The organism is Caulobacter segnis (genome assembly GCF_019931575.1).
In the GTDB taxonomy this organism is placed as follows: domain Bacteria; phylum Pseudomonadota; class Alphaproteobacteria; order Caulobacterales; family Caulobacteraceae; genus Caulobacter; species Caulobacter segnis_C.
The window spans coordinates 1,804,349-1,861,218 of sequence record NZ_CP082923.1; the positions used below are offsets into that span (position 1 = coordinate 1,804,349).

Below are 56,870 nucleotides of genomic sequence, written 5' to 3' on the forward strand. Positions count from 1 at the left end.
GCGCCGAATTTATGCTGCGACCTATGCCCGACGGCGACCGGCGACAACCGCCGGAAATCTGGGGGCGCTGTCAGTTGGCGTGGCGCCACATTCGGAAAGCTCAAGCCATACATGACCAAAAGTTCACTCGCGCGAGCCGCGAGTCTCTCGCATAACGGCGCTATCGGTTCCGTAAGGTGGGCAATGGGCTTCCTGACCGAAATGTTGGCTGTGGCGGTCGTCTGGCTGTCCTCGTTCGCGCTGTGCCAGTTCGGCGTGGTGGTCGAGAGCGCGTGCCCGCACGTCAAGGGCCAGCCGCACAAGACCGTCGCCCGCTCGCCGCGCGGCATGGCCGCTCGCCCGGCGCCGATCGCGGTCAACGTCCCCGCGACCGCCTCCCGCGAGGCCTGAACGCGCGCCTTGGCGTCGCAACCCCTGCCCACGCAAGCAAAGTCGCTTTTCGCCAAGGCTTTTCACCGTTAGGTTCATCTGACACGCGAAGGAGGGGTCCGGCGCGCGATGACTGTCTCCGCGTCCCCTCGCCATCGCTCCTCTATGCCCCGTCTTGGGACCCTGGCTGTGTATGAAGCCTAAGAAGCGCCAACCGCTCGATTTCTCCGCGACGCCGCCGGAGCCGCCTTCTCAGGAAACAAGGGCCGAAGAAGCCGCGCCCGAAGACACCCCGGTCGCGCCCGAGCTTCCCCCCGAATTTCCTGCGACGACGTCGTTTTCCGAGCCCGAGGCGGAGATCCCGACCGCCGAACCCTTGAGCCTGCGGGAAACCCTGGACGATGACCTGGCGGTGCCGCCGCCGACGGCCGTGCGGTCGCGTCGGCGCCGCGAGCAGGCGCCCGAGCCGGCGACCAGCTTCGCCGAACCCGAGCTGAAGCCGGCGACCTCGCTGGCCTTCGGCGCCCAGCCGCCCGCGCCGATCGTCGACACCGAGCGCGCCGCGCCGGCCAAGGCCGAGTCGCGCGAGCCGTCGCTGGACCTGCGCGGTCCCATCGCCGAAGCCCCTGTTCCCCTGACGGCCGAACCCGCGCCGCGCCGCATGTCCGGTGTCCTGTTCTGGACCATCGCCACCGCCGTCGCCGCCCTGTGGGCCCTGGCCCCGATCGCCTTCGCGCTGGGCTACGCGCGTGGCGTGCCGGCCTTCAAGGTCGAGGGCTTCGCCCTGATGGTGTTCGCGGGCCTGGCCCTGGGCCCGGCGCTGCTGACCCTGCTGGGCGCCTATCTGCTGCGTCAGGCGACGGGCGTCGCCGACGAGCTGCGCCGCACGCGCACCCTGACCGACCGGATCGTGACCCCGGCCGCCCTGGCCGCCGTGGGCGCGTCCAGCGCCGCCGACGCCATGCGCCAGGGCGTCGAGGACGCCGCCAACGCCGCCGAGCGGGCCCGCGAGCACATCATTTCGCTGCGTCAGGCCCTGGCGGAGGAAACCGCGCGCCTGGCCGAGGCCGCCGCCGAGTCGGCCAAGATGGCCAACCAGCTGGCCCAGGGCCTCTCTCACGAACGCACCGCGATGGAGACCCTGTCGCAGTCGCTGGACGCCCGCTCCACGGCGGTGGTCGACGCGATCGGCAGCCAAGCCCGCATGGTGGCCGAGGCTTCTGACTTGGCCGAGACCCAGCTGCGCGAGGCCGAGGCCGCCCTGGCCGCCCGCGCCGCCGACCTGGCTGCGGCCGCGGCCGAGGCGTCGGACGCCGCCCGCGTCGGGGCCGAGGACCTGTCGCGTCAGATCGCTCGCCTGGAGACCGCCGGAACCGGGGTCGGCGACCAGGTGTCGGCCGTCGAGAAGACCCTGGCCGCCCAGCGCGCCGCCCTCGTCGAGATCAGCCAGGCCCTGCGCTCGGAGCAAGAGGACTTCGCCGCCGAGGCCGAGACCCGCACCGCCCAGCTCACCGAGTTCGTCGCCTACACCCGCGTCGGCGCGACCGAGCTGTCGGACACCGCGTCCATGGGCGCGGAGATCCTGCGCGGCCTGATCAGCGCGGCCGCTGAACAGTTCCGCGAGATGGGCGACAGCGCCACGGCCCAGCGCGAAGCCTATGCCGAGAACGCCAAGAAGACTCTGGAGACCATCGGCGACGCCGCCGAACAGCAGCGGACCCTGCTGGAGGAAGAGCTGAAGGCCGCCATGGAGGCCATGGCCCAGGCGGCGCTGAAGGCCAGCCAGAGCGTCGAGGCCCGCGTCGAGGCCGCCCGCAGCCGCGTCGACCAGCTGAACGAGATCGCCTTCGCCGCCGGCCAGAAGGCCGACGCGGTCTTCGAATCCCGCATGGAAGAAGCGCGCGACATCATCGAGCACTCGGCCCAGATGGTCGAGCAGGCCGGCGCCCGCACCTCGCAGAAGTTGGCCGACTCGGTCCAGGCCGCGCGCGGCACGCTGGACGAGCTGGAAGGCATGCTGGCCGAGATCGGCAAGCGCACCGCCGAGCTGCCGTCTGAGGCCCTGCGGAAAGCCGCCGAGGTCCGGATTTCGATCGAACAGGGCGTCGAGCAGCTGATGAACGCCGTCCGGCGCACCGCCGAGGAGACGGCCGCGATCGACCAGGCCTTCCAGGAGCGCGTGCGCCGCAATTACGAGATGCTCAGCGAGGCGGCCGGCGCCGTCACCGCGTCCAGCGCCTCGACCGTGGCCGCCCGCGCCGCGTCGACGACCGCGCCGGCCCGGTCCCGCGCGGCCCCGCCGCCCGCCCAGTCTTCTCAAGGTCTGCCGACGATCGACTTCGATGACGAGGACGAACCGCCGACCGATCGCCGCCGTCTGCGCCTGACCCCGACAGCGACCGACGAGGAGTTTCGTTCGGTGTTCGAGCAGGCCTCGTCGCGCAAGCAGCCGTCGTCGCCGCCGCCGGAGCCGGACGGCGAGGGCGGCTGGAGCTGGCGCAACCTGCTGGCTGGCATCGAGAGCAGCACGCCAGGCGACGCCGCTCTGGGCGAGAAGCTGGCCGCCGAGATCACGGCCATGGGCATCGACCCGCACGCCCTGCTGCCGCGCGGCCGCGTGGACGAGATCGCCGCCGCCCTGCAGACCCGTGACGCCACCGGGGCGCGCGAGGTGGTCAAGCGCCTGGCGCCGGCCGCCATCCGTCGCCTGGTCCGCCGTCTGTTCTCGGACTCCACGTTGAGGGGCAACACCGAGCGCTTCCTGAAGCGCTATGCGGGCATGATCGAGGAGGCGGCGGGCCAGGACCGCGAGGGCTTCCTGCTGGCGGCCCTGCTGTCGTCGGACGCCGGCCGGGTCTACCTGCTGCTCGACGCGGCCAGCGGCGATCTCGGCTAGGCGTCTTCAGGTGAAGCGCGCCTTCGACGTCCTGGCGGCGGCGGTCGGGTTGATCGTGCTGGCCCTGCCGCTGGCGGGGCTGTGGCTGCTGGTGCGTCTGACCTCGCCGGGACCGGGGCTCTACTGGTCACAGCGGGTGGGGAAGAGTTCGACGCTCTTTCCGATGCCGAAGTTTCGCACCATGCGGATCGATACGCCCGAGGTCGCCACGCACCTTCTGGAAGATCCCGACCAATGGCTGACGCCGATCGGGCCGCTGATGCGCAAGCTCAGCCTCGATGAATTGCCGCAGCTGTGGAGCGTGCTGGTCGGCCACATGAGCCTGGTGGGACCGCGCCCGGCGCTGTTCAACCAGGACGACCTGGTCGCCGCGCGCCGGGCGGCCGGGGTCGACGTGCTGCGGCCGGGCGTCACCGGCTGGGCGCAGATCAACGGCCGTGACGAACTGGCCATCCCGGACAAGGTGGCGCTGGACGCCGAATACCTTCGCCGGCGCTCGTTCCTGTTCGATCTGCGGATCATGGTCAGCACCGTGGCTCCGGTGCTGACCGGCAAGGGCGTGACCCGCTAGCTAGGCGAGATCGGCATAGGCCTTCTCGACCGCGCTCACGAACGTCGGATTGCTCGTCAGCGCCGCCGGGAACACGCTGTCCAGGGCCAGGAAGGTGGGGACGTCGGTCTTGGCGTCGCCGGTCGCGGCTGCGCCAATCGCCGACAGCTTGTCGGCCAGCGGATCGGTGATCGCGTCGCCGGCCTTGGCGCGCAGGGCCACGAACCGCATCCAGGCCGCCAGCGGGATCGCCAGGCGTTCGATCGAGCGGCCGGCCTCCAGCGTCTCGGTCAGCGTGCCGAGGATGCGGAAGGGCAGCTTCTGGGTGCCGTCCCAGGCGATCTGCGACAGGTAGTGACGGATCTCGGGATTGCGGAAGCGGGCCAGAATGGCCTCGGCGTATTCGGCCAGGTCGAGACCCCGCGGCGCGGTCAGCGTCGGGATGATGTCCTTGGTCATCAGCTCGCGGGCCAGGGCCTCCAGGGCCGGGTCGCTGACGGCCTCGAACACCGTCTCGTGGCCGCGCAGGATGCCGGCGTAGGCGAGGGTGGAGTGCACGCCGTTCAGCAGGCGCAGCTTGGCGCGCTCGAAGCCGCGCACGTCATCGGTCAGGATGACGCCGACGCTGGCCAGGTCAGGTGCGTCGGCGGCAAGCACGTCTTCCACCACCCACTGGGTGAAGGCTTCGCGCTGGATCGGCCAGGCGTCCTCCAGGCCGGTGGCGGCCAGGACGCGGGCCCGCAGGGCGTCGTCTGTTGCCGGGGTGATGCTGTCGACCATGGTGCGCGGGAAGCTGCCCTCGCGGTCGATCCAGGCGGCCAGGTCGGCGTCGACCTTGGTCGCGAAGGCCACGACGGCCGCCTTCAGGCGCCAGCCGTTGTCGGCGAGGTTGTCGCAGGCCACGACGGCGTACGGCGACAGGCCCGCCGCGAACCGGCGGCGCAGGCCCTCGACGATGTAGCCGACGGCGCTCTTGGGCTCGCGCGGGTTGGCCAGGTCGTGGACGATGTCGGGGTGCTTCTCGTCGAGGCCGCCCTCGGCCGAGAGCGTGTAACCCTTCTCGGTGACGGTCAGGGTGACGATGCGGGTGGTCGGGGCGGCCAGGCGGGCGAAGACCGACGGCGGATCCTCCGGCGCGACCAGCACTTCGCGGATCGAGCCGATGACGCGGAAGGTGGTCTCGGCGTCCAACTGGGCCAGGGTGTAGAGGCCGTCCTGCGGCTCCAGGGCGTCGCGGACGCCCGGGCTCTTCAGCGAGACGGCGCAAATGCCCCAGCGCGGGTCGCTGGCCAGCAGTTGGTCGAAATAGAAGGCCTGGTGGGCGCGGTGGAAGGCGCCAGGACCGAAGTGGACGACGCCGACCTGGACCTTGTCGCGGTCGTAGGTGGGCAGGACGACGCCGGGGATCGCCCCGGGATAGCTGGTCGCGCTCAGACGCAGGGCGGGGGAGGTCGCGGAGGAAGCGGTCAAGGGAGCACGCCTGGGGTTTCGTAGCGGAAGGATCGGCCGCCTACATGCTGTAGTCCGACCTTGGTGGCAATTGGCTTGACCATTTTCCGGTCTAGAGCGTCACGCCCGATTTCCAGATGGCGATCTCGCGCTCGCCGTTCAGCTCGGCCTTGGTGGCCTTGCCCGAGGCGGTGTCGACCACGAGGTCCATCAGGCGGTCGGCGGCCTCGTCCATCGAGACGCCTTCCAGCACCTGGCCGGCGTCGAAGTCGATCCAGCCGGGCTTGCGCTGGGCCAAGCCCGAATTCGAGGCGATCTTCAGGGTCGGGGCGGGAAAGCCCAGCGGCGTGCCGCGACCGGTGGTGAACAGGATCACCGTGGCCCCGGCGGCGGTCAGGGCCGTCGACGACACCGCGTCGTTGCCGGGCGCCTCCAGCAGGGTCAGGCCGTGCGGGCCGACCTTCTCGCCGTAGCGCAGCACCTCGACCAGCTGGGCCCGGCCGCCCTTCTGCACCGCGCCCAGGGACTTCTCCTCCAGGGTGGTGATGCCGCCGGCGATGTTGCCGGGCGACGGGTTCTCATAGATCGGCTGGTTGTTGTCGATGAAGTAGCGCTTGAAGTCGTCGATCACCCCGACGGCCTCGTCGAAGATCGCGCGGCTGGCGGCGCGCTGCAGCAGCACGTTCTCGGCGCCGAAGACCTCGGGGATCTCGGTCAGGACCGGGGTGCCGCCGGCGTCGGCGACCTTGTCGGCGATGCGGCCGACCAGCGGATTGGCGGTGACGCCCGAGAAGCCGTCCGAACCGCCGCACTTCAGGCCCACGACCAGGTCCGACACCGGGATGGGCTCGCGGCGATCCCGCTCGGCGATCTCGACCAGGGCCTCGACGGCGGCCAGGCCGTCCTCGAGTTCGTCCTCGACCATCTGGGTGGTGAAGCTCTTCAGGCGATCGCGGTCGATCTCCGGCGCGCTGTCGAGCAGGGCCTTCAATTGGTTGTTCTCGCAGCCCAGGCCCAGCAGCAGCACGCCGCCGGCGTTGGGATGACTGGCCAGGGCGGCGATCAGCTTGCGGGTGTGGGAAAGGTCGTCGCCCAGCTGCGAGCAGCCGAACGGGTGGGGGAAGGCGAAGACGCCGTCGACACGACCGGCGAAGCGCTGGTTGGCCTTCTCGGCGATGCGGCGGGCGGTGTTGGCTACGCAGCCGACCGTGCACAGCACCCAGATCTCGTTGCGGGTGCCGGCCCGGCCGTTCTTGCGGCGATAGCCGTCGAAGGTGCGAGCCGGGGCTTCGGCGTGCGGCTCCGGCGCGGTCGGAGCGAAGCTGTAGCCCTCGACGCCCTCCAGGCGGGTGTGGACGTTGTGGACGTGGACATGGTCGCCGACCGCGATGTCGACGACCGCCCGGCCGATCGGCCAGCCGTACTTCAGGACGTCTTCGCCAGCGCTGGCAGAGCGAATAGCGATCTTGTGACCCTTGGGGATGTCGATGCGCACCGTGATCGGCTGGCCGTGCAGCTCCAGCGTCTCACCGGCGACGAGGTCGCGCAGGGCGGTCGCCACGTGGTCGCGAGGGTCCACCGGGTGGATCGATTCGCGTTTGGCCAGGGTGGTTTCAGTCATCTCGGATCGTCGTCGCTGGAAGGAGTGTCGTCAATTTAGACGTTCAGTGACATGGTAACCGGTGTCAGTCTGCTCGCAAGCAGACGTTTCGTCCTAGGTTGGCGACGCTTGCGCCGCTAGAGTATGACAAAAGAAAATGACTTAGGCTGCTGGAAACGCCGTGACCTCTTCGAAGACGCCTTCCTCGTCCCCGGAAGCCTCGAGTCCCGAGGGCAGTGAGAACGGCGTGGAGGGCGGTCGCCGCCGCGCCACGATCAACGACATCGCGCGTCTGGCGGGCGTGTCGAAGAAGACCGTCTCTCGGGTCATCAATCAGTCGCCGTTCGTCCGCGACGAAACCCGCGAGCGGATCGAGGCGGTGATCGCCGAGTGGGGCTACGCCCCCGACCCGCAGGCGCGGGGCCTGGCGTTCCGCCGCTCGTTCCTGATCGGCATGATCTACGACAACCCCAACCCGCAATATGTCGTGAACATGCAGCTGGGGCTGCTGGACGGCATGCGCGGCTCGGGCTTCGAGCTGGTTGTCCACCCCTGCAACCGCGCCAGCCCGACCTTCCTGCAGGACATCCGCGCCTTCGTGGAGCGTCAGAAGCTGTTTGGCGTGGTGCTGCCGCCGTCGGTGTCGGAGGACGACCGCGTCGCCAAGCTGCTGAACGAGATCGGCTGCTCGTACATCCGCATCGCCTCGGTCGAGCTGGACAAGCCCGAGCACATGATCGTCGGTCACGACCGCATGGGCGCGGGCCAGGCCGCGCGCCACATCATCGAGCTGGGTCACAAGCGCATCGCCTTCATCTCGGGTCCCGACACCTTCCGCTCTTCGCACGAGCGGCGAGGGGGCTTCGAGGACGGCCTGGCCGAGGCCGGGCTGAAGCTGGCCGAGAAGGACATCGTCCAGGGCGCCTACACCTTCGAGTCCGGCGTGGCCTGTGGCGACGTCCTGCTGGCGCGGACCCCGCGTCCGACGGCGATCTTCTGCGGCAACGACGAGATGGCCGCGGGCGTTCTGCAATCGGCGCGCAAGGCGGGCCTGTCGGTGCCGCAAGACCTGTCTGTCGTCGGCTTCGACGACTTCCAGATCGCTCAGGCCGTCTGGCCGCCGCTGACCACGGTCCACACCCCGACCCGCGAGATCGGCAAGATGGCCGCCGAGAAGCTGATCGGCGTCGAGCGGCGCGAGCCGCGCGACATGACCAAGACCGAGCCGAGCCTGGTGGTGCGCGAGTCCTCCGGGCCGGTTCCCGTCTAGAGCATTCGCGGCCCCTTCGGGTTGCATCGGATCATGACACCGGTTACCAAGCGGGCCGCAGCGGCCGCCGGTGAGATAGGGAGCAGACGCACAGCCATGCCCAGGCCTCTGAATTTCCATGAAGATCGGTTGTTCCCGGCGGACGCGACGACGCGGTCGTACGCGCGGGGGCTGTATGGGCTGGTCAAGGACCTGCCGATCATCAGCCCGCACGGCCACACCGACCCGGCCTGGTTCGCGACCAACGAACCGTTCCAGGACGCCACCGACCTGCTGCTGGCGCCCGACCACTATCTGTTTCGGATGCTCTACAGCCAGGGCGTCTCGCTGGACGCCCTGAAGGTGCGCTCCAAGGCCGGCGTTCCGGCCACCGATCCGCGCGCGGCCTGGAGGCTGCTGGCCCAGAACTTCCACCTCTTCCGCGGCACGCCCTCGTGGATCTGGCTGAACCACGTGTTCTCGAAGGTGTTCGGCTTCACGGAGGTTTTCGACGCGACGACCGCCGACGACTATTTCGACCGCATCAACGAGGCCCTGGCCACCGACGCCTATCGGCCCCGGGCCCTGTTCGACCGCTTCAACATCGAGACCCTGGCCACCACCGAGGGCCCGCACGAGGTCCTCAAGCACCACCAGGCCATTCGCGAGAGCGGCTGGGGCGGCCATGTGATCACCGCCTATCGCCCCGACGCGGTCATCGACTTCGAGGACGAGCGCGGTCCGCGCGCCTTCGAGCGCTTCGCCGAGGTCTCGGGCCAGGACGTCTACAGCTGGAAGAGCTACCTGGAGGCCCACCGCCTGCGCCGGCAGGCCTTCATCGAGGCCGGGGCGACGTCTTCGGATCACGGCCACCCGACGGCGGCCACCGCCGACCTGTCGGACGTCGAGGCCGAGGCCTTGTTCGCCGACCTGGTGAAGGGCGACGTCACGCCGCAGAAGGCCGAGCTGTTCCGGGCCCAGATGCTGACCGAGATGGCCAAGATGAGCCTGGACGACGGCCTGGTCATGCAGATCCACCCCGGCTCGCACCGCAACCACAATGTCGGCCTGCTGAACTCCCACGGCCGCGACAAGGGCGCCGACATCCCGATGCGCACCGAATATGTCGATGCGCTCAAACCCCTGCTGACCCGCCTGGGCAACGACCCGCGCCTGTCGGTGATCCTGTTCACCCTGGACGAGACCACCTACAGCCGCGAACTGGCCCCGCTGGCCGGTCACTATCCAGTGCTGAAGCTGGGTCCGTCCTGGTGGTTCCACGACAGCCCCGAAGGCATGATGCGCTTCCGCGAGCAGGTCACCGAGACCGCCGGCTTCTACAACACCGTCGGCTTCAACGACGACACCCGCGCCTTCCTCTCCATCCCCGCTCGACACGACGTCGCACGCCGCGTCGACAGCGCTTTCCTCGCCCGCATGGTCGCCGAACATCGTATGGACCTCGTCGAAGCCGAGGACCTCATCGTCGACCTGACGTACAACCTGCCTAAGAAGGCCTACAAGCTGGATCAGCGTCCCGATTGGGCTCGTCCCACCTCGGTGCTGCCCGCCGCCGCCGAATAAGAACACCCTTCCGGAGACTTCCCGATGTTCGCCAAGACCTACCACGCCACCCATCCGGACATGATGTTCGCGGTCAGCAACGACGACCTGCGCGACCGTTACCTGATGCAGGGCCTGTTCCAGGACGGCCAGATCGTCCTGACCTACAACCACGCCGAACGCTTCGTCGTCGGTGGCGTGGTGGCTACTTCGGCCGTCAAGCTGCCCGACCAGACCGAGCCCGCCTCGGCCGCCGGCCACCCGTTCCTGGAGCGCCGCGAGCTGGGCGTGATCAATGTCGGCGAAACCACCGGCAAGATCACCGTCGACGGCGTGGCCTACGAGATCGTTCCGCGTGACGGCCTGTACGTCACCATGGGCGCCAAGGACGTGACCTTCGAAGGCCTGAACGGTGAAGCCGCGCGCTTCTACCTGGTCAGCCTGCCGGCCCACGCTTCGTTTGAAACCAAGAAGCTGGCCTTCGCCGACGCCGTCGCCCTGGAGCGCGGCGCGCTGGAAACCAGCAACGAGCGCACGATCTACCAGTACATCGTCCCGACCACCTGCAAGTCGGCCCAGCTGCTGCTGGGCATGACCGTGCTGAAGCCGGGCAGCGTCTGGAACACCATGCCGCCGCACCTGCACGACCGCCGCTCGGAAGCCTATTTCTACTTCGGCCTGGGCGAGAACGACCGGGTCTTCCACTACATGGGCGAGCCGGACGAGATGCGTCACATCGTGATCGCCAACGAGGAAGCCGTGATGAGCCCGCCGTGGTCGATCCACATGGGCTCGGGCACCGCCAACTACACCTTCATCTGGGCGATGGGCGGCGAGAACCTCGACTACACCGACATGAACGTGCTGGATATCTGCCAGCTGAAGTAGGGCCGCGAGGCCACGCGCTCCCGTATCATCCCGGCCGGAGCGCAGCGTAGAGCCGGGACCGCCGCAAGCGAACGTGGCGGTCCCGGATCGACCTTTCAGGTCGTCCGGGATGACACCTATTTTGAACAGGAACTCGACATGGCCAATCCGTTCAGCCTCGAAGGCAAGGTCGCGCTCGTCACCGGCGCCAACACCGGGATCGGGCAGGGGATCGCCATCGCCCTGGCTGCCGCCGGCGCGGACATCGCCGCCGCGGGCCGCAGCGAGCCGACCGAGACCCAGAAGGCCATCGAGGCCCTGGGCCGCAAGTTTCTGTCGATCAAGGCCGACTTCGGCTCGGTCGAGCCCGTCCAGCGCGTGATCGACGAGACCGTCTCCGCGTTCGGCAAGGTCGACATCCTGGTCAACAACGCCGGCATCATCCGTCGCGCCGACTCGATCGAGTTCTCGGAAGCCGACTGGGACGCGGTGATGGACACCAACCTGAAGGTCGTCTTCTTCCTGACCCAGGCCTTCGCCAAGCAGGCCATCAAGCAGGAGACCGGCGGCAAGGTGATCAATATCGCCTCCTTGCTCTCGTTCCAGGGCGGCATCCGCGTGCCGTCGTACACGGCCGCCAAGTCGGGCCTGGCCGGCCTGACCAAGATCCTGGCCAACGAGTGGGCGACCAAGGGGATCAACGTCAACGCCATCGCGCCGGGCTATTTCGACACCAACAACACCGAGGCCCTGCGCGCCGATCAGGACCGCAACGCCGCCATTCTGGCCCGCATCCCGGCCGGCCGCTGGGGCCGTCCGGAGGACATCGGCGGCGCCGCCGTGTTCCTGGCCTCGTCGGCCGCGGACTACGTCCAGGGCATTACCTTGCCCGTCGACGGCGGCTGGCTGGCCCGCTAGCGAAACAAATCCGCGCAAATACACGATGGTAGCGCAACCATTGTGCCGGGTGGCTTTTCCCGCCCGGTGAAGCGCGGTAGAGGGCGCCGCGACGTCAGGGGAGGGGAGTCCTCTGACGCGCTCTCTTGATCCATTCCAGTACGGGGCGGCGGCCTTCGTCGCCCCTGGAGTCCGCGCATGCGCAACCCGGCCCTGTCGATCGACGCCGACCGCCCGACCAGCCGCCACGTCCGCCAGAACGCCAATCTGCTCAGCGATCTGCTGATCGAGGCGATCACCTATCTGGAGGGGGAGGAGGCCGCCGCCCTGGTGGCCAAGGCGCGGATGGCGGCGTCGCGCGAGGACGTGGCCAACGGCGACGCCCCGGTGCTGGACCACCTGTTCTCCAACCTCTCGACCGACCAGGCCGTGTTCCTGGCCCGCGCCTTCGCCAGCCATTCGCTGCTGGCCAATATCGGCGAGGACGTCGCCGGCCGCCGCCGCCACGCCGAGGTCGACGCCCAGCCGGGCGACGAGCGCCCCCGCACCCTGATCGACGCCGTCCGCATCCTGAAGGACCACGGCAAGACCGACGCGGAGCTGGCCAAGATCTTCGCGGCCATGAACGTCGTGCCGGTGCTGACCGCCCACCCCACCGAGGTGCGCCGCCGCAGCATGGTCGACCGCGAGACCGAGATCTCGCGCCTGATGGCCCTGCGCCGCCACCACCTGCCGCCGGACCTAGACGCCGAGATCCGCGAGGGGCTGTTCCGCGAGATCGCCCTGATGTGGCGGACCCGCCTGTACCGTCCCGAGCGGATCACCGTGAAGGACGAGATTCGCAACGCCCTGTCGATCGTTCGCACTTCGATCCTGCCGGCGATCATCGACCTGTATGGCGACTGGACGGCCAAGATCGGCTCGCACGGCCATCTCGCGCCGCTGTTGAAGATGGGCTCGTGGCTGGGCGGCGACCGCGACGGCCACCCCGGCGTCAACGGCGACACGCTGAAGCTGGCCTTCGCCAGCCAGTCCCGCGTGATCCTCGACTGGTACGCTGGCGAGGTGCGCAAGCTGTGGTCGAACCTGGCGGTCTCGACCGCCTACACCCCGGTCTCGGAGGAGCTGCTGGCCCTGGCCGCCCAGAGCAAGGATCCGTCCGTTCACCGGCTGGACGAGCCCTACCGCCTGGCGCTGGAGCTGATCTTCGATCGTCTCTCGGCGGTGTCGCAGAAGCTGACCAACCAATGGGTCGCCTTCGCCAATGGCCGGACGGATGTCGAACCCTACGGCCACCCGGACGCCTTTGTCGCCGACCTGTCGATCATTATCGACAGCCTGGAGCGCAACGGCGGCGAGCGTCTGGTCGGCTCGGCCTTGCGCACCCTGGTCGAGGTGGCCAAGGCCTGCGGCTTCCACCTGATGAGCCTGGACCTGCGCCAGAACGCCGACGTCCACGAGCGCACCCTGGACGAGCTGTTCCAGCGGGCCGGCACGGGCGTCGCCTACCTCAAGCTGGACGAGGCGGCCCGCTGCAAGGTCCTGATCGAGGAGCTGTCGCACCAGCGTCCCCTGGTCTCGCCGTTCACCGCCTACAGCGAGGAGACCAGCAAGGAGCTGGCCACCATGGAAGCCGCCGCCCAGGCGGTGCGCGACTACGGCCACGGCTGCATCGGGGCCTATATCATTTCGAAGTCGGCGACCCTGTCCGACATTCTCGAGCCGCTGGTGCTTCTCAAGCAGGTCGGCCTGGTCTGGGGCGGCGCCGCGCCGCGCGCCTCGGTCAAGGTCGCGCCGCTGTTCGAGACCATCGGCGACCTGGAGAACGGCCCGGCCGTGCTGCGCCAGTGGCTGGAGCTGCCGTTGTCGCGGACCATCCTGGGCGACCGGCCGGTGCAGGAAATCATGCTCGGCTACTCGGACTCGAACAAGGACGGCGGCTATGTCGCCTCCCGTCGGGGCGTGGCGAAGGGGGCCTCGGCCCTGGCCTTCGAGGCCGACCGCATGGGCGTGGGCCTGCAGCTGTTCCACGGCCGCGGCGGCAGCGTCGGGCGGGGCGGGGGGCCGGCCGCCGAGGCCGTGCTGGCCCAGCCCGCCGGCACCGTCCAGGGCCGCATCCGCATGACCGAGCAGGGCGAGATGATCGCCCGCCGCTTCGGCGACCAGCCCACCGCCCGCCGAAACCTCGACGGCCTGGCCGCCGCCGTGCTGATGTCCAGCGAGCGCCCGGTCCTCAAGCCCGACCCCAAGGTCGAGGCCGCCATGACCGCCCTGGCCGAGGCCTCGTTCCACGGCTTCCGGGCCCTGGTCTATGACGACCCGGCCTTCGAGGACTTCTTCTGGTCGGTCACGCCGATCAGCGAGATCGTCGGCCTCAACATCGGCAGCCGCCCGGCCAGCCGCACCGCCAGCCGCAAGATCGAGGACCTGCGGGCCATCCCGTGGGTGTTCAGCTGGTCGCAGGCTCGCTTCATGCTGCCGGGCTGGTACGGTTTCGCCTCGGGCGTCGAGCGGGCCGGCCTGTCGGTCGAGCAGCTGCGCGACCTGGCCGGCAACTTCGATTTCTTCGCCTCCCTCCTGTCCAACATGGAGCTGGCCCTGGCCCAGAGCCACATGGGCATCGCCAGCCGCTACGTCGATCTGTCTCCGGACAAGGCCGACGCCGCGCGGATCTTCGCGGCCATCCAGCGCGAGCACGAGGCCGCCTCGGGCCTGGCCCTGGCCATCCGGGGCGGTTCGGCCCTGCTGGACAACCAGCCTGACCTTGCCGAGTCGGTGGCCCTGGCTGGCCGTTCGGTCGACCCGCTGAACCACCTGCAACTGGAGCTGCTGTCGCGCCGCCGGGGCGGGGACCAGGACGAGGAACTGCGCCTGGCCATCCAGCTGACCGTGGCCGGCATCGCCGCCGGCCTGCGCAATACGGGCTGAGCCTTCTGTCCGACCGCCCTGGCGCGCGCCGGGGCGGCGGATATCCAAACCTGATGAATTTCAAAGTCTTGCTGGCCGCCAAAACCAGGCTTCGCGGCGCTTGCGCGAACCGGCGGTTTCTGATTATGTGCGCATGACACCGGTAGCGAAGTGGCTTGGCCACTTTCCTGGTCTTCGGTGACACCGGTGTCATAACGGTTCGGATTCAGCGTCGTGGTTGGTCCGTCTCGTTTGCGGCTCTTTGAGCTCGCTCCTGCGCAAACTTTTGGGGCGTCGGCGAAATCCGACGCCCTCAATTTTGCGCTCGGCGCGTGCGGGAAGCGCCGACGGAAAGAGGTTCGGGGAAGGAAGCGACGACCAGCGATTTCACGCGGACAGGCCGATGGTCCAGGACCAGCCTGTGAATTCCGCGCCGCGAGACCCTTAAGTTTGACGTTGCGGCAAGCCCGGTGTGGCGCTCGCGCCCAACGCGGTCTAAGGGAACGCCCTGAGCCACTACCGGCGAAATATTGCGCGCGCGGCGGCCCCAAAAGCCATCCGCGCAAGAACGATCCTTCGGGAAGGAGTTTGAGATGGTGAAAGACCGTATGGCGGTGCTGACCGCCCTGATGGACCAGGGCGTGATCCCGGTGTTCTACCACCCGGACGTCGAGGTCTGTAAGAACGTGATCCAGGCCTGCGCCGACGGCGGCGCGCCCTGCATCGAGTTCACCAACCGCGGCGACTTCGCCAGCCACGTCTTCTACGAAGTGACCCGCTACTTCGATAAGGCCGATCCGCGCGTGATCATGGGCGTGGGCTCGATCGTCGACGCCCCGACCGCCGGCATCTACATCGCCAACGGCGCCAAGTTCGTCGTCGGCCCGATCCTGAACGCCGACGTCGCCAAGGTCTGCAACCGTCGCAAGATCCCGTATTCGCCGGGCTGCGGTTCGGCCTCGGAAATCTCGTACGCCGAGGAACTGGGCTGCGAAATCGTCAAGGTGTTCCCGGGCTCGTCGGTCGGCGGCCCCGATTTCGTCAAGGCGGTGCTGGGCCCGATGCCCTGGACCCGCATCATGCCGACGGGCGGCGTCGATCCGGACGAGGCCTCGGTGAAGAAGTGGTTCGGCGCTGGCATCGTCGCCGCCGGCATGGGCTCCAAGCTGATCACGCAAGAGCTGCTGGACGCCAAGGACTACGCGGGCATCTCCAAGAAGGTCCGCGAGACGGTAGACCTGATCAAGAAGGTTCGTGGGAAGGCCTAAGACCAAATGACCGACAACATCCTCAACATCCGCCCGGCTTCGGAAACCAAGTGGGACTGCGCTTCCTTCGGTGAAGTGATGCTGCGTTTCGACCCGGGCTTCGGCCGGGTGCGCAACGCCCGTCAGTTCCAGGTCTGGGAAGGCGGCGGCGAATACAACGTCGCCCGCGCTTTCCGGAAGTGCTGGGGCAAGCGCTCGACCGCCGTCACCGCCCTGCCGGTGAACGACCTGGGCTGGCTGGTCGAGGATCTGATGATGCAGGGCGGTGTCGACACCTCCCACATCATCTGGCGCGACTTCGACGGCCTGGGCCGCAACACTCGCGTCGGCCTGAACTTCACGGAGAAGGGCTTCGGCGTTCGTCCGGCCCTGGGCTGCTCGGACCGTGGCCACTCGGCCGCCTCGCAGATCCGCCCCGGTGAAGTGAACTGGGAAAAGCTGTTCGGCGAGGAAGGCGTGCGCTGGTTCCACACCGGCGGCATCTTCGCGGCCCTGGCCAGCAACACGGCCGAAGCGGTGATCGAAGCCGTGGAAGTGGCCCGCAAGTACGGCACCGTCATCTCCTACGACCTGAACTACCGCGCCTCGCTGTGGAAGTCCCAGGGCGGCAAGGAAGGCGCCCAGAAGGTCAACCGTCACATCGCCCAGTACGTCGACGTGATGATCGGCAACGAAGAAGACTTCACCGCCTGCCTGGGCTTCGAAGTCGAAGGCCTGGACGAGCACATCAGCGCGATTGACCCGGCCAACTTCAAGAAGATGATCGAGACCGCTGTGAAGCAGTTCCCGAACTTCAAGGTCGCCGCCACCACCCTGCGCAACGCCAAGACCGCTTCGGTCAACGACTGGTCGGCGATCCTGTACGCCGGCGGCGAGTTCTACTCGTCGATGATGCGCGAGAACCTCGAGATCTACGACCGCGTCGGCGGCGGCGACGGCTTCGCTTCGGGCCTGGCGTTCGGCTTCATGGAAGGCAAGGGCCCCCAGGCCGCCGTCGAGTACGGCGCGGCTCACGGCGCCCTGGCCATGACCACCCCGGGCGACACCTCGATGGTGCGCCAGGCGGAAGTCGAGGCCGTGATGAAGGGCAAGGGCGCGCGGGTCATCCGCTAAACGCCTCTTTCTCTTTGAAGAGCGAGGAGAAGCCCTCGGCCGTAAGGCCGGGGGCTTTTTCTTTGACGTAGGGCGGCGTTTCGTTGCCGTCCTCGTCGCATTCGACCTTCTGGTAGCCCGGTGGAATGGGCTCTCCGGGCTTGAAGTAGCTGATCGCGCCATATGCGCCGCGATAGGTGTATTGCTTGCGTCGCTCGATCTGGTCGTGAAGCGCGATGAACCGGGCCATGATCATGACTTTCAGACGATCTTTGTCGCGGACGTAGCGCCGGCTGGCGCGGGTGCCGCTGGTGGAGCGCTTCAGCCGTGGCTTTCGAGGAAGGGGCATTTGGGGAGCTCCTGAAATCCTCCCCCGCTAGGGGGAGGATTGGGGCGCGTGGAAACCGCTCAGCGGTGCGACCGTGAGGTTAGGGGAGGGATGCGAGGCGCCGGACGTTCGTCCGGAGTGTGAGTAGTAATTACCGTTTTCGACGAAGCCCGACGCCTCGCGCGATCGTTTTCCATCAGCGTCCCGTCGGGTGGCCCTGTTCAGGCCTTACCGGGACCCAGGTCTCCCGTTTCCGAGAGCCCTAGCGGTAGGAGAGGACGGGCTTGCAGCCAGACGCGCCCTTTTGCCTCCAACCACGCCGACGGCGGGCGGGTCTGGCCAGCAACCAGATCCCCGGACCGTTCGAGTATCCCCCTCGAACCTGTCCCCGCTCGACCGCCCCCCAAAGCCGCGAAGGTCGCTGGCCGCGCGCCCTCCCCAGTGCTTCGAGGTGGAAGCAGGATAGGGCCGCTTTGGGAGGGGAGGATGAAAAGGCGGGAACGCTCGTCGAACGCCTCTGGAAACCCTCTCTCTTCGAGAGAGGGAGGGGCCCGCGCCGTTAGGCGTGGGAGGGCGAGAGGTTACGAGGACAACCTCGAAATCATCTTTTCTTCCAGTATCTTGCGGCCGCGCCCAATCCAGAATGGGTGAAACCTCTCACCCTCCCATGCTGCGCATGGGCCCCTCCCTCTCTCAAAGAGAGAGGGGTTCTACGCCCGTTCCTTGACGAGCGTTGGCGCGCTACTTCGCCGAGAACGACACCACCACCGGCGCCGCCGGGACGTCGGCCAGCGACTTGAAGAATCGATTGCTGGGGCTGTTGAAGCCAACCAGGTACGTCCTGCCGGCCTGCACCGTGCAGTTCAGGCTGTAGCTCTTGCCGTCCGGCGATTGGGTCGGTGGGGCAGGGCAGTTGGGGTAGCTCTCGCGATCGCGCATCACGAAGGCGAAGCTCTTTGGCTGCATCGGCCGGTCGAACGTCACCTTCAGCGTCAACGGGCCCGCCGGGACGACGTCGCCCGGCTTGGGATAGGTGGCGACCACGCGCGGCGGCGTGGCGGGGTCGGGGGCGGCTTGGCCGGAGACGGCCAGAGCGGTGAACGCGCCAACGACGGAAGCCAGGATGACCAAGGCGGAGACTCCCAGAAGCACGGGCCAGCGGGCCCGCAGGTTGAAGACACGCGCCTCGATTGCCGCACCGCCGCCGTGTCCGACCACCCCGATTTTCTCGTCACGACTTTCTTGGGCGACAAGGCGCGCCAGCTCTCGACTGCTGCCGACGCCGGTCTTGCGGCGCGCCTCGCGCAGTCGCTCGTTGACGGCGGCTTCGGACGCGCCAAGCAAGTCGGCGGCGCTCTTGGCGGTGTGGCCCTGGGCTAGCAGCAGCAAGGTCCGGCGCTCGGCGTCGGACAGGCGCGAAAGGTCAGACATGGAAGCCCCAGGACGAATGGGGGCAGGTCAGCACGCTTCGGTCGAGGCCCGCAACAGCGGCGCTAGACCTCGCCGCGCAGTTTCGCGTTCACCGCCAGGCTTTCTTCCATGCGGGCCAACTGCTCTGGCGTGGCGGGCTTCTGATGCTTGGTCTTCCACTCGGCGGCCGGCATGCCGTGGACGGCCGTGCGGGCGTCGTCCTTGCTGATCGCGCCTTCGGACGCTTCGCTGACCCAATCGCCCAGGCAGTTGCGGCAGAAGCCGGCCAGGCCCATCAGGTCGATGTTCTGGGCGTCGGCGCGCATCTGGAGATGCTCGACCAGGCGGCGGAAGGCGGCGGCGGCGTGGCGGTCTTCGATCTCGAGGGTCATGGTCTTCGATCCGGGTTCAGGCCGCATTTTGTCTAGAGACTAAGCCGAATGAGCGCGAGAGTGCGCGGCCTCTTTCGACAGGATTCGACCATGGACTTCTCGCGGCTTCGGACGACCAGCAAGGTCACGGACGAGTGGACCTATCCGCAGGGCGCGCCGCTGCGCACCGGATGGCTCCGCGTCGACACCGCGCCCGACCACGAGCTCTACTGGGAGGAATACGGCCGCGCCGACGGCGAGCCGGTGATGTTCCTGCACGGCGGGCCGGGCGGGGCCTGCGCGCCGGTGATGTCGCGGTTCTTCGATCCCGACCGCTATCGCGTGATCCTGTTCGACCAGCGCGGCTGCGGCAAGAGCCGGCCGACCGTGGCCGCCGACGGGCCGGAGAAGGCCCTGGCCCACAACACCACCGACCACCTGGTCGCCGACATCAACGCCCTGCGCGAGGCGCTGGGAATCACCGGCAAGATGCATGTCTTCGGCGGCAGCTGGGGCAGCACCCTGGCCCTGGTCTACGCCATCCGCAATCCGGACAAGGTCGCCTCGCTGATCCTGCGCGGCATCTTCCTCGGGTCCAAGGAGGACCTGCTCTACATGTACCAGGGCAATGCGGCGACGTTCGAGACGCAGCCGTACGCCCTGACCGAGCCTGGCGCCTACATCGCCTATCCCGACGAGTGGAAGGTCTTTGTCGAGGTCATTCCGGCCGACCGGCGGGGCGACATGATGGGCGCCTACAAGGCGATCTTCGACATGGTGCCGACGACGGACGCCGAGCGCCGGCGCCAGCTGGAGGCGGCCCTGGCGTGGTCGGTGTGGGAGGGGACGATCTCGAACATGATCCCGGCCGACGAGGACGCGGGCAAGTTCGGCGAGGCCGAGTTCGCCCTGTGCTTCGCCCAGATCGAGGCCCACTTCTTCGCCAACCACCTGTTCCTGAGGCCCGACGAGATCACCAGCGGCGTGGGCGCGCTGAAGGGTGTTCCGGTCCACATCGTCCACGGTCGCTTCGACCAGGTCTGCCCGCTGACCCAGGCCTCGCGGCTGGTCCAGGCCCTGGAGGCGGCGGGTCTGCCGCCGGCGACCTATGTCCGCACCGACGCGGGCCACAGCGCCATGGAGGCCCAGACGGTGCTGGCCCTGACGGCGATCATGGACGGTCTGCCCCGGATCTAGCGGGTCATCACGATCGCGCGCCTCGACGGAACGGCCCGGGCGAGTCCCGGGTTGTTCTGCCGTGGTTCAATCGTGCGAGGTCGCGAAGATGTCGTCGCCAGTTCAAAGGCTTTCCGTGGCCGTGCTGGCGCTGTGCGTGGGGATGGGGGCGGCCGACGCGGCGCTGGCGGGCAAGCAGGACAAGGCCAAGGTTCCCCAGACCTCGGCGGAGGCCAACACCGACAACCTGGGCTCGGCCGTGGTCGCGCCGCTGCGCGATATCAACGTCGTGCGTTCCCAGATCCCCGACCTGCTGAAGCAGGCCGTCGCCGACCCCTATGCGCCGCCCAAGACAGGGTGCGAGCCGCTGAAGGCCGAGATCGACACCCTCGACGCCGTGCTGGGCGACGACTACGACGACCCCAAGGACGACAACAAGGGCGAGGGGATGGGCAAGCCCGTCCTGGGCGTGGTGGCCAGCACCATCACTGACGTCATCCCGATGCGCGGCTGGGTCCGCCGCCTGACCGGGGCCGAGCGCCACGACCAGCAGGTGCGCGACGCCATCAAGGCCGGCTTCGTGCGGCGCGGCTACCTGAAGGGCCTCTACAACGCCGGCACCTGCAAGGGGAACCGCACCGTCTTCGTCGCCGCCAAGCCCGCGCCCAAGCCGGTGTTCGTGGCGGCCCAGCCCGCCGCGCCGCCCGCGCCTGTCCAGGTGGCGGCCGAGCCGGTCCCGATCCCCGTCAACGCCCCGCTGGCGCCGTTCACCACCCTGCGCGTGGCGGCTTCGGACGCGACCGGCGTGCCGTAGGTCCTAGCCCCGCACGAAGATGTTCCGCAGCCACTGCGAACCGGCCTTGGCGGCCTGGCCCCAGTCTTCTTCGTCGTCGAGCGCCTCGGGCTTGTAGCCGACCGGGTCGAACACCTTCAGACGCGGGACCTTGGCGAAGGCGGCGGGGGATCGGGTGGTCAGGGTCAGGCCATGCTCCAGCGCCGTGGCGGCCAGCAGGGCGTCGCGCGGGTCGGCCAGGGGCACGTGGGCCCGGCGGCGGACCACGGCGACGTCGATCGCCAGGATCCGGCCCTCGAAGGCGGGGACGACGCGGTTGTCCAGCCAGTCGCGCAGGGACGCGCCGCCATTCCGGTTCTTGAGGGTCTTGTCCTTGCGCTCAGCGCGGCTGGCGGCGCTCTCCAGCTCCAGCAGGGTCAGGGCCGAGACGAACAGGCTGGAGCGGGCGGCCTTGGCGGCCCAGGCGGTCAGGCCCGGATCCGCGCCGCCGGCCTTGGCGTCGCGCAGCTGGAAGACGATGTCGGTGTCGAGGAGGTGCATCAGGGCTCGCTCCGGCGGTCCCAGGTCTCGGGCTGGCGGGCCCCTTCCAGGTCGATGGGGGGCAGGTCGACGGCGGGCAGGCCAGGCATGGCCAGGAGGTCGACGATGGTCTCGGTCTGGCCGATCAGCCGGCGATAGGTCTCGACGCTCATCAGCACGTGGGTGGGGCGGCCGCGATCGGTGACGAACACCGGTTCGATTCGCGCCGCGCGCTTGGCCTGGCTGACGTCCTGATTGAACGCGCGACTGGTGATGATCTTCATGACGAGGCCGCGCCCCCGGTAGCGATGACAGGGCTGTCTTGTAGGTACGTTACTACATCGTGTCGTTACGGCAACAGATAATTGGCCAACGAAAACAATCGACTGACAAGGTTGTCAAAAACGCTTTCGACGCATTGCGCTCGCACCGTTTTCCTGCGCGGCATGGGGCCAAGGCGCAAAGCCAGACGACATTCATTAGGGGGCTAAGACGGTGTCAGACCTATTCGCGCAGACGTTCGCCACGGCGGCCGATGTGCTGAACGCGCACGGACCTGCGACCAAGGCGGCGGTGAAGAGCTTCTCGCCGACCGACTTCAGCGTTCACTTCTTCCTGCAACTGGCCGTGATCATCCTGACCTGCCGCGTCGTCGGCTGGCTGGGCCAGAAACTGCTGAAGCAGCCCCAGGTCGTGGGCGAGATGATCGCCGGCGTGGTGCTGGGTCCGTCGCTGCTGGGCCTGCTGTTCCCGCACTTCCAGCTGGCCCTGTTCCCCAAGGAGACCAAGAGCGTGCTGTATGTCGGCGCCCAGCTGGGCGTGGGCCTCTACATGTTCATGGTCGGCACCAGCTTTCAGGCCGGCCACTTCAAGGCCAAGGCCAAGAGCGCCATGAGCGTGTCGTTCGCCGGCATCGCCGCGCCGTTCGTCATCGCCGCGCTGATCACGCCGTTCCTGCTGAAGGTCCCGGGCCTGTTCGCCGCGGGCATCAGCCAGGCGAACGCCACCCTGTTCATGGGCGCCTGCATCGCCCTGACCGCCTTCCCGATGCTGGCCCGCATCATCAACGAGCGCGGCCTGGCCAAGACCTCGCTGGGTACGCTGTCCCTGACCGCCGGCGCCTTCGATGACGCCGTCTCGTGGTGCGTGCTGGCCCTGGTGCTGGCGACGTTCGGCGGCGGCCCCGGCGTGGCGGGCCTGGCCATCGGCGGCGGCCTGCTGTGGGTGCTGTTCGTCACCACGTTCGGTCCCAGGATCCTGGCCCCGCTGGGCCGCATGGTCGAGCGCGACGGCGAGATGAGCCCGACCGTGCTGGCGCTGGTCCTGCTGGCCTTCTGCACCTCGGCCTTCCTGATGGACGCGGTGGGCATCCACGCCATCTTCGGCGGCTTCATCCTCGGCGTGGTCATGCCGCGCGGCAAGCTGGTCGAGGAGCTGAAGCGCAAGGTCGAGCCCGTCGCGGTGGTCATGCTGCTGCCGATGTTCTTCACCTATTCCGGCCTCAACACCCGGATGGACATGGTCAACTCGCCCCAGCTGCTGCTGATCGCCCTGGGAATCCTGGCCTGCTCGATCCTGGCCAAGTGGGGCGCCTGCTACATCGCCGCCCGCGTCACCGGCGAGAACCATGCGACCGCCATGGGCATCGGCGCCCTGATGAACTCGCGCGGCCTGATGGAGCTGATCATCATCAACATCGGCCTGCAGAAGGGCATCATCGGCCCGACCCTGTTCTCGATGCTGGTGCTGATGGCGATCGTCACCACGGTCATGGCCAGCCCGCTGTTCGAGGTGGTCTACGGCAAGAAGGCCCGCGAGAGCGGCGAGCTGGGCGCGGTGCCCGACGCGGCGCGGGCCTGACGATCCTTCGAGAGGCATGATCCTGGGCCCGCTTCGGCGGGCCCTTTTTCTTTGGAAAAATAGTCACGGCGCGATGTCGGCTGGCGGCGAGCCGGTTCGTCCTTGTCCCGAGGCGTCCAGACGGGCGCGGCTCGAACAGGGAGACGGACAATGCGGGTCATGGTGTTCGCGAAGGCCAGTGGGGACAGCATCTCGGGTGCGGCCCCCACGCCGGAACAGCTGGAAGCGTTCGCGGCGATGGATCGGTTCACCGAGGAGCTGGTCGCGGCCGGCGTCTTCGTCGCCGCCGCCGGCCTCAAGAACGACGCCCAGGCCAAGCGCGTCGTCATCAATGGCGGTGAGCGCATGGTCCTCGACGGACCGTTCGCCGAAACCAAGGAGTTGATCGCCGGCTTCTCGATCTGGGAGGTCAAGGACATGGATGAGGCCGTGGCTTGGGCCCGGCGGGCGCCCGCCGTCACGGCCGGCCGAAGCGAGATGGAGTTGCGGCCGTTCTACGAGGTCGAGGACCTGGCCGAGTTCGTCACGCCCGAGGAGCTGGCGACGCCACGCGACGGGGATCGCGGACGGCTCGGCGTGGCGTGAGGGCGGGGGGGGCGGCTTCGGGGGGCGCCGCTCAGCTGGCCCACCCCGATTTCATGCTCCATCGCCGCTCAATCCCCGCGAAGGCGGGGATGAGCGGGCTTGAGATGCTCTAGGCTAGGTGTCGATCCAGCCCAGATCCTATCGTGAAGTCAGTGGTTTAGCTTCTGTCGGAGTCGCGTTTCCGACATAGGAACGCAATCCTGTCGAGCGCCGTTTGCCTCCTCGCCTCCGCCTTTTCGGCGTGGCCAATCATCAGGGACGCAGACGACCATGAACGAGACCCGCGACAACCAAGGCCTGCAGCAGCAACCGAACGACGCCCAGCGTCAGCAAGCCGGTCAGCAGAACCAGCAAGGCGAAACCCAGCCGCCGCAGCAGCAGCAGAACCCCCAGCAGGCCCAGCCGGGCCAGCAGAACCAGCAGGCCGACCGCGACCGTCGCCAGAATGAAGGCGTCGAAGGCACGGACCAGGACGGTCTGGACGACGGCGGCCTGGCCGGCGGCAACGGCGACATCCGCCCCGGCCGCACGGGCGACGGCGGCGCCGAACGCTGATCCAGTGAGGGCCGCCTTCGCGCGGCCCTCCTTTCTTTTCCACGATCCCGGAGAGATGCCGTGTACGGTGGCGACCGTCTTTCGCGCCTGGGCGCGTTCAGCCCGCGATTTCCCGACGCCGAGGCCCTGCACAGGGGCCTGGCGCATTGGAACCATGACCGTCTGGCGCCGAGCGCGCCGAGCGACGACTGGCGGGAGGATCTCGACCGCGAGATCCTGATGCGCCGGATCGAGGGCGCGTTCATCGAGGCCTTCCGGAGCCACGTCGCGCCGCTGGTCGAAGACGTCCCTCAAGACGCCGAAGGGTTCATCACCTGGTTCGAAGCGCTGAAGGACCATGGCCCCGGCCAGTGGGACCCGCTGTTCGACTGGCTGGAGGGCGAGGCCTCGCTGGAGGACCTCAAGTGGTTCCTGACCCAGGAAGCGGCCGGCGAGGCCGGCTTCGACGACCTGGTGGCCATGACCCAGGTCAAGGTCCCCGATCGCGCCAAGCTGGAGCTGGCCCGCAACTACTGGGACGAGATGGGGCGGGGCAGCGCGCGCGGCATGCACGGCCCGATGCTGTCGCGGACGACGGCGACGTTGGGCCTGACGCCGACCATCGACACCACGCTCTGGCAATCGCTGTGCCTGGCCAACACCATGACCGCCTTCGCCACCACGCGCCGCTATGTCTGGCAGTCGATCGGCGCCCTGGGCGTGGTCGAGCTGACCGCTCCGACCCGCGTGGCCTGCGTCGACGCCGGCCTGAAGCGCGTCGGCGTCTCGCCCGAGGCCCGCAAGTATTTCGCCCTGCACGCCCAACTCGACATCGAGCATTCCAAGGCCTGGAACGCCGAGGCCCTGGTCCCGCTGGTGTCGGAGGACCCGTCCCGCGCCCGCTTCATCGCCGAGGGCGCGGTCATGCGGCTGATCTGCGGCGAGCAGTGCTTCGACACCTACCGCGCCCACCTCTGGGCCCACGCCCATCCGCTGGTCTACGCGGCCGAATAGCGGCGGCCGTCCTCCGGAACCGGCGCCACAGCCGCGCCGTTGTTCAGACAATCGTGGCCAGGCCAGAGCGGCCCGGCCTTGTCGCCAATCAGGGATGTTCAAGCGAATGCGATCGATCCTTCTGATGCTTCTCGGGGTGCCGCTTCCCATCATCCTGCTTCTCGCCTTCTGCACGCATCACTTCTGAGGATCCGGTCATGTCCAACGGATCCGATTTCATCACCCCTGACGTCGCGCCGGACGAGCTGCAGTCGGCGGTCAGCTGGGATGCGATCCTGGCCGGGGCCGCGGCGAGCATCGCCATGCTGTTCGTCCTCCTGTCGCTCTGCGCCGGGTTCGGCCTGAAGGTGTCCCCGCGCTGGCCTGGCGGGGTCTCGGCGGAGGATTTCACGCCGATCGTGGGCGCGGCCTTCGTGGCCTGCCAGATCGTGGCCAGCATGCTGGGCGGCTATCTGGCCGGCCGCTTGCGGACCAAGTGGCTGCACGTCCACGACCACGAGGTCCACTTCCGCGACACCGCCCACGGTCTCCTGGCCTGGGCGGCCAGCGTCGTGGGCCTGCTGCTGCTGGGCGTTCTCGCGGCTCCCGACGCGACCACGGCCGCGCCATCCCCGGCCGAGATGCTGCGGGCCGCCCATATCGGCGCGCAGCTTTCGCTGTTCCTGGGTGTCGGCGCCCTGACCAGCGCCTTCTCCGCCAGCGTCGCCGCCGCGATCGGCGGGACGCGGCGCGACGACATGCACCGGCTGCATCGCACCATGCGGTGATGACCTGGCGGGGAGGGGCGGCCTACGCGCCTTCCAGCGCCTTGTCGAAGCCGAAGCGGTTGATCTGGGCGATCAGGTCGCGGTGACTGGGCAGGTCCTGGGTGGCCCGGTCCGCGAAGCCGCGGATCTTGGCGAACAGCTTGGCCGCGCCCGCCACGTCGGGAAACTCGCCGGCCCCGTCCGTCAGGTCGGTGCGGAATCCCATGCCGTACAGGATGTACTGGTAGTTGAAGAAGGCGAAGGTCTCGAGATCCAGGATGAAGTCGAACCGCGCCGGCGGGCGATGGCGCCACTGCTCCAGCAGGTCGGCCAGCCGTTCCGGGATCGAGTCGGGCAGCGTGTTCTCGCGCCAGAACCGCTCGGGCCTTTTGCTCAGGGCGTAGTGCAGCTTCAGGAAGACGATGATGTTGTCGTAGCGCGCCGTCATCAGCTCGTTGAAGCGGCGGGCCGGGGCCGAGACGGGACCCGAGTGGGGGAAGAGCTCGGCGATCATCGCCACGGCCGCCTCGATCAGCACGACACCCGTAGACTCCAGCGGCTCCAGGAAGCCGGCGGACAGGCCCACGGCCACGCAGTTCTTGATCCATTGCCGCTCGCGATAGCCCGCGTCGAAGGCGATCCGGCGCGTCTCGATTTCGGCGCCGCCCAGATAGTCCCGCAGGATCGTCTCGGCCCGGTCGTCGTCGATGTGGTCGCTGGAATAGACGCAGCCGACGCCGCGCCCGTGGGCCAGGGCGATGTCCCAGGTCCAGCCGGCCTCGTGGGCGGTGGCGACGGTGTAGCTCTGGATCGGCGCGTCCGGCCGCTCGTAGGGCGCGCGGCAGGCCACGGCGCGATCGGCGAACAGGATGGAGCGCGCCGACTTGAACGGCGCGCCCAGGGCCTTGCCGATCAGTTCGGCCCGGAAGCCGGTGCAGTCGACATAGAGGTCGGCGGAGAGGTCGCCGTGCTCGGGGCTGACGACCCGGGCGATGGCCCCGGTCTCGTCCAGCACGGCTTCGGAGAGGTTGCCGCGCAGATGCTTGACGCCCAGCTCGCGGGCCCGCTCGGCCAGCACCCCGGCCAGCTTGGCGGCGTCGAAGTGGTAGGCGTAGTTCAGCGGCCCGGCGAAGTCGCTCTCGTGCGGGCGCTTGGGCGCGCGGGCCGCGTCGGCGACGCGGGCCTGGATGGTGACGGCCTCGGCGAACGGGGTCCGGCCGGTCTCGTCCTGCAGCAGCCAGTAGGGGGCGAGACTGGTCCCCTCGGTCGAGAACGGCGCCTCGAACGGATGGAAGAAGCTGTGATGCTTGCCGTCCTCGGGCGCGCGGGCCCAGTCGACGAAGCGGATGCCCTGCTTGAAGGTGGCGGAGGTCTCGCGGATGAACCGCGCCTCGTCGATGCCGAGGAACCGCAGGGTGTTGCGGATGGTGGGGAAGGTGGCCTCGCCGACGCCGATGATCCCGATCTCGGGCGACTCCAGCAGGGTGATCTCCAAGTGCGCCTGCTCGGCCACGCGCAGCGCCTTGGCCAGATAGGCGGCCGTCAGCCACCCGGCCGTCCCGCCGCCCACGATCAGGATGCTTCGCCTGCGCTGCATGGAAATCTAGATAGCAGGGTTCGGGGAAAGGGGAGGAAAGTTTGAAGGGCTGGGGATGACGTTGGGCAGCGCCACTTCTAGGGCACATTCATCAAGATTGGATCCTGGCCTCCATCACCCGCTCATCCCCGCGAAAGCGGGGACCCAAGCGGCCTCTCTGCATGCGTTGAGCGCCGGAATTAATCGCCTGACTCGGCTTGGGTCCCCGCTTTCGCGGGGATGAGCGGATTCGGGGCTCAGAGCTGAACGTCGATCAGCCCCAAGGCGTGCTGATGACAGCCTCCAAAGCTTGGGCTTAGACTTTTTCGTCGGAAGGGGAGTGGATGCGCATGTTGGAGAGGCGAGCCCTCATTCTGAGCATTGTCGCGATCCTAACCATAGCGGCAGATCCAGCGATAGCGGCGAGGCGACGCCGGAGGCGTAGCGCCGTATCGAGAGCAATATCCGGTTCCGGCATCGGCGGCGGGCGAGGCGTGAGCAGCGATGGGCGCTGTCCATGCAATGGCGGCAATGTCTGTGTTGGCCCGCGCGGGGGGCGATATTGCATTACGGCGAGCGGAAAAAAGCGGTACGGGGTCTAGTTATCCTTTCGGCGTGATCCTGATGAGCTTGCCGTCGTCCTCGTCGGTGACGACGTAGATGGCGCCGTCCGGGCCGACCACGACGTCGCGGACGCGGCCGCCGATGTCGGTGAACAGGCGCTCCTCGCCGACCACCTTGCCGTCCTTGAGGACCAGGCGGTCGACGTGCTGCTCGCGCAGGGAGCCGATCAGCAGGCTGTGCTTCAGCGCTGGGAACAGGTTGGCCTCGTAGAAGGCCATCCCCGACGGCGCGATGACCGGATCCCAGTAGTAGACGGGCTGTTCCAGGCCGTCCTTCTGGGTGATCCCGTCGCCTATCGGCTTGCCGGAATATTCCTCGCCATAGGTGATGGTCGCCCAGCCGTAGTTCTTGCCCGGCTCGGGATGGTTCAGCTCGTCGCCGCCCTTGGCGCCGTGCTCGACGGTCCACAGCTTGCCGGTGGGGTCGAGGGCGGCGGCCTGCAGGTTGCGGTGGCCGTAGGACCAGATCTCGGGCTTGGCGCCGGCCTGACCGACGAAGGGGTTGTCGGAGGGGATCGAGCCGTCGGGATTGATCCGCACGACCTTGCCCAGGGTGGCGTCCAGCTTCTGGGCCTGGACGCGGCCTTCCAGGATCGAGCGCTCGCCGGTGGTGATGAAGAGCTTGCCGTCCGGTGCGAAGACCAGGCGGCCGCCGAAGTGCAGGGCGCTGTCCATCTTGGGCGCCTGGCGCCAGATGACCTGGACGTTCTCGAGTTTCGGGTTCGGGCCCAGCACCAGCTTGCCGCGCGCGGCCGAAGTGCCGTTCACGCCGCCGTCGGCTTCGGCGTAGGTCCAGTAGACCAGGCCGTTCCTGGCGTAGTCGGGATCGATGGCGACGCCCAGCAGGCCGCCCTGGCCCTCGGCGAACACGGCGGGCAGGCCGGCCACGGCGGGCGACAGCTTGCCGTCCTTGCCGAGCACCCGCAGGCGGCCGGCGCGCTCGGTGACCAGGATCTCGCCGGAGGGCAGGAAGGCCAGGCCCCACGGGTGCTCCAGGCCGCTGGCCAGCACCTGGTACTGGCCGACGGTGTTGGATGACAGGCCCGGGGCGCGAGTCTGGCCGGCGAAGGCGGGCTTCTGCTCGGGCGCGTTCGGAGAGCGGCTCTCGACGGGCGCGCCGGCCTGTCCGGCCTGTCCGGGCTGGGCTGGAGCGGGGCCACAGGCGACCAGGGCGGCGGCGAGGGCGGCGGAGGCGGTGAGCAGGGAGGCGCGCATGACGCGACCTTAAGCTGCTTTCCGTGACGGCGGCTACCCGGATTTAGGCCGCTAAATCGGCAGCTCCCGCCGCTCATCGCTGGCCTTCCGCGCCAGTTCCAGCAGCTCCATCACCCGCAGCGCCTGCTCGACCGGGACCGGGGAGGGGGCGTCGTTGCGGATGGCCTCGCGGACGCCGGCGTAGAAGGTGCGGTATCCCGTGACCTCCGGGCGGACGTCCGTGTGGACCTGGACGTCGTTCTCGACCGTGGTCAGCACGCCGTGGCGGCTGTCGCGGCCCCAGCCCGGTGCGCCGGGGGTCATGCCGGCCTTCAGCTGGGCCTCCTGCGGGTCGAGGCCGTGCTTGACGAAGCTGGCCCTGGTCCCGTGAACGGCCAGGCGCAGGTCCGAGGCGGCGGTCAGCAGGCTGCCGTGCAGGATCACCCGCAGCACCGGATAGCGCAGGGTGACGTGGAAATAGTCGTCGGCCCCGGCCCCCTGGCGCTGGACGCCGATATCGGCGGCGATGGCCAGGGGCTCGCCGAACAGCACCAGGGCCTGGTCCAGCAGGTGGGGACCCAGATCCATCCAGGCGCCGGCGCCCGGGCCAGCCCGCTCACGCCAGCGGTCGCGGACCTCGGGGCGGAAGCGGTCGAAGTGGCTCTCGTACTGGACGACCTCGCCCAGGGCCCCGTCGGCGATCAGCCGCTGGAGCGTCTGGAAGTCGCTGTCCCAGCGGCGGTTATGGAACACGGTCAGCAGCTTGCCGGCGTCGCGGGCCGCGTCGGCCATGGTCCGGGCCTGGGCCGCGTCGAGGGCGAAGGGCTTGTCGACCACGACGTGCTTGCCCGCCGCGAGGGCGGCCAGGGCCTGGGGCGCGTGCAGGGCGTTGGGCGTGGCGACGACCACCAGCTCGATCGCGGGATCGGCCAGGGCCTCGGCGAGGTCGGGAACGACCTGGGCGTCCGGGAAATCAGCGGCGACCTTGGCCGGGTCGCTGGAGACCACGGTGTGCAGGGCAAGGCCCGGCGTCGCGGCGATCAGCGGGGCGTGGAAGGTCTTGCCGACATAGCCGTAGCCGACCAGGACGACGTTCAGGGCGGGGGAGGACTCTGGCATGCCGGGCTTCTTACACGAAAAAGGCCGGGGATTTCTCCCCGGCCTTCGTCGTCTGGATGTCGATCGCTCTAGATCGTCACCGGCTCCATCTTGGGCGTGAGCAGGTGGATGACCAGCAGGGCGATCAGATAGGCGCTGCCGGCGACGATGAAGATCGGGGTGTAGGTGCCGATCTGCTCCAGCACCTGGCCGATGTACTTCGAGAAGGCCATGCCGCCGAAGGCGCCCAGCATGCCGCCGATCCCGACGACCGAACCGACCGCGCCGCGTGGGAACACGTCCGACGGCAGGGTGTAGAGGTTGGCCGAGAAGCCCTGGTGGGCGGCGGTGGCGACGCCGATGATCAGCACGGCCAGCCAGACGCTGTCGGCCTTGGCGGCGAACATCACCGGCACGGCCAGCAGGGCGCAGACCAGCATGGTCAGCTTGCGGGCCTTGTTGATGGTCGCGCCGTTCTTCATCAGGGTCGAGGACATCCAGCCGCCGGCGACCGAACCGACGTCGCTGAGCAGGTAGATGGCGATCAGCGGCGGGCCGAAGGACTTCAGGTCCAGGCCGTAGCGCTTGCCCAGGAAGTCGGGCAGCCAGAACAGGAACATCCACCAGATCGGGTCGATCAGAAACTTGCCCAGGGCGAAGGCCCAGGTTTCCTTCTTGGTCAGCAGCTTGGCCCAGCCGATCTTCTCGACGGGGTCGGCCGGATCCTGCTCGATATAGGCCAGTTCCGTGGCCGACAGGCCCTTGGCCTCGCGCGGACGGCGATAGACCAGCAGCCAGATCGGCAGCCAGACCAGGCCGGCGACGCCGGTGACGATGAAGGCCATCTGCCAGCCGAAGGCCAGCACGATGCCGGGCACGACCAGGGGGGTGACGATGGCGCCGATGTTGGTGCCGGCGTTGAACAGGCCGGTGGCGAAGGCGCGTTCCTTCTTGGGGAACCACTCGGCCACGGCCTTGATGCCGCCGGGGAAGCCGCCGGCCTCACCGACGCCCAGGCCCATGCGGGCGAAGACGAAGCCGCCGAAGCCGCGCGCGGCGGCGTGGGCGATGTGGGCGACCTGCCAGATCAGGAACGCGACGCCGAAGCCCCAGCGGGCCCCGATCTTGTCCATGATCTTGCCCCAGGCCAGGTACGCCAAGGCGTAGGCCAGCTGGAAATAGAAGACCAGGTCGGCGTAGTGCTTCTCGCTCCAGCCGAACTCGTGGGACAGGTCCGCCTTCAGCAGACCGATCGTCTGGCGATCGACGTAGTTGATGACCATCGCCGCGAACAGCAGCGTGACGATCACCCAGCGATACCGCCCGACCTTCTCGGACGGGGCGGGCGCTTTCGAAAAATCCATGGACGCCTTCCTTCCCCTTATTAGCGGGTCTTTTCTTATTTCGCCGGAACGGCGACGCAGTCCACGGTTCCGAACGGGCCGAAATCGACGTGAGCCACGTCACCGGCGGCCACGTCGTGAATGCCCGTGGTCGCACCGGTGGTGACGATCTGACCCTTCTTCAGCGGCTTGCCGCGCGCGGCGACGGTTCCGAGCAGGAAGGCCAGGGCGGCCAGCGGAGAGCCCGGGATCGTCGCGGCGGTGGCCTTACCGACCGACTTGCCGTTGATGAAGGTCTCGACGGGCATATCCTCCCAGGCGATGTCGCGCCAGTTGGAAATGGCCTGACCAATGATCTGACCATCGTTGTTGCCGAAGTCGGAAGCGACGACCGTAGGGCCGAGGGCGTTGATCGTGGCCAGCGGGCTGCCGGCGATCTCGACGCCGACCAGCAGCTCGCCCACATATTCGGCGGCTTCCTCGGCGGTCCATTGGGTCTTGTCGGCCGGGGCGTCCTTGCCCAGGCGGATGATGAATTCCGCCTCTACGGCGCAGAAGCCGCCGGCGATGGCGCGGAATTCGTTCGGGGCGCCGACCTTGGCGTCCTGGACCTTGGTCTTGAAGATGCAGCCGGCCAGGCGCTCGGCGCCCAGGCGTTCACGGTGCTGCGGGGGCACCAGGCCCACCTTCCAGCCGACCAGCTCGTCGGGCCACAGGTCGATGGCGATGTCCTGCACCGAATAGCCCTCGGCCATGCTCGAGGGAATCACGCCGCCCGGATAACCGGGGACCGAAACACCCTCTTTGCGGGCCTTGACGAATTGGGGGGCGATGGCCGCGGGGGTGAAAACCTCGCTGTCGGCCTCAGAAACGGTCACGCCGTAGATCCTCCCTCGAAATTCGGCACGGGTCCCGCTTGGCGGGCGTTGCCACGTCTCTAGTGGAAACCGGTGTCATTGACAATGAGCCCGTGAAGACGCCCGACCGATGCGGGAGGCGGCGACCCGTCCGTATGGCTTGACACCTGTAATAGCGGGTATAGCGTCCCCCGTTGAATTACGGACGTAAGCGTCATGCACATCACCGCCGCCGAAGCCCACGTCATGGAAGCGCTCTGGAAGCGTCAGCCGCTGTCGGCCGACGATCTGGTCGCCGAAGTCGGCGCGTCCCAGAACTGGGGCGAGGCCACGGTCAAGACGCTGATCAACCGCCTGCTGAAGAAGAAGGCGATCAAGTCCGAGCGCGCCGAGGGCAAGCACGGCTATCGGCCGCTGATCGACCGCAGCGCCTATGTCCAGGCCGAGAGCCAGGGCCTGCTGGACCGCCTGTTCGACGGCCAGCTGGCCCCGCTGATCAGCCACTTCGCCCAACACCGGCCGCTGAAGGCGGACGAGGTGGCCCGGCTGAAGAAGCTGATCGACGAGATGGGCGAGAGGTGATGGGTTTCCCTCTCCCCTTGCGGGAGAGGGTGGCCCGCAGGGCCGGGTGAGGGGTCGCGCTCCGCTATCCGGACAGGCTTTTCGACCCCTCATCCGTCAGCTTCGCTGACACCTTCTCCCGCAAGGGGAGAAGGTGGGTTAAGCCCGCATCGCCTTGGCCTCGGCCTGCTGGGCCCGCAGCTTCTTGGCGGCCACGTCCAGGCTCTGCACCGGCGTCTTCGAATCCACGGCATGCGCCGCGCCGGCGTCCGGCCGCGCGCTCAGCGCCGCCACGAACTTGTCGCGCCAAGCGGTGACGTCCTCGCGGGTGACGTTGTCGAACAGGGCCTCCCAGCGCCGTTTGCGTTCGGCCAGATCCATCGACAACGCGCGCTCCAGCGCGTCGGAGATTTCCTCCGGGCTGTTGGGATTGATGATCAGGGCGTCCTTCATCTGCCGCGCCGCGCCGGCGAAGCGCGACAGGATCAGCACGCCCGGATCCTCGGGGTCCTGGGCCGCGACATACTCCTTGGCCACCAGGTTCATGCCGTCGCGCAGCGGCGTGACCAGGGCGGCCTTGCTGGCCCGATAGACCCCGGCCAACTCGTCGCGACGGTACGAGCGGTTGACGTAGCGGATCGGCGTGGAGTCCATCTCGGCATAGGCGCCGTTGATGCGGCCGATCAGACCATCCAACCGCCCGCGCAGGTCCTGGTAGGCCTCGACTTCGTCGCGCGAGATCGGCGCGATCTGCAGCAGCATCGTCTCGCGCACCAGATCCGGATGATCGTGCAGGAACCGCTCATAGCCGATCAGGCGTTCTTCCAGGCCCTTCGAATAGTCCAGGCGGTCGACGCCCACGACCATCTTGCGGAAGACGCTGTGGGCCATCATCCGGTCGTAGACCTTCCGGGCCGTGTCGCCCGTGACGATCTTGGCGAAGTCTTCGGCGTCGATGCCGATCGGGAAGGCCGAGGCGTGCAGCTTGTGGCCGAACGCCTGCAACTCGCCCAACTCGTTCTTGGAGCCGTGCACCTCGTTGAAGACATAGCCCTCGAAGGCGTGCAGCGACTCCTCGGTCTGGAAGCCCAGCAGGTCGTAGTGGAACAGCGCTTCCACCAGCTGTCGGTGGCGGGGCAGGGTGACCACCAGCTGGTGGGCCGGCCACGGGATGTGCAGGAAGAAGCCGATCCGGTTGGTCACGCCCATCCTGCGCAGCTCGCGCGCCAGCGGGATCAGGTGGTAGTCGTGCACCCAGATGATGTCGTCCGGCTCGATCAGCGGCAGCAGGGTCTCGGCGAAGCGCTTGTTGACCCGGTCGTAGCCCTCGCCGAACGAGCGGTCATAGGCGGTCAGGTCGACGCGGTAGTGGAACAGCGGCCACAGCGTCTTGTTGGCGTAGCCGTTGTAGTACTCCTGATAGTCGGTCTCCTCGAGGTCGACGGTGGCGACCGTGACGCCCTCGATCTTCTGCATGCTCAGCTGGCCGGTGAACTCGGCGGTGGTCTTGCCGCTCCAGCCGAACCAGATGCCCGAATATTCGCGTAGCGCCGCGGCCAGGGCCATGGCGAGACCGCCCACCGAGCCTTCGCCGTCGGCCGCCGGGTTCGGCGGATTGACGCGGTTGGAGACGACGATCAGCCGGCTCATGCGCGCACCTTCGAGGGCATGGGCGTGGTCAGCGGGGCGCACAGGCCCTCCAGCCAGCGGGCGACCGCGTCGGTGTCGGCCAGATGATAGCGGGCCTGCGTCGGGCGGGGTTCGCCGACCAGGACGCCGAAGCCGCCCAGGCGCTTGGCGGCCACGAAGCCGTCCTCGTCGGTCAGGTCGTCGCCGATGAAGACCGGCATGGCGCCGGTGAAGGGCGGCTCGCGCAGGAAGGCCCGCACCGCCGCGCCCTTGTCGGCGCCGGGGGTGCGCAGTTCGGCGACCATGTCGCCCAGCTGCAGAACGAGGCCGGTGGCCTGGGCCAGGCGCTCGGCCGCCTCGATCACCGCCTCGGCGCAGGCCGGGGCGTTGCGATAGTGCAGGGCGACGGAAAGGCCCTTGTCCTCGAACAGCAGGCCGCGCTCGCAGTGGGCCAGCTCGCCCAGGATGCGACGGGCGTCCTCGAGGCCGGCGTGCGGCGCGCGGTCGGCGATGACGCCGTCGGCGGTGCGGCGCACCAGGCCATGCACGGCGGCGATCGCGGTCACGCCGCCGCCCAGGATGTGGTCAAGGTCGGGCAGGGCGCGGCCGCTGACTACCGCGACGCGGTCCTCGAGGGCCTCGCGCAGGCGGGCCAGCATGTCGGCTCGGCGCGGGTCGGGACCGACGTCGTCGGGGCGCGGCATGATCGGCGCCAGGGTGCCGTCGAGGTCGAGAAACAGCGCGGAACGGCGCGGCAGGTCAAAGGGCGGGGGCGAGAAATCGACAGATTCCAGGCGCGCGACCGGCTTAGCCACGGTCATGGCGAGAACCCCCTCATCAATAAGCAACATGCCGCAAGAACGCTGAACGGCCATGTTCGATCCCGGCAAAAGGTTCAACTCGCCGGGATCGGGACAGCTGATGAAGGTTTGGGCGCCGCTAGAAGATCAGCTTGCGCACGCTGAACTGCAGCACCCGGCCGCGCGGATCCAGATAGTCCGGCTGGTAGGTGACGGGGGTCGCGCCGGTAGCGTCGCGGACCGTCTGCTGCTGGTCGAACAGGTTGTTGACCGACAGGGTCAGACGCGCGCCGCGCAGGATCGGATGCTTCTGAACCAGCTCGCGCCGCACGCCCAGGTCGGCGAACAGGCGCAGGTTCACGGTCGCCAGGCTGGAGAAGTCGAGATCCGTCGAGGCGCCGCCGGTCCCGGCCGCCACGTGGGTGCCGCTCTTCCAGTTGGCCGACACGCGCGCGCCCAGGCCGTAGCGGGTGATCCCCGCCTGGGCCTCGATCTCGTTGCGGGCCTGGCCGCCGCCCGAGCCCAGCACGTCGCCGTTCAGCAGGTCCAGGGTCGGGACGCCGTCGGCGACGGTCACCTTTTCCTTCAGGTGGACGGTGTGGAACAGGGCCAGCTGCAGGCGCGTGGCGCGCGGATTGCCGCCGCCGCCTCGGCCGCCGCCGAAACCGCGACCGCCGCCGCCGGGACCGCCGAAGCCCTGGCCCCCGCCGCGCGCGCCGTCGCCGCCGAAGCCGGACGGCGGGCGCTGGGCGTCGTCGCCGGCCGCCTGGGTCTGCGGCTGCTGCGCGTTGGGATCGGCGGTCGTGGTGGTCGTGTCGGTCGGCGGCTGCGGCGCGCGGTTGTCGTCGCCGCCGCTGCTTGCCGAGGGCGTGCGGCGCAGCAGCTCGGCCCCGGGCGGCGAGGCGGCGTCGTTCGCCTGGCCGCCGCCCTGGCGGCCGCGCCAGCCGCCGGCGGGCGGCGGCGGGGTCTTGCCGATCTGGCGCGAGAAGTTGAAGCCCCAGCGGATCTGCTCGCTCTCGCGCTTGGCGAAGTTGACGGCGCGGGTGTCGATGCGGGTCAGATTGCCGTCGGCGTCGCGGGTGAAGCGGTCAGGGAAGGCCGCCTCGACCGCCGCCGTGGCGGCCGGGAAGCTGGCGACCGGATTGTCGATCCGCACCCGGCTGTAGTTGGCGGTCAGCGACAGGCCGTTGATCTTCTCCGGCTTCCAGGTGGCGCCGAAGCGCAGGACGTTGCGGGTCTCGCCCTTCAGGTCGGGATTGCCGCCGCTGATGCGGGTGACGTCCACGGTTTGGCCGCGCACATAGTCGAAGACCTGGGCGTTGGGGGTGGTGATCAGCGGATTGCCCAGCTGGGCGATGCTGGGGGCGTTCTCCTGGCGCGTGGCCGAGACGATGAAGCTGACCGGCTTGACCGGCGACCAGTTCACGCCGCCGCCGATCGTGGTCAGGGTCCCGAAGTCCGAGACCTGGCGCACCGCGAGGTTCAGGTTGGTCGACAGGTCGCCGATCCCGGCCCGCACGCCCTTGCGGCGGCTGGCCAGAGGCAGGTCGAAGCTGAGCTGGGCGTTGGCGTCGCCGCGCGACTGCTCGCTGTCGTTCTCGACGCCGGAGCGGCGGGACGTGGCCTCCAGGCGAGACCCGCTGACGCCCAGCTTGAACGTCGTCGACAGGTCGCCGGCCCGGAACTTGGCCAGGGCCCCGTTGGCGACGAACTGCAGGTCGGCGCTGTCGGTGGTCGACTTGGCCCGGTCGCTGTTGACCGACAGGCCGCTCAGGGGCGCGAACGGGTTCAGGGTAGCGTCTAGGGCGGTGAGGCGGCTCTGGAGCGTGGTCACATCGACGCTACGGTCGGTCTCGGTCTTGTTGATCGCGTGATCGTAATTGCCGGTCAGCGACAGCCGGAGGGCCTCGGTGTCGCGGTTCAGGGTGAAGCCGAGGTGACCCGACAGGTTGCGCGAGGTCTGGCCCAGGGCGTCCTGGTCGCCCAGATAGCGATAGAGCGCCACGTCCTGGCCGAACGGCGAGTACGGGTCGGCGGCGGGTATGACCAGGCGGGCGCGGGCCGGGCCCAGCAGCGAGTCGCTCTGCGACGCCGTCGCGCCCAGGTTCAGCGTCGCCGAGACGTTGTCGAGGATGTAGCGGTTGGTGACGCTGTTGATCGACACCTGCCGGCTGCGGGGCAGCAGGGTGCGATAATCGGTGATGTCGCTGGTATTGGCCTGGTTGGCGGTCGGCAGGAAGGCTGAAAGGCCCTGCGCGCCGCTGGCCGCCGACGTCGGGACGCCCGCGACGGTGACCGGGGTTCCGGCCAGGGCGCTCAGTGCGGCCAGATCGCCGCTGACCGGGGCGACATTGCCGGTGAAGTCGTAGAGGCCGCTATTGGTCCGGCTAACCAGGTCGCGGTCGCTCTCCAGCAACTGGTCGCTGTTCTGGACCTTGATCGACAGGTTGCTGCGGCCCTGGCGGTTCAGCCGCAGCTGGCTCCAGTTCAGCGCCTCGCTCGTCTGGCCGCCGGCGGTCGAGCCGCCGACGGTTCCGTCGATGGTCTGGGCGCGGAAGCGCTGGCGCAGCACGATGTTCACGACCTTCTGGTCGGCGGAGTAGCCGTACTTCAGCGCGACTTCCTCGGGCAGGATCTCGACCCGCGCGATGGCCTCGGTCGGGATGTCGCGGATCTCGCCCTGGCCGGAGATGCGGCGGCCGTTCAGCAGCACCACCGGATCGCCGCCCAGGCCGCTGGTGGTCTGGGGCGTCAGCTCGGTGAGCAGATCCTCCATCGACGAGACGCCGAACGAGCGGACGTCGGCGGCGCTGAAGGTCTCCTCGGGCGGGATGTCGCCCAGCACCGCGCCATAGGGCTTGCCGCTGGCGGTGATGGTCACGGCCTCGACCTCGGTGTCGAGATCCTCGGGCGTCACCGGTTTCTGGGCGGCCGGGGGCGTCGCGGCCGGCTTGGCGGCCGCCGCCGCCGGCTTCGGGGCGGGGCGCGCCGGGGCTTGGGACACGGGCGCGGGCGGGGTCGCCTCCTGCGCGTGGGCGGCGCCGGCGGCGACACACCCCAGGAAACCGACCAGGGCCAGCTTGCGGCTCGTCAAGGAGCGTCTCCGAATTCTCTACGTCCCAGGATCGCCGTTGCCCGCCCGATGTGGCGTCCAGATTTCAATGTTTGCCGAAGTTGCAACATCGGCGCCCATATCCGTCTAGCGCACGGACGTCCACGGACGGCTCAGCAGCACCGCGCAGTTGATCAGCCCGACCAGGGAATAGGTCTGGGGATAGTTGCCCCACAGCTCGCCGTCGGCGAAGCCGATGTCCTCGGACAGCAGGCCCGCGCCCGTGCGGCGCGACAGCATGTCTTCGAACAGCTCGCGCGCCTCGTCGGTGCGGCCCGACAGGTGCAGGGCCTCGATCAGCCAGAAGGTGCAGATGTTGAACGCCGTCTGCGGCGAGCCGAAGTCGTCGGGAATGGCGTAGCGCAGAAGGTAGGCGCCGCGCCGCAGGCCATCCTCGATCGCCTTCAAGGTGGCGACGTTGCGCGGGTCGTCGGGCTTGTGGAAGCGCAGGTCGACCAACTGCAGCAGGGAGGCGTCCAGCTCGTCGCCCTCGAAGGTCGCGGCGAAGCGGCCCAGCTCCGCGTTCCAGGCGCGGTCCTCGATGACCTTGCGGACCTGGGCGGCGCGGCCGTTCCACAGGGCGGCCTTGTCCGTCAGGCCCAGCTTCTCGGCGGCGTTGCCCAGGCGATCGCAGGCCGCCCAGCACATCGCCGAGGAATAGGTGTGGACATTGGCCCGGCCCCGGAACTCCCACAGGCTGGCGTCGGGCTGGTCGTGCAGCTGGAAGGCCCGCTCGCCGACCGGCTCCAGGGCCTCGAAGTCCTCGACCGTGGCCGGCCGCAGCAGGCGCTCGTCGAAGAAGGCCTGGACGGTCGACAGGATGATCTGGCCGTAGACGTCGTTCTGGATGTGCTCGAACGCCTGGTTGCCGACCCGCACCGGCCCCATGCCGCGATAGCCGGGCAGGTCGGGGGCGAAGCGCTCGGTCAGCACCTCCTCGAACCCCACCCCGAACAACGGCTGGATGTGGCCGCCGCCGGCCCGGTCGACGATGTTGCGCAGGTAACCCAGATAGTTCTCCAGGATGTCGACCGCGCCCAGCCGGTTCAGGGCCTGGACCACGTAATAGGCGTCGCGCAGCCAGCAGTAGCGGTAGTCCCAGTTGCGGCCGCTGTCGGCGTGCTCTGGGATCGAGGTGGTCAGGGCCGCGACGATGGCCCCGGTCTCCTCGTGCATGCACAGCTTCAGGGTGATGGCCGCGCGGATCACCGCCGTCTGCCACTCCAGCGGGATGGCCAGGCCCCGCACCCAGTGCTTCCAGTAGCCTTCCGTCTCGCGCAGCATCCGCTCGCAGGTGGGGCCGACGGGGGCGTCAAAGCCCTCGTCCGCGCCCAGGTACATGGCGATCGGCTGCTCCAGCCGGAACGTGCGCTCCTCCAGGATGTGCGAGATCGGCGCGTCCGTGGTCAGGCGCAGGGTCATGTCCGAGCAGAGATAGCGGATGTGGTGCGAGCCGCGCGTGTGCTCGGCGATCTTGGCACCCCAGCCCGCCGTGGGCCGCAGGCGCAGGGTGACACGCGCCACCCCGACGATCGGACGGATCAGGCGGATGAAGGCGGTGGGGCGGAAGGTGCGGCCGAACTGCAGGTAGCGCGGGGCGAAGTCCAGGATCTCGATCCGCGCGCCGTCCTCGTCGGCGATCTCGGTGCGCAGGATCGGCGTGTTGCGGATATAGCCCTGGCGCACCTCGGCTCGGCGGTCGACCTGGACCTCCCACAGGCCCTTGGCCGCGTCGCCTTCGGGATCGGCGTCGTCCAGCAGGGCGCTGAACACCGGATCGGAATCGACGCGCGGCGCGCAGCCCCAGACGAAGCGGCCGGCGGTGTCGATCAGGGCGCTGACGGCGCAGTTGCCGATCGGGAAAAGATCCAGCGTTTTCTTGTGCAAGCTTTCATCCATGACGCGGCCCCGTGCGAGCGCTTGAGCGCGCTCCCCGTTTTGAGTGAAACCGACGGTGTGGCTTGCGGGTTCCTCTTCTTGGGAAACGTCCTCGCCGGGGCGGGGAGGGCTCGCCTTTCGCGCCGCTCGCGTTGACGCACACGGCCGTACCGGCCATCTGGAATCCTTGACGCGGCTTTGCCGCGCGTATGCGGCGGGCTGTTCGACGGTGATGCGAGTAACGAGACCCTGCGGCGTCCTGGCGGCGGCGATCAGCCTTCTGTCCCTGGCGCCCGCGCAGGCCCAATCCCAGCGTCCCGTCGTGGCGGCCCAGGCCGCGCCACAACAGGCCGTGCCGGTCGTTCCCGCGCCGCCCGCGCCCGCCCCGCCGGACCTGTCCGCCGTCCAGCTGCGCTCCGACCAGGTCGAGCTGCTGCGCCGCGTGCTGGGCGAGGCCTACACCCACGGCTTCGACGCCAAGACCTTCGCGCCCGAGCAGGCGACCACCCAGGCCCAGCTGGTGAGCCTGACCCTGGCCTATGCGAAGGCGGTGCGCAGCGGCCGTCTGCCGCCCAGCGCCTTCATGGTCGAGTGGGGCCTGCGCCCCACGCCCTACGATCCGGCGATCGACTTCGTGACCGCCGTCCAGCAGGACCGCCTGGCCGTGTGGCTGGACACGCTGCCGCCGCCCTATACCGGCTACCAGACCCTGCGCACGGGCTTGGCGACCTATCGCGCCATCGCCGCCAAGGGCGGCTGGCGGCCGCTGGTCCCGGCGGGCGAGGCCCTGAAGGAGGGCGAAACGGGTCCCCGCGTCTCGGCGCTGGCCGCCCGCCTGGCCGCCGAGGACCCGACGGTCGTGGTCGCGCCCGCGCCCGTCTTCGACGCCGCCCTGATCCAGGCCGTGCAGCGCGCCCAGAAGCGCTTCGGCCTCAATCCGGACGGCGTGGTCGGCCGGGGGACCTTGGAGGCGCTGAACACGCCGGTCGAGCAGCGCATCGACCAGATCGTCGCCAACATGGAGCGCTGGCGCTGGCTGCCCCAGACCCTGCCGCCCGAGCGGATCCAGGTGAACGTGGCCGCCGCCATCCTGTCGGTGTTCCATCACGACACCCCGACCCTGACCATGCGCGCGGTCACCGGCCGTCCGGGCGACGAGACGCCGATGCTGTCGTCGATGATCCACTCGATCGTGCTGAACCCGCCGTGGAACGTGCCCTCGTCGATCGCCGCCAAGGAGCTGTGGCCCAAGGAGAAGGCCAGTCCGGGCTATCTGCGCCGCAACGACTTCATCATCATCCCGACCGGCGACGGCGGCTCGCGCCTGCAGCAGAAGGCCGGCCCCAAGGCGGCTCTGGGCCAGGTGAAGTTCGACTTCAACAATCCCTACGGCGTCTATCTGCATGACACGCCCAGCCGCTCGAAGTTCGACAGCTTCAGCCGCCTGGCCAGTCACGGCTGCGTGCGCCTGCAAAAGCCGATCGAGCTGGCCAAGGCGCTGATGGAGGGCGACCCGACCTGGACGCCCGAAAAGATCGACGAGACCCTGGCCTCGGGCGACACCGTGCGGGCCAAGCTGCCCCAGCAGATCGCGGTGTTCCTGCTGTACTGGACGGCCTATGTGACCCCGGACGGGCAGGTGAACTTCCGCCAGGATCCGTATGGCTGGGATCGTGAGCTCGTGCAGCGGATTGCCGCACTCTGACCCGGCTCAGCTTGCTTTCTTAACGTCTATGGGGTGTCCTCCCGATCCTTAGTGTCGGGTTAGGGCGTACTCATGCATCGACGTAAGCTGCTTCAGTGGGGGCTGAGCGCTGTTGGGGCCGGGCTTGTGCCATTCGCGGCGGCGCGGGCCGATGACGACATCATCGGCGCGATCCTGCAGGGAAAACATCCGAGCGCGCCGGCGGTTCCGGCCGCGCCCGCGATCGGGCTGAGGCCAACGCCGGTCGAGAGCTTCGCCGCCGAGGCGGTGGTCGAGCCGCGTTGGGTCAAGCTGCGCAACATCCATACCGACGAGAAGCTGGAAGCCGTCTACTGGGAGAACGGCGAGTACGTTCCCGACGCGGTGCAGGCCCTGAACCACGTGCTGCGCGACTATCGCAACGACGAGGTCCACCCCATCGACCCGGGCCTCTACGACATCCTGGGCAGGATCGCCGAGAAGACCCAGACCAAGGCGCATTTCCAGGTCATCTCCGGCTACCGCTCGCCGGCGACCAACCGGATGCTGTCCGAGCGCAGCGGCGAGGTCGCCCGCCACAGCCTGCACATGGACGGCAAGGCCATGGACATCTACCTCGAGGACATCTCCTTGCAGGAGATCCGGGCCGAGGCCCTGGGCCTGAAGCTGGGCGGCGTCGGCTACTATCCCAAGAGCCGCTTCGTCCATGTCGACGTCGGCCGCGTTCGCACCTGGTCGGGAACCTGACCTTTTCCGTTGGGACGCGTAACCAAGCCCCCTTCGCGACGTTTAGAACAGGAGGGCCGGCGCGACCGGCCTTCGCGTCGTAGGGAGGCGGATCAGATGAGCGCGCGTCGCGGAAACCCGTTCGGCTGGATCGTCCTGGGCTTCGTCGTCGGCGTCCTGACGACGTTCGGGACCATGATGTTCCTCACCTCCGCCGACGACGCCTACGAAGATCGCCCGATCATGATCGGCGCGGCCGCGGCCACCGGGGCCGACGACGCCGCGATCGCGGCCATGGACGCCGCGTCGACCTCGTCACAGCCGGCGCCGCGTAAGGTGGAGGCCTCCGCGCCGGCCGCCGCCGATCCCGTCGCCCCGCCCCAGCCCGAACCCGCCGTGGCCACGCCCCAGGACCTGGATCCGCAGGTGGCCGACGACGCCGCCGCCGCCGGCATGACCTCGCGCACGCGCTAGGCCGGGTTAGCTTCCGATTTCCATAAGTCACCCCAAATTCGCTCATCCCCGCGAAAGCGGGGACCCAAGCTGACTGTCCGCCACTCAGCGGAGCGTTGCTTGGAAAATTGTTCGTGATATGTTCCTCTCCTCTTGGAGAGCCGTCTTGGACCAGATGTTCTGCGTCTATCTGTTGGCTAGCGGGCCTTACGGGACGCTCTACTGTGGTCACACCGATGACCTCTCCAGCCGGATCTAGGAGCACAAGCAGAAGATCCATAAAGGCTTCACTTCGAAATATGGTGTGAACCTTCTGGTCTGGTATGAGATCGGCGATACGCGGGAAGGGGCCTTTACTCGCGAGCGGCAAATCAAGAAGTGGAACCGCGCCTGGAAGATCCAACTGATCGAGGCGTTGAACCCGACGTGGTCCGATTTGTATGAGACGCTGAACTGTTGAGATCTTTTCCGCCAACTCGGCTTGGGTCCCCGCTTTCGCGGGGATGAGCGGTGTTAGGGCATGGATCTTGGTGAGCAGACCGGGCTCTCCGCGACAACCCGCCTCACCAACTATCCACAGCCTGCTGCCACCAAGCTGGCGGCAGGACAGGCGCAGTTTCCCTGGAGGTTCAAGGAGCTGCGTATTGACGATCAAGGGAAGCTGTTGCTGCGGGGGCGTGCGGTTCGAGCTGTTCGAGCCGCCGCTGATGATGGGAACCTGCCACTGCTCGCGCTGCCGCAAGGTCGGGTCCCGCGCCTACGCCTATGTCCGGGCCGAAGCGTTCCATTGGCTGGCGGGGAGGGACCTGCTGGTCCGCTACCAGCCCCGGCCGCCCATGCGGTTCAACCGCAGTTTCTGCCGGCGCTGCGGCACGTCGCTGGGCGATCCAGACAGCGGCCGCATCCTGGCCATCGCCGCCAACTGCCTGGACGACGATCCCGGCGTGCGCGTGGCCTTCGAGGAGTACACGCCTGACGCGCCGCCCTGGGAAAAGCCGCCAGGCGAGAAGCCGACATAGAAAAGGCGACGGTCGAAGCCGCCGCCCCTGTCTTCGGGCGCCTGTATGATCTGGGCGCCCTCAGGCAGCCTCGTCCTCGGGCTTGATGAGCTGGGCGACCGCCGTCCGCCGCGTGAGGCGAAGCAGCGCCTCGACCTGGTCTTCCAGCGCCTCGATCCGCTCGGCCTGCCGGACCACGAGCGCCTCGAGGTCGCGCAGCCGTTCCTCGACCTTGTTGGTCATGGCCGTCTCCGTTCCAACCGGCGCCATGGAGCGCTGGCCGGAACGGAAGGTCAAGTGTGCGTCCGCACCCTTGCCGTGTGTGGCCTATTCCTTCGGCGCGGGCATGGCCGGCAGGGCGCCCGCCTTGCCCTTCATCGCCTGGTGCTGGGCCGGCGGCAGCGGGATCAGGCCACGGCCCTGCAGGTAGCCGCCGCGACCGGTGGCGGCGTCCGAGACGAACTCGGTGACGAATTCCTTCAGGCCCGGCGTGACGCCGACCTGGGACTTCTTCACGTAGATGTAGAGCGAGCGCGACAGCGGGTATTGGCCGCTGGCGATGGCCGCCGGGGTCGGCTTCACGCCATTGACCGACGCGCCCTTGATGCGCGAGGCGTTCTCTTCCAGGAACGAGAAGCCGAACACGCCCAGGGCGTTGGGGGTCTTCTCGATGGTGCCGACGATGGCGTTGTCGTTCTCGCCGGCGTCGATCCAGCCGCCGTCGGTGCGCATCGGCGAGACGGTGGCCTTGAACTTCTTCTCGTCGTCGGCCTTCAGCTTGGCCAGGGTCGGCAGCTTGGCGGCGCCGCCTTCCATGGCCAGTTCGACGAAGGCGTCACGGGTGCCCGAGGTGGGCGGCGGGCCGTAGGCCAGGATGCGGGCCTTCGGCAGGCCTTGGCCGACCTCGTTCCAGTTCTTGTAGGGCTGCTTGACCAGCTGGCCGCCGCGCAGGGACTGGTCGGCCAGGCCCAGGTACAGCTGCTCGAGCTTGAAGTTGAAGTCCGGGCCCTTCTTGTCGACCGCCACGACGATGCCGTCGAAGCCGATCTTGATCTCGACGATATCCTTCACGCCGGCCTTCTGGCAGGCCTGGAACTCGGACTTCTTCATCGGGCGCGAGGCGTTGGCGATGTCGGGGAACTTCTCGCCCGTGCCGCCGCAGAACATCTTGATGCCGCCGCCCGTGCCCAGGCTCTCGACCTTCGGCGACTTCTTGCCGGTCTTCTTCGAGAAGTTCTCGGCGACGCGGGTGGAGAACGGGAACACGGTCGAGGAGCCGGCGGCCCAGACATAGTCGCGGGCCGCGTGGGCTTGGTCGGCGACGGCGAGCAGAGCGACGGTGGCGACCGCGCCGATGAGCTTGTTCATGTCGTCAAAATCCTGTGTCGTCCGGTGACGTGGGGAGCATGCCGGGGGAGAGCATGCCGGACCGATGTCCGGGCTTTTGTCACAGTTCGACGACAGTTTTACGACAGCGTCCGTAGGCGGACGAAGTCAGCGCCGGACGACCTCGCCGTCTTCCTTGGTGAAGCTTTCCGGGACGTTGTCCAGCAGGGCGAAGACCTTTTCGGAGGGGCGGGCCAGGGCCACGCCCTTGGGGGTCATGACGATAGGACGATTGACCAGGATCGGGTGCTCGACCATCGCCGCGAGGATGGCGTCGTCGGTGGCCTCGGGCTTCAGGAGGCCCAGTTCCTCGGCCGGCGCACCCTTCTCGCGCATCAGCTCGCGCACCGAGAGGCCCGAGCGCCTGGACAGGTCCAGCAGCAGCTCGCGGGTCCAGCCGGCCTTCAGGTACTCGACGACGGTCGGCGCGTAGCCGGCGGCCTCGACCATGGCCACGACGTTGCGCGACGTGCCGCATTTCGGGTTGTGGTAGATGGTGACGGGGAAGGCGGTCATGCGGGCTCCTGGGTCCGTCGCCGGTTTAGGCGGGCCGCGCCGGTCCCGCAACTCCACCCGTGTCGGCGCGCGCCATCGGCCGGCGCGGACCGTTCCGCCAAGAATCTTCGTCTCGGCGGTGTGCGTCCGGGGAAGATGTGCGTCATGACTGTCGAGAGCAGTCATGCGAGAGCGCTTGGGGGAAAGCCGTGGGGCAGGAGAGGCCACACGATCTGAGAGGCCTGGACCGGCGCTACAGACCAGCGCTGATGGCCTTCTTCATGCGCCGCGCGGCCAGCCACGGCGACGCCGAGGACATGACCCAGGAGCTGTTCGCCAAGCTGGCGCGGGTCGAGGACCCGGGCATGGAGAACGCCGACGCCTACATCTTCCAGATGGCGGCGAACCTGTTGCGCGACCGTCAGCGGCGCGAGCGGGTGCGGGCCAGCTACCGCGCGACGATCGCGGGTGAGCCCGTCGACCTGGAGCCGCTGGATCCCGCCCGCATCCTGCAGGCGCGGGAGGACCTGGGCGAGGTCTCGCGGATCCTGCGCGAACTTCCCGAGCGCACGCGGGCCATCTTCCTGCTGTACCGGCTGGAAGGCATGAAGCAGGCCGAGCTGGCCACGCTGTACGGCATGACCACCAGCGGCGTGCAGAAGCACATCCTCAAGGCCATGGGCCACCTGACGCGACGCCTGAGGGCGAACCCATGAGCGAGGCGATGGACGACAAGCTGGATCTCGCCGCGGACGCCGCCGCCGAATGGTGCGTGCGCCTGTCGGAAGGGGATCTCTCGCCCGCCGAGCAGCAGGCGCTGGACGCCTGGTTCGCCGCCGACTCGGTTCACCGTGAACTGCTGGACGACGCCGTCGCCGCCTGGCGGGCGGTGGACCACCAGGCGTCGCTGCCCGGCATGATCGCCCTGCGCGGCGAGGCCCTGAACGACCTGCGCCGCGCCCAGCATCGGCAATGGTCCCGTAAGCCTGGCCGCCGCGTCGCCGTCTGGAGCGCCGCCGCGGCGGTGGTCGCCGCCGTCGCCCTGGGCGGGGTCCTGACCTGGCGCGCCAGCCTGCCGGACGTCTATCGCACCACCGAGGGCGAGCGACGGATCGTCCAGCTGGCCGACGGCTCGCGCGCCTCGCTCGACGCCGACACCGTGCTGAAGGTTCGCTACGACGGCGACCGGCGGCGGCTGTGGTTGGAGCAGGGCCGCGCCAAGTTCGCGGTGGCCAAGGACCCGCTGCGGCCGTTCTCGGTCGCGGCCGGCGGCAAGCTGGTGGTGGCCACTGGCACCACCTTCAGCGTCGAGCGCATCGCCGACCAGATGCGGGTCGTGCTGTACGAGGGTCATGTCGCCGTGCTGGACGGGGAGGGCGCCAAGGGCCGGCCGCCGCCGCTGCTGCGGGTCAATGGCGCGCCGACCGAGAAGTCCCTGACGCCCGATCACGAGCTGGTCGCCCAGGTCAATTCCGAGGCCGCCTCGGTCACGGCGACCGATCCCGCGCGCGCTGGGGCCTGGGAGACGGGGCAGCTGGTGTTCCAGGACGAGCCCATGTCCATGGCCGTCGAGCGGGTGAACCGCTACGCCCGCGACAAGCTGCGAATCGGCGATCCGACCGTGGCCAACCTGCGGATCAGCGGCGTCTTCACTTCGGGCGACACCCGCGCCTTCATCGACGGCGTGACGGCGGTGCTGCCCGTCCGGGCCGTCAGCGGGCAGGGCGGCGAGACCGTCCTGCGCGCGTTCCAGCGCCAGCCAAAAAACTTGACCGAAGGTGGTGAGTCCTCGGTGGAGTGAGGCGTCTCACTTACCGAAAGCGCCGATAGACAAAACAAGCGGCGCAGGGAGGGACGTATGAGCAAGTCTTTCGACCAACGCTGGCTGCTGGGCGCTTCGGCGGCAGTGCTGATGGCCCTGGCCGCGCCGGGCGCGGTCTGTGCGCAGTCGCGTGAACAAGCCTTCGACATTCCGGCCCAGGACCTGGCCGGCGCCCTGCGCGCCTTCGGCCGGGCCTCGGGCAAGCAGCTGGCCTTCGACGAGAACCTGGCGCGGGGCAAGCGCGCGCCGCGGCTGAAGGGCGAGTTCACGGCCGACGAGGGCCTGGCGCGCCTGCTGGCCGGCTCGAATCTTGTGGTCCAGCCCACCGCCAGTGGCGTCTACGCCATCCGCGAGCGGCCCCTGCTGGTCAGCGCCAGCGCCGCCGGTCAGGCCGCCGCGACGGCCGCCGCCGTAGAGCAAAGCCGTCCGGAAGAGCCCGCGCAGGTCGAGGAAGTGATCGTCGTCGGCACCCCCGGCGGCGCGGGGATCGACAAGCTGTCGGCCAGCTTCGCGGTCACCACCGTCAACGCCCAGGACATCCTGAAGGCCTCGCCCAAGAGCAGCGCCGAGCTGCTGTCCCTGGTCCCCGGCGTCTGGGTCGAGACCTCGGGCGGCGTGGCCGGCGCCAATGTCTTCGTGCGCGGCTTTCCCGCGACGGGCGACGCCGAGTTCCTGACCATCCAGCTGCAGGGCTCGCCGATCTATCCGCCCTCGACCCTGTCGTTCCTGGAGAACTCGTCGATCTTCCGAGTCGACGAGACCATCTCGCGGATGGAAGCCCTGCGCGGCGGTCCCAACCCGATCTTCTCGAACGGCCAGCCGGGCCTGACGACCAACTTCATGCTCAAGGAGGGCGGCGAGGAGACCAAAGGCCTGGTCAAGGCCACGACCTCCGACTACGGCCTGCGCCGCGTCGACGGCGTGGTCAGCGGCAAGCTGGCCGACGACCTCTATTTCATGGCCGGCGGCTATGTGACCCGCTCGCCGGGCATCCGCGACACCCAGTTCGACAGCGAGAAGGGCCAGCAGTTCACGGTCAACCTGACCAAGCGGCTGGAGCGCGGCAAGGTCAATTTCTACGCCCGCTTCACCGACGACCACGGGGCCTGGTACCTGCCGTTCGCGATCAATGTGCCGGGCGTCGACAAGGGCGAGTACACCCAGCTGGGCGAGCTCTCGCGCCAGCAGACCCTGCAGGTCCACGCCAACGGGACCACGCGCAATTTCGACCTGGCTCATGGCCGGGGCTGGAAGGGCTACGTGGCCGGCGGCAGCTTCGAGCACGAGTTCGGCGACGGCTGGACGGTGCGCGACCGCTTCAGCTTCACCAAGGGCGACGCCGACACCTACGGCCTGGTGCCCGACGGCGGGGCGGTGACGGCCAGCGCGGTCGCCACCGTGATCGGCGGCCCGGTCCGCACGCGCGGCGGGGCGACCCTGGGGACCGGCGACTACGTCCAGAACTGGGGCGCGTGGATCGTCGAGAAGGACATCGAGGCCTTCGTCAACGACTTCAGCCTCAACAAGACGATCGGCGGCCATTCGATCTCGGCCGGCTACTACGCCGCGAGCTTCTCGTCGGACGACTTCTGGACCATCGGCAACTTCAAGCCGATGCAGGTGAAGGCCAACGGCGACTACCTGGCCGCCAATGTCAGCTGCGCCAACCTGGCCACGGCGGGCAGCGGTTCGGGCTGCTGGGCCTACGGCCTGACCTCGAACGGCGACGGCAAGGTCAACGCCTTCTACCTGGCCGACAGCTGGCGGATCACCGAGCCCCTGCGCCTGGACGTCGGCGTGCGCCGCGAGAAGTTCGAGACCGACTACGTGGTCGACGACGGCAATGGCTATCCCGACGGCCTGGCCATCCGCAGCGTCGACTACAGCCAGTCCAAGACCTCGTACACGGTCGGCCTGAACTATGACCTGAACGAGATGTCGGGCGTCTTCGCGCGGTACTCGAAGGGCTTCAAGTTCCCCAGCTTCGACAACTTCCGCGAAAACCTGACCGACACCCTCAGCGTCAAGCAGTACGAGCTGGGCTACAAGCTGCGCTCGGGTCCGTTCGAGCTGTACGCCACAGGCTTCGCCAACAGCTTCGATGGGGCCAAGTTCGCCGATGTCGGCGGCACGCTGGAGACCAACTCCAACAAGGCGCGTGGCATCGAGCTGGACGGCCGCTGGCGTTCGGACTTCGGCCTGTCGCTGTCGCTGAACGGTACCCTGCAGAAGACCGAGATCAAGACCTCCTCGATCGCCGCCAACAAGGGCAACAGCGCCCAGCGCCAACCCAACTGGCAGATCCGCTTCACGCCTAGCTACGACGTGCGGCTGGGCGAGGTGGCGACAACCTTCTACGGCACGGTCAGCGCCGTCGACGACCGCTGGGGCGACAACGCCAACACCCAGAAGCTGAACGGCTACACCAAGGTGGACCTGGGGGCGATCTTCAACGTCGGCGACTTCAGCGTCCAGGTCGCGGGCGACAATCTGACCAACAGCCATGGCCTGACCGAGGGGGATCCGCGTTCCACCAGCGGCGCCAACGCCCGCCCGATCCTTGGCCGGTCGGTGCGGCTGTCGGTGGGGTATAGTTTCTAGGATATCATCCTACTATTCCGATCTCCCCGGCTTTCGCCGGGGAGACGGTTGATTGAAGTCTAGTTCAGCTTGAGGTGCCGCATGGTCCGCCTGATCGCCGCGACGCTCGCCGCCCTGACCCTGGCTTGCGCCGTCGAGGTCCGGGCGCAGGACGCGGCGAAGGTTCCGACGCCGGCGGACACTTACCAGGACCTGTTCCACCAGGTGCAGACCCGGCAAATCTTCCCGGACGGCAAGACCTTCGTCGACGCGATTCCCAAGCGCGACCCCGACCGGATCATGGCCGACTACCGCGCCCACGCCCGGTTCAGCGACGCCGAGCTGAAGCGCTTCGTGCGCGCCAACTTCATCGTTCCGGGAGCGGGGGCGACGCCGAAACCGACGGCGCGGCGCACCACCTTGCGAGCCCATATCGCCGCCCTCTGGCCGCACCTGACACGGCCGCCGGTCAAGCCGGTGGCGGGCGGTTCGGCCCTGGCCATGGCCAAGCCGTTCGTCGTGCCGGGCGGACGCTTCCGCGAAATCTACTACTGGGACAGCTACTTCACGATGCTGGGCCTGAAGGCCGATGGCCAGGATAAGCTCGTCGAGAGCATGATCGACGACTTCGGCGGGCTGATCGACGCCCACGGCCACATCCCCAACGGCGCGCGGACCTATTATCTCAGCCGCTCGCAACCGCCGTTCTTCTACGCCATGGTCGGACTGTCCGCCGCGACCGATCCCAAGGTGATCAAGACCCGCGTCGACCTGATGCGTCGCGAGCACGCCTTCTGGATGGACGGCGAGGAGGACTTGAAGCCCGGCGAGGCGCACCGCCGGGTCGTGGCCATGGCCGACGGCGGGGTCCTGAACCGCTACTACGACGATCGCGCCACGCCGCGCGACGAGTCCTATCGCGAGGACCTGGAAACCGCTCGCCGCAGCGGCCGGCCGCCGGCCGAGGTGTTCCGCGACCTGCGGGCCGGGGCCGAGAGCGGCTGGGACTTCTCCTCGCGCTGGATGGCCGATGGCAAGAACCTGGCGACGATCCAGACCACGGCCATCGTTCCGGTCGACCTCAACAGCCTGATGTATGGCCTGGAGACGGCGATCTCCGCCGGCTGCGCGACGCTGGCCGACGCCGACTGCGTGGCCGAGTTCGACCGGCGGGCCAAGGCCCGCGCCGAGGCGATCGACTTCTATCTCTGGGATTCCGCCACCGGCGCCTATCTCGACTACCAGTGGAAGACCGGCCAGCGCCTGGACCGTCTCAGCGCGGCGACCTTCTATCCGCTGTTCGTCGGGGCCGCCGACGAGCGCCGCGCCCATGTCGTGGCTCAGAAGGCGTGGGATGCGCTGCTGGCGCCCGGCGGCCTGCGCACCACCACCGTCCGCACCGGCCAGCAGTGGGACACGCCTAACGGCTGGGCTCCGCTGCAATGGGTGGCCGTCTCGGGCCTGCGCCGCTACGGCGAGGACGCCCTGGCCGACGAGATCGCCAAGCGCTGGCTGGCCACGGTCGAGCGTGAGTACCGGGCCAGCGGCAAGATGCTGGAGAAGTACGACGTCGAGGAGGCCAAGGCCGGCGGGGGCGGGGAGTATCCGACCCAGGACGGTTTCGGCTGGACCAACGGCGTGACCCGGGCGCTGCTGGAGCCGGCCGGGTTCGGACGATAACCGTTCTCGGAAATCGCGGTTACCGTCACAAAAGCTACGCAGGAACTCCCTAAGAGCGACGCAAATTCAGAGGCGCGAAGCGTCCGGAATTTCGTCGAACTTGGGGCTTCTGTTCAAGACAGTCTTGTGACTGTGCGCCATGACGCGCGCCTGTGTTTTGCGAATTCGGACCCGCGCCGACGCGTTTGCTTCCAACGGGAAGCGAGTACTGTCGGGGGATTACCGAATGTCGATCCAAAAATCGCGCCTGAAGCAAGGTCTGGCCTTCCTGTTCTCCAGCAGCATGCTGCTGACCGTCGCCCAGGCCGCCCACGCCGCCGATCTGGTCGCCGCCGAGCCGGCCGCCGACGAGCCCCGCATCGAGGAGGTGATGGTCACCGCTCGCAAGCGCTCGGAGAACGTCCAGACCGTCCCGACCCCGGTGACGGTGATCTCGGGCAATGAGATCCAGCGCCAGAACCTGCTGAACTTCACCAACTTCCAGTACAAGTTCCCGGCCTTCTCGGTCTACCTGACCAACCCGAAGCAGCAGAACCTGGGCATCCGGGGCATCGGCAACAACGGCTTCAACACCGACGGCATCGACGGCTCGGTCGGCATCTTCGTCGACGGCGTCTATACCGGCCGCCAGGGCATGGTCAGCGGCGACTTCAGCGACCTGGCCGACATCGAGCTGCTGCGCGGCCCGCAGGGCACGCTGTTCGGCAAGAACACCACGGCCGGCGCGGTGATCATCAACTCCAAGCTGCCCAGCTTCACGCCGGAAGGTTCGGTCGAGGCGACCTTCGGCGAGGAGAACCTGCGCCAGTTCAAGGTCAGCGCCTCGGGTCCGATCCTGGGCGACAGGCTGGCCGGCCGCATCTCGGCCTTCTACAGCGACAAGGACGGCAACTATCCCAACCGCGCCGGCGGCCCGGCCGCCAACGCCCGTCAGGGCGAGGGCGTGCGCGCCCAGTTCCTCGCCAAGGTCGGCGACGACGTCACCTTCCGCCTGATCGCCCAGCATACCGAGCAGAACTTCAACTCGATCGGCCCGGTGACCCTGTCGGTCTATAACCCCGCCGCCCTGCAGGCGCGCATGACCGCCGCCGGCTACACCCTGCTGGTCAGCGACGCCGACAAGCGCGAGGTCAATATCGACGCCCCGCTGACGGCCACCACCCACGCCAACCTGGTCAGTGGCGAGCTGAACTGGGACCTGGGCGAGAAGGGGACGATCACCTCGATCAGCGCCTTCCAGAACTGGACCTGCTTCACCAACAACGACAACGACTACACCCAGCTGAACGCCATTCCCGACTACGGCTCGTGCAACGTCGAGCGCCAGTACTCCCAGGAGCTGCGCTGGGCCTCGCCCAAGGACAAGCCGGTCGAGGCGGTGGTCGGCACGTTCCTGTCGACCCAGTATCTGGGCGTGAACTCGCGCATCCGCTTCGGCAACCAGTACTACATCTGGGCGGCCAACCCGTCGGCGGCGGCCTTCCCGACCCTGAACGGCAAGACCTGGGCCCAGGGCGCCTACGCCGAGGCCGTGGCCGGTTTCGGCATGCGCTCGTACGCCAGCTTCCACACCGACACGGCGGCGGTCTTCGGCAACGTCGTCTGGCATCCGGACGCGGACCGCAAATGGTCGGTGAACCTGGGCCTGCGCCAGACCTGGGAAGACCGCGACTACGCCTATAGCGGCTGGGTCGAGAGCAACCTGGGCGGCCTGACCCAGGCCCAGATCACCGCCATGTCGGCCGCCGGCGCCAACGCCCAGCTGGGCCGCGCCACGGACTCGCTGAAGGACAAGTCGCTGTCGGGCCAGGTCGGCGTCAGCTATCGCCCGACCGAGGACTTCATGGCCTATGTCACCGCCGCGCGCGGTCACAAGTCGGCCGGCTTCAACCTGCTGCCCTTCGACCCCGCCACGGCGATCTACGGCGCCAAGCAGGACGTCGACGGCGAGACCTCGGACAATGTCGAGGCCGGCTTCAAGAGCGAGTGGTTCGACCGCCGCCTGCTGCTGAACGTCACGGCGTTCAACACCGAGGTGAAGGACTACCAGGCCAACCAGGCGATCGGCGTCGGCAACACCGCCGTCCGCTTCCTGGCCAATGTCGGCTCGTTGCGCTCGCGCGGCGTCGAGGTCGAGAGCGAGGCGCGCCTGGGCGAGCTGCGCGTGAAGGGCCTCGTCGGCTACAATGAGGCCACCTACAAGAGCTTCCACAACTCGGTCTGCCCGGCCCAGTCGACGGCCCTGACCTGCGACCTGACCGGCCGCCAGGTCGCCTGGGCCCCGAAGTGGACCAGCAGCGTCACGGTGAACTACGAGCACGCGTTCGTGTCGGGCACGACGACCTACGCGACCTTCGACGCCAACTGGCGCTCGACCCAGAACACCACGATCACCCTGGATCCGGCGGCGCAGATCAAGAGCTACGCCCTGGCCAACCTGCGGGTCGGCACGCGGTTCATGGACGACAGCGTGGATGTCCAGGTCTGGGCCGAGAACCTCGCGGACAAGGCCTACTACATCAACCTGCTGGGCCTGACGAAGTCGACGGGCATCATCCAGGGCTATCCGGGCAACCCGCGCACGGTGGGCGCCACGATCCGCTACCACTTCTAAGGAGCCGACATGTCGCGTCGTCGCCTCGCCGGAACCGTCGCGTGCCTGATGGCCCTGGCCCTGACCCTCGCGGGAGGCGCGGCGGCCCAGTCGTCGACCTATGTCACGCCCCACTGGGACCAGACCCCCGGCGACGTGACGGTGGCCTTCGGCGGCAAGACCTATGTCAACCACGGCCTCGTGGCCGTGGGCTGGCTGCCGGCGGCGACGCGCGACTTCAACAACGAGACCCTGGGCTCGTTCTCGAGCATGGCGCTGTCGGGCTGGAAGCGGAACGCGGACGGGTCCTATGCCGGGACCCTCCGCACCCTGCCGGACCGGGGCCCCAACAATGTCGGACCGTTCGCCGGCACGACCGACTACGCCAACCGCGTCCACGAGCACGCAATCCGGCTGGTCCCGGGCAAGGGGCTGTCGATCGTCCCGACCGGCGGCTTCCTGCTGAAGGACCAGACCGGAGCGCCGTTCACCGGCATGGATCCGGCCTCCAACCTCATCGAGCGGGGCGGCTCGCGCTATCCCTCGCCGGCCAGCGGGGAAGGGGCGGGCAGGATCAGCCTGGACAGCGAGGCCATCGCCTGGCTGCCGGATGGGCGCTTCTACGTCTCCGACGAGTACGCGGCGGGGATCTATCTGTTCGACAAGACCGGCAAGCTGACCGGGGTCATCGAGACCGTCCCGGCGCTGAAGCCGATGAAGAAGGGCGTGCTGGACTTCGGGGCCGAGAAGGCGCCGACCACCGGCCGCCGCAACAATCAGGGCCTGGAGGGGCTGACGATCAGCCCCGACGGGACGCGCCTGATCGCCGTGCTGCAGAGCGCGGCCATGCAGGACCAGGGCTCCAGCGCCGCCACCCGCAACAACACCCGCGTGCTGGTCTACGACATCAGCCGGACCCGGCTGCCCAAGGCCCCGATCGGCCATTACGTGCTGCAGCTGCCGACCGTGCGCGAGAGCGGCGACGGCCAGGGCGCCGACATCACCGCCGCCCAGTCCGAGGCCCTGGCGCTGAGCGACACGCGCCTGCTGGTCCTGGCCCGCGACGGCAATGGCCGGGGCAAGGGCACCGCCAATGCACCGGTGTACAAGAGCATCCTGCTGGTCGACCTCGCTGACGCCCGGAACCTCGTGGGCGCGCCCTACGAGCAGGGCGTGGCGCCCATCGCCAGGGACGGCGTGCTGAACCCCGACATCAAGCCGGCCGCCCAGGCCGAGCTGGTCAACATCCTCAACCCGCTCCAGTTGGCCAAGTTCGGGGTGAACCTGTCGGTCAATCCGTCGACCCCGACCAGCCTGCCCGAGAAGATCGAGGCGATGGCCCTGGCGCCGACCCTGGACGGGACCGGCGACGTATTCCTGCTGGTCGGCTCGGACAACGACTTCGCCACCGCCAAGGGCCGGGTGAACGGCCAGGACTTCGACGCGTCGCTGAAGGGCGCGACGGGGACCGGCGACAACGACAACCTGGTGCTGGTCTACCGCCTGTCGCTGCCGAAGTGAGCTTGACCCCGGACCGGGCGCCGCTTACCGCCGGAGCCATGCATCCGGGGAGCCAGCCTTGACCCTTCTGCGCGAGGCCGACGACACGGCGGCGGTGGTCGTCTGCAATACCTGCCGGATCTCGGCCGAGGAGCGCGAGACGCCGGACGGCGTGCGCGGCGGGGCGCTGCTGGCGGCGGCGCTGCGCGAGCTCGCGCCCGGAACCGGCGTGGCGATCC

Annotated in this window: 49 protein-coding genes and 1 pseudogene (1 of these 50 cut by a window edge); 30 read left to right on the top strand and 20 right to left on the bottom strand. The window is 68.6% G+C overall.

Annotation, left to right across the window (positions count from 1 at the left end):
* The first annotated feature begins 183 nt into the window (after window positions 1-183).
* The 3 genes from K8940_RS08495 to K8940_RS08505 all read left to right on the top strand — a co-directional run bounded on the left by K8940_RS08495 (window position 184) and on the right by K8940_RS08505 (window position 3,836).
* On the top strand, window positions 184-390 hold the full coding sequence (locus K8940_RS08495; RefSeq protein WP_223394642.1) for a hypothetical protein: 207 nt from the start codon (window positions 184-186) through the stop codon (window positions 388-390).
* A 172-nt stretch (window positions 391-562) separates the two neighbouring features.
* Window positions 563-3,265 carry a polar localization protein TipN gene (locus K8940_RS08500; RefSeq protein WP_223394644.1) on the top strand — a complete coding sequence of 901 codons (2,703 nt, stop codon included), beginning with the start codon at window positions 563-565 and terminating at the stop codon, window positions 3,263-3,265.
* Between the two features lie 10 nt (window positions 3,266-3,275).
* A complete protein-coding gene (locus K8940_RS08505) occupies window positions 3,276-3,836 on the top strand; it encodes a sugar transferase (protein WP_223394646.1) in 561 nt (186 codons plus the stop codon).
* Here the strand turns inward: K8940_RS08505 and K8940_RS08510 are convergent, their stop codons facing one another.
* Window positions 3,837-5,285, bottom strand: a complete 1,449-nt coding sequence (locus K8940_RS08510; RefSeq protein WP_223394648.1) for a mannitol dehydrogenase family protein — start codon at window positions 5,283-5,285, stop codon at window positions 3,837-3,839. It abuts the gene before it with no gap.
* 91 nt (window positions 5,286-5,376) lie between these two features.
* Entirely contained in the window at window positions 5,377-6,885 is a 1,509-nt protein-coding gene (locus K8940_RS08515; RefSeq protein WP_223394650.1) for a UxaA family hydrolase, read from the bottom strand.
* A 160-nt stretch (window positions 6,886-7,045) separates the two neighbouring features.
* On the opposite strand from K8940_RS08515, the gene K8940_RS08520 reads away from it, so the two are divergent.
* The 7 genes from K8940_RS08520 (at window position 7,046) to K8940_RS08550 (ending at window position 16,728) form a co-directional block, all read left to right on the top strand.
* Window positions 7,046-8,134 carry a LacI family DNA-binding transcriptional regulator gene (locus K8940_RS08520; RefSeq protein ID WP_223394652.1) on the top strand — a complete coding sequence of 363 codons (1,089 nt, stop codon included), beginning with the start codon at window positions 7,046-7,048 and terminating at the stop codon, window positions 8,132-8,134.
* A gap of 96 nt (window positions 8,135-8,230) precedes the next feature.
* Window positions 8,231-9,697: a glucuronate isomerase gene (gene uxaC / locus K8940_RS08525; protein WP_223394654.1), complete on the top strand. Its 1,467-nt coding sequence runs from the start codon at window positions 8,231-8,233 to the stop codon at window positions 9,695-9,697.
* Between the two features lie 24 nt (window positions 9,698-9,721).
* Entirely contained in the window at window positions 9,722-10,564 is an 843-nt protein-coding gene (gene kduI, locus K8940_RS08530) for a 5-dehydro-4-deoxy-D-glucuronate isomerase (RefSeq protein WP_223394656.1), read from the top strand.
* A gap of 138 nt (window positions 10,565-10,702) precedes the next feature.
* Complete coding sequence (gene kduD / locus K8940_RS08535) at window positions 10,703-11,461, top strand: 2-dehydro-3-deoxy-D-gluconate 5-dehydrogenase KduD (protein ID WP_223394658.1); 759 nt, start codon at window positions 10,703-10,705, stop codon at window positions 11,459-11,461.
* Between the two features lie 177 nt (window positions 11,462-11,638).
* Window positions 11,639-14,368 carry a phosphoenolpyruvate carboxylase gene (gene ppc, locus K8940_RS08540; RefSeq protein WP_223394660.1) on the top strand — a complete coding sequence of 910 codons (2,730 nt, stop codon included), beginning with the start codon at window positions 11,639-11,641 and terminating at the stop codon, window positions 14,366-14,368.
* A 572-nt stretch (window positions 14,369-14,940) separates the two neighbouring features.
* Window positions 14,941-15,615, top strand: coding sequence for a bifunctional 4-hydroxy-2-oxoglutarate aldolase/2-dehydro-3-deoxy-phosphogluconate aldolase (locus tag K8940_RS08545; RefSeq protein WP_013078701.1), 675 nt, complete (start codon window positions 14,941-14,943; stop codon window positions 15,613-15,615).
* Window positions 15,616-15,621: 6 nt separating this feature from the next.
* Window positions 15,622-16,728 (top strand): sugar kinase, encoded by a 1,107-nt coding sequence (locus K8940_RS08550; RefSeq protein WP_223394662.1) that lies wholly within the window; start codon window positions 15,622-15,624, stop codon window positions 16,726-16,728.
* On the opposite strand, the gene K8940_RS08555 is transcribed toward K8940_RS08550, so the two are convergent.
* The 4 genes and pseudogenes from K8940_RS08555 to K8940_RS08570 form a co-directional block, all read right to left on the bottom strand.
* On the bottom strand, window positions 16,718-17,056 hold the full coding sequence (locus K8940_RS08555; protein ID WP_223394664.1) for a hypothetical protein: 339 nt from the start codon (window positions 17,054-17,056) through the stop codon (window positions 16,718-16,720). The genes K8940_RS08550 and K8940_RS08555 overlap by 11 nt on opposite strands.
* Before the next feature lie 293 nt (window positions 17,057-17,349).
* Window positions 17,350-17,499 (bottom strand): annotated as a pseudogene (locus tag K8940_RS23940) (hypothetical protein); the annotation flags it as partial.
* A 277-nt stretch (window positions 17,500-17,776) separates the two neighbouring features.
* The gene (locus K8940_RS08565; protein ID WP_223394666.1) at window positions 17,777-18,466 is read right to left on the bottom strand and encodes a helix-turn-helix domain-containing protein; all 690 of its coding nucleotides are present in this window, start codon (window positions 18,464-18,466) and stop codon (window positions 17,777-17,779) included.
* 62 nt (window positions 18,467-18,528) lie between these two features.
* Window positions 18,529-18,837 (bottom strand): DUF1244 domain-containing protein, encoded by a 309-nt coding sequence (locus tag K8940_RS08570; protein WP_223394668.1) that lies wholly within the window; start codon window positions 18,835-18,837, stop codon window positions 18,529-18,531.
* Window positions 18,838-18,927: 90 nt separating this feature from the next.
* On the opposite strand from K8940_RS08570, the gene pip reads away from it, so the two are divergent.
* Together pip and K8940_RS08580 are read left to right on the top strand one after the other, a co-directional pair.
* Window positions 18,928-20,013, top strand: a complete 1,086-nt coding sequence (pip, locus tag K8940_RS08575; protein WP_223394670.1) for a prolyl aminopeptidase — start codon at window positions 18,928-18,930, stop codon at window positions 20,011-20,013.
* Window positions 20,014-20,101: 88 nt separating this feature from the next.
* Window positions 20,102-20,806, top strand: coding sequence for a hypothetical protein (locus K8940_RS08580; protein WP_223394672.1), 705 nt, complete (start codon window positions 20,102-20,104; stop codon window positions 20,804-20,806).
* A gap of 3 nt (window positions 20,807-20,809) precedes the next feature.
* Here K8940_RS08580 and K8940_RS08585 read toward each other — a convergent pair whose 3' ends face one another.
* Complete coding sequence (locus K8940_RS08585; protein WP_223394674.1) at window positions 20,810-21,325, bottom strand: PIN domain-containing protein; 516 nt, start codon at window positions 21,323-21,325, stop codon at window positions 20,810-20,812.
* On the bottom strand, window positions 21,325-21,588 hold the full coding sequence (locus K8940_RS08590) for a type II toxin-antitoxin system Phd/YefM family antitoxin (protein ID WP_223394676.1): 264 nt from the start codon (window positions 21,586-21,588) through the stop codon (window positions 21,325-21,327). The genes K8940_RS08585 and K8940_RS08590 overlap by 1 nt, the downstream gene beginning before the upstream one ends.
* Before the next feature lie 211 nt (window positions 21,589-21,799).
* Between K8940_RS08590 and K8940_RS08595 the strand changes: the two genes are divergently transcribed.
* From K8940_RS08595 to K8940_RS08615, 5 genes are all read left to right on the top strand, one after another.
* Window positions 21,800-23,164 (top strand): cation:proton antiporter, encoded by a 1,365-nt coding sequence (locus K8940_RS08595; RefSeq protein ID WP_223394678.1) that lies wholly within the window; start codon window positions 21,800-21,802, stop codon window positions 23,162-23,164.
* A gap of 150 nt (window positions 23,165-23,314) precedes the next feature.
* A complete protein-coding gene (locus K8940_RS08600; RefSeq protein ID WP_223394680.1) occupies window positions 23,315-23,749 on the top strand; it encodes a YciI family protein in 435 nt (144 codons plus the stop codon).
* A gap of 270 nt (window positions 23,750-24,019) precedes the next feature.
* Window positions 24,020-24,304, top strand: coding sequence for a hypothetical protein (locus K8940_RS08605; RefSeq protein WP_223394682.1), 285 nt, complete (start codon window positions 24,020-24,022; stop codon window positions 24,302-24,304).
* A 60-nt stretch (window positions 24,305-24,364) separates the two neighbouring features.
* The gene (locus tag K8940_RS08610; RefSeq protein ID WP_223394684.1) at window positions 24,365-25,297 is read left to right on the top strand and encodes an iron-containing redox enzyme family protein; all 933 of its coding nucleotides are present in this window, start codon (window positions 24,365-24,367) and stop codon (window positions 25,295-25,297) included.
* A 197-nt stretch (window positions 25,298-25,494) separates the two neighbouring features.
* Entirely contained in the window at window positions 25,495-26,064 is a 570-nt protein-coding gene (locus K8940_RS08615; RefSeq protein WP_223394686.1) for a hypothetical protein, read from the top strand.
* A 22-nt stretch (window positions 26,065-26,086) separates the two neighbouring features.
* Here K8940_RS08615 and K8940_RS08620 read toward each other — a convergent pair whose 3' ends face one another.
* From K8940_RS08620 to K8940_RS08640, 5 genes are all read right to left on the bottom strand, one after another.
* Window positions 26,087-27,640 carry a tryptophan halogenase family protein gene (locus tag K8940_RS08620; protein ID WP_223394688.1) on the bottom strand — a complete coding sequence of 518 codons (1,554 nt, stop codon included), beginning with the start codon at window positions 27,638-27,640 and terminating at the stop codon, window positions 26,087-26,089.
* Between the two features lie 581 nt (window positions 27,641-28,221).
* The gene (locus K8940_RS08625; RefSeq protein WP_223394690.1) at window positions 28,222-29,457 is read right to left on the bottom strand and encodes a PQQ-dependent sugar dehydrogenase; all 1,236 of its coding nucleotides are present in this window, start codon (window positions 29,455-29,457) and stop codon (window positions 28,222-28,224) included.
* Window positions 29,458-29,508: 51 nt separating this feature from the next.
* Window positions 29,509-30,555, bottom strand: a complete 1,047-nt coding sequence (locus K8940_RS08630) for an oxidoreductase (protein WP_223394692.1) — start codon at window positions 30,553-30,555, stop codon at window positions 29,509-29,511.
* Between the two features lie 68 nt (window positions 30,556-30,623).
* Complete coding sequence (locus K8940_RS08635) at window positions 30,624-31,898, bottom strand: MFS transporter (RefSeq protein WP_223394694.1); 1,275 nt, start codon at window positions 31,896-31,898, stop codon at window positions 30,624-30,626.
* 35 nt (window positions 31,899-31,933) lie between these two features.
* On the bottom strand, window positions 31,934-32,755 hold the full coding sequence (locus K8940_RS08640) for a 2-keto-4-pentenoate hydratase (protein WP_223394696.1): 822 nt from the start codon (window positions 32,753-32,755) through the stop codon (window positions 31,934-31,936).
* A 195-nt stretch (window positions 32,756-32,950) separates the two neighbouring features.
* Between K8940_RS08640 and K8940_RS08645 the strand changes: the two genes are divergently transcribed.
* Complete coding sequence (locus tag K8940_RS08645) at window positions 32,951-33,316, top strand: BlaI/MecI/CopY family transcriptional regulator (RefSeq protein ID WP_223394698.1); 366 nt, start codon at window positions 32,951-32,953, stop codon at window positions 33,314-33,316.
* Between the two features lie 138 nt (window positions 33,317-33,454).
* On the opposite strand, the gene K8940_RS08650 is transcribed toward K8940_RS08645, so the two are convergent.
* The 4 genes from K8940_RS08650 to K8940_RS08665 form a co-directional block, all read right to left on the bottom strand.
* Complete coding sequence (locus tag K8940_RS08650; RefSeq protein WP_223394700.1) at window positions 33,455-34,945, bottom strand: trehalose-6-phosphate synthase; 1,491 nt, start codon at window positions 34,943-34,945, stop codon at window positions 33,455-33,457.
* Window positions 34,942-35,745: a trehalose-phosphatase gene (gene otsB / locus K8940_RS08655; RefSeq protein WP_223394702.1), complete on the bottom strand. Its 804-nt coding sequence runs from the start codon at window positions 35,743-35,745 to the stop codon at window positions 34,942-34,944. The genes K8940_RS08650 and otsB overlap by 4 nt, the downstream gene beginning before the upstream one ends.
* A 118-nt stretch (window positions 35,746-35,863) precedes the next feature.
* A complete protein-coding gene (locus K8940_RS08660) occupies window positions 35,864-38,818 on the bottom strand; it encodes a TonB-dependent receptor (RefSeq protein WP_223394705.1) in 2,955 nt (984 codons plus the stop codon).
* 105 nt (window positions 38,819-38,923) lie between these two features.
* Window positions 38,924-40,735, bottom strand: coding sequence for a glycoside hydrolase family 15 protein (locus tag K8940_RS08665; protein WP_223394707.1), 1,812 nt, complete (start codon window positions 40,733-40,735; stop codon window positions 38,924-38,926).
* Window positions 40,736-40,943: 208 nt separating this feature from the next.
* On the opposite strand from K8940_RS08665, the gene K8940_RS08670 reads away from it, so the two are divergent.
* From K8940_RS08670 to K8940_RS08690, 5 genes are all read left to right on the top strand, one after another.
* Window positions 40,944-42,419 carry a murein L,D-transpeptidase gene (locus K8940_RS08670; RefSeq protein WP_223394709.1) on the top strand — a complete coding sequence of 492 codons (1,476 nt, stop codon included), beginning with the start codon at window positions 40,944-40,946 and terminating at the stop codon, window positions 42,417-42,419.
* Window positions 42,420-42,491: 72 nt separating this feature from the next.
* The gene (locus K8940_RS08675) at window positions 42,492-43,145 is read left to right on the top strand and encodes a DUF882 domain-containing protein (RefSeq protein WP_223394711.1); all 654 of its coding nucleotides are present in this window, start codon (window positions 42,492-42,494) and stop codon (window positions 43,143-43,145) included.
* A 96-nt stretch (window positions 43,146-43,241) separates the two neighbouring features.
* Entirely contained in the window at window positions 43,242-43,598 is a 357-nt protein-coding gene (locus K8940_RS08680; RefSeq protein ID WP_223394713.1) for a hypothetical protein, read from the top strand.
* Window positions 43,599-43,881: 283 nt separating this feature from the next.
* The gene (locus K8940_RS23890; RefSeq protein WP_317847030.1) at window positions 43,882-44,037 is read left to right on the top strand and encodes a hypothetical protein; all 156 of its coding nucleotides are present in this window, start codon (window positions 43,882-43,884) and stop codon (window positions 44,035-44,037) included.
* Window positions 44,038-44,221: 184 nt separating this feature from the next.
* Window positions 44,222-44,596 carry a GFA family protein gene (locus K8940_RS08690; protein ID WP_223394715.1) on the top strand — a complete coding sequence of 125 codons (375 nt, stop codon included), beginning with the start codon at window positions 44,222-44,224 and terminating at the stop codon, window positions 44,594-44,596.
* Window positions 44,597-44,656: 60 nt separating this feature from the next.
* On the opposite strand, the gene K8940_RS08695 is transcribed toward K8940_RS08690, so the two are convergent.
* The 3 genes from K8940_RS08695 to arsC form a co-directional block, all read right to left on the bottom strand.
* Window positions 44,657-44,818, bottom strand: coding sequence for a hypothetical protein (locus K8940_RS08695; RefSeq protein ID WP_223394717.1), 162 nt, complete (start codon window positions 44,816-44,818; stop codon window positions 44,657-44,659).
* A gap of 84 nt (window positions 44,819-44,902) precedes the next feature.
* The gene (locus K8940_RS08700; RefSeq protein WP_223394719.1) at window positions 44,903-45,943 is read right to left on the bottom strand and encodes a substrate-binding domain-containing protein; all 1,041 of its coding nucleotides are present in this window, start codon (window positions 45,941-45,943) and stop codon (window positions 44,903-44,905) included.
* Between the two features lie 126 nt (window positions 45,944-46,069).
* Window positions 46,070-46,477 carry an arsenate reductase (glutaredoxin) gene (gene arsC, locus K8940_RS08705; RefSeq protein WP_223394721.1) on the bottom strand — a complete coding sequence of 136 codons (408 nt, stop codon included), beginning with the start codon at window positions 46,475-46,477 and terminating at the stop codon, window positions 46,070-46,072.
* A 188-nt stretch (window positions 46,478-46,665) separates the two neighbouring features.
* Between arsC and K8940_RS08710 the strand changes: the two genes are divergently transcribed.
* From K8940_RS08710 to K8940_RS08740, 7 genes are all read left to right on the top strand, one after another.
* The gene (locus tag K8940_RS08710) at window positions 46,666-47,172 is read left to right on the top strand and encodes an RNA polymerase sigma factor (RefSeq protein WP_223394723.1); all 507 of its coding nucleotides are present in this window, start codon (window positions 46,666-46,668) and stop codon (window positions 47,170-47,172) included.
* On the top strand, window positions 47,169-48,257 hold the full coding sequence (locus K8940_RS08715) for a FecR family protein (protein WP_223394725.1): 1,089 nt from the start codon (window positions 47,169-47,171) through the stop codon (window positions 48,255-48,257). The genes K8940_RS08710 and K8940_RS08715 overlap by 4 nt, the downstream gene beginning before the upstream one ends.
* Before the next feature lie 57 nt (window positions 48,258-48,314).
* Window positions 48,315-50,879, top strand: coding sequence for a TonB-dependent receptor domain-containing protein (locus tag K8940_RS08720; RefSeq protein WP_223394727.1), 2,565 nt, complete (start codon window positions 48,315-48,317; stop codon window positions 50,877-50,879).
* 81 nt (window positions 50,880-50,960) lie between these two features.
* On the top strand, window positions 50,961-52,538 hold the full coding sequence (gene treF, locus K8940_RS08725) for an alpha,alpha-trehalase TreF (RefSeq protein WP_223394729.1): 1,578 nt from the start codon (window positions 50,961-50,963) through the stop codon (window positions 52,536-52,538).
* A gap of 226 nt (window positions 52,539-52,764) precedes the next feature.
* Window positions 52,765-55,152 (top strand): TonB-dependent receptor, encoded by a 2,388-nt coding sequence (locus K8940_RS08730; protein ID WP_223394731.1) that lies wholly within the window; start codon window positions 52,765-52,767, stop codon window positions 55,150-55,152.
* Between the two features lie 9 nt (window positions 55,153-55,161).
* Window positions 55,162-56,652 (top strand): esterase-like activity of phytase family protein, encoded by a 1,491-nt coding sequence (locus K8940_RS08735; protein WP_223394733.1) that lies wholly within the window; start codon window positions 55,162-55,164, stop codon window positions 56,650-56,652.
* Between the two features lie 58 nt (window positions 56,653-56,710).
* A protein-coding gene (locus tag K8940_RS08740; RefSeq protein WP_223394735.1) for a DUF1636 domain-containing protein crosses the window boundary here: on the top strand, window positions 56,711-56,870 show its 5' end (the start). Its footprint extends 245 nt past the window's final position; only the first 160 of its 405 coding nucleotides appear in the window; its start codon is at window positions 56,711-56,713; its stop codon lies beyond the right edge, outside the window.

Bases quoted from the DNA above. Each gene is read 5' to 3' on its own strand.
- K8940_RS08605 (WP_223394682.1), top strand. From the start codon at position 24,020: ATGAACGAGACCCGCGACAACCAAGGCCTGCAGCAGCAACCGAACGAC.
- K8940_RS08565 (WP_223394666.1), bottom strand. From the start codon at position 18,466: ATGTCTGACCTTTCGCGCCTGTCCGACGCCGAGCGCCGGACCTTGCTG.
- arsC (WP_223394721.1), bottom strand. From the start codon at position 46,477: ATGACCGCCTTCCCCGTCACCATCTACCACAACCCGAAATGCGGCACG.
- K8940_RS08675 (WP_223394711.1), top strand. From the start codon at position 42,492: ATGCATCGACGTAAGCTGCTTCAGTGGGGGCTGAGCGCTGTTGGGGCC.
- K8940_RS08650 (WP_223394700.1), bottom strand. From the start codon at position 34,945: ATGAGCCGGCTGATCGTCGTCTCCAACCGCGTCAATCCGCCGAACCCG.
- ppc (WP_223394660.1), top strand. From the start codon at position 11,639: ATGCGCAACCCGGCCCTGTCGATCGACGCCGACCGCCCGACCAGCCGC.
- K8940_RS08730 (WP_223394731.1), top strand. From the start codon at position 52,765: ATGTCGATCCAAAAATCGCGCCTGAAGCAAGGTCTGGCCTTCCTGTTC.
- K8940_RS08570 (WP_223394668.1), bottom strand. From the start codon at position 18,837: ATGACCCTCGAGATCGAAGACCGCCACGCCGCCGCCGCCTTCCGCCGC.
- K8940_RS08695 (WP_223394717.1), bottom strand. From the start codon at position 44,818: ATGACCAACAAGGTCGAGGAACGGCTGCGCGACCTCGAGGCGCTCGTG.
- K8940_RS08495 (WP_223394642.1), top strand. From the start codon at position 184: ATGGGCTTCCTGACCGAAATGTTGGCTGTGGCGGTCGTCTGGCTGTCC.
- K8940_RS08555 (WP_223394664.1), bottom strand. From the start codon at position 17,056: ATGCCCCTTCCTCGAAAGCCACGGCTGAAGCGCTCCACCAGCGGCACC.
- K8940_RS08615 (WP_223394686.1), top strand. From the start codon at position 25,495: ATGTCCAACGGATCCGATTTCATCACCCCTGACGTCGCGCCGGACGAG.
- K8940_RS08645 (WP_223394698.1), top strand. From the start codon at position 32,951: ATGCACATCACCGCCGCCGAAGCCCACGTCATGGAAGCGCTCTGGAAG.
- otsB (WP_223394702.1), bottom strand. From the start codon at position 35,745: ATGACCGTGGCTAAGCCGGTCGCGCGCCTGGAATCTGTCGATTTCTCG.
- K8940_RS08620 (WP_223394688.1), bottom strand. From the start codon at position 27,640: ATGCAGCGCAGGCGAAGCATCCTGATCGTGGGCGGCGGGACGGCCGGG.
- pip (WP_223394670.1), top strand. From the start codon at position 18,928: ATGGACTTCTCGCGGCTTCGGACGACCAGCAAGGTCACGGACGAGTGG.
- K8940_RS08625 (WP_223394690.1), bottom strand. From the start codon at position 29,457: ATGCGCGCCTCCCTGCTCACCGCCTCCGCCGCCCTCGCCGCCGCCCTG.
- K8940_RS08735 (WP_223394733.1), top strand. From the start codon at position 55,162: ATGTCGCGTCGTCGCCTCGCCGGAACCGTCGCGTGCCTGATGGCCCTG.
- K8940_RS08720 (WP_223394727.1), top strand. From the start codon at position 48,315: ATGAGCAAGTCTTTCGACCAACGCTGGCTGCTGGGCGCTTCGGCGGCA.
- K8940_RS08680 (WP_223394713.1), top strand. From the start codon at position 43,242: ATGAGCGCGCGTCGCGGAAACCCGTTCGGCTGGATCGTCCTGGGCTTC.
- kduD (WP_223394658.1), top strand. From the start codon at position 10,703: ATGGCCAATCCGTTCAGCCTCGAAGGCAAGGTCGCGCTCGTCACCGGC.
- K8940_RS08630 (WP_223394692.1), bottom strand. From the start codon at position 30,555: ATGCCAGAGTCCTCCCCCGCCCTGAACGTCGTCCTGGTCGGCTACGGC.
- K8940_RS08550 (WP_223394662.1), top strand. From the start codon at position 15,622: ATGACCGACAACATCCTCAACATCCGCCCGGCTTCGGAAACCAAGTGG.
- K8940_RS08665 (WP_223394707.1), bottom strand. From the start codon at position 40,735: ATGGATGAAAGCTTGCACAAGAAAACGCTGGATCTTTTCCCGATCGGC.
- treF (WP_223394729.1), top strand. From the start codon at position 50,961: ATGGTCCGCCTGATCGCCGCGACGCTCGCCGCCCTGACCCTGGCTTGC.
- K8940_RS08585 (WP_223394674.1), bottom strand. From the start codon at position 21,325: ATGCACCTCCTCGACACCGACATCGTCTTCCAGCTGCGCGACGCCAAG.
- K8940_RS08500 (WP_223394644.1), top strand. From the start codon at position 563: ATGAAGCCTAAGAAGCGCCAACCGCTCGATTTCTCCGCGACGCCGCCG.
- K8940_RS08715 (WP_223394725.1), top strand. From the start codon at position 47,169: ATGAGCGAGGCGATGGACGACAAGCTGGATCTCGCCGCGGACGCCGCC.
- uxaC (WP_223394654.1), top strand. From the start codon at position 8,231: ATGCCCAGGCCTCTGAATTTCCATGAAGATCGGTTGTTCCCGGCGGAC.
- K8940_RS08600 (WP_223394680.1), top strand. From the start codon at position 23,315: ATGCGGGTCATGGTGTTCGCGAAGGCCAGTGGGGACAGCATCTCGGGT.
- K8940_RS08580 (WP_223394672.1), top strand. From the start codon at position 20,102: ATGTCGTCGCCAGTTCAAAGGCTTTCCGTGGCCGTGCTGGCGCTGTGC.
- K8940_RS08590 (WP_223394676.1), bottom strand. From the start codon at position 21,588: ATGAAGATCATCACCAGTCGCGCGTTCAATCAGGACGTCAGCCAGGCC.
- K8940_RS08545 (WP_013078701.1), top strand. From the start codon at position 14,941: ATGGTGAAAGACCGTATGGCGGTGCTGACCGCCCTGATGGACCAGGGC.
- K8940_RS08635 (WP_223394694.1), bottom strand. From the start codon at position 31,898: ATGGATTTTTCGAAAGCGCCCGCCCCGTCCGAGAAGGTCGGGCGGTAT.
- K8940_RS08515 (WP_223394650.1), bottom strand. From the start codon at position 6,885: ATGACTGAAACCACCCTGGCCAAACGCGAATCGATCCACCCGGTGGAC.
- kduI (WP_223394656.1), top strand. From the start codon at position 9,722: ATGTTCGCCAAGACCTACCACGCCACCCATCCGGACATGATGTTCGCG.
- K8940_RS08700 (WP_223394719.1), bottom strand. From the start codon at position 45,943: ATGAACAAGCTCATCGGCGCGGTCGCCACCGTCGCTCTGCTCGCCGTC.